The sequence below is a fragment of the Bosea sp. RAC05 genome, assembly GCF_001713455.1.
Taxonomy (GTDB): Bacteria; Pseudomonadota; Alphaproteobacteria; order Rhizobiales; family Beijerinckiaceae; genus Allobosea.
In genome coordinates this window covers 4,540,134-4,594,048 of sequence record NZ_CP016464.1, presented here as the reverse complement: position 1 = coordinate 4,594,048, position 53,915 = coordinate 4,540,134, and the positions used below count along the sequence as shown (strand labels likewise).

56 protein-coding genes (1 of these 56 only partly in view) are annotated in these 53,915 nt (G+C 68.8%); 31 read left to right on the top strand and 25 right to left on the bottom strand.

Translation table 11 applies throughout. The features are described 5' to 3' along the window. On the bottom strand, positions 1-558 hold the 5' portion of the coding sequence (locus tag BSY19_RS25255) for a type III PLP-dependent enzyme (RefSeq protein WP_069056571.1). It extends 588 nt beyond the left edge of the window; the window shows 558 of its 1,146 coding nt (coding positions 1-558); the start codon lies at positions 556-558; the stop codon falls past the left edge of the window. Between the two features lie 565 nt (positions 559-1,123). On the opposite strand from BSY19_RS25255, the gene BSY19_RS25250 reads away from it, so the two are divergent. Both BSY19_RS25250 and vapC read left to right on the top strand, forming a co-directional pair. Continuing rightward, positions 1,124-1,336, top strand: a complete 213-nt coding sequence (locus tag BSY19_RS25250) for a type II toxin-antitoxin system VapB family antitoxin (protein WP_069056570.1) — start codon at positions 1,124-1,126, stop codon at positions 1,334-1,336. Further along, positions 1,333-1,722 (top strand): type II toxin-antitoxin system VapC family toxin, encoded by a 390-nt coding sequence (gene vapC, locus BSY19_RS25245; protein WP_069056569.1) that lies wholly within the window; start codon positions 1,333-1,335, stop codon positions 1,720-1,722. The genes BSY19_RS25250 and vapC overlap by 4 nt, the downstream gene beginning before the upstream one ends. Positions 1,723-1,729: 7 nt before the next feature. Here vapC and BSY19_RS25240 read toward each other — a convergent pair whose 3' ends face one another. Beyond that, on the bottom strand, positions 1,730-2,293 hold the full coding sequence (locus BSY19_RS25240) for a glyoxalase superfamily protein (protein WP_069056568.1): 564 nt from the start codon (positions 2,291-2,293) through the stop codon (positions 1,730-1,732). Between the two features lie 313 nt (positions 2,294-2,606). Here BSY19_RS25240 and BSY19_RS25235 point away from each other — a divergent pair, with 313 nt between their 5' ends. After that, positions 2,607-4,190, top strand: coding sequence for an OpgD/OpgG family glucan biosynthesis protein (locus tag BSY19_RS25235; protein WP_069056567.1), 1,584 nt, complete (start codon positions 2,607-2,609; stop codon positions 4,188-4,190). A gap of 6 nt (positions 4,191-4,196) precedes the next feature. Here BSY19_RS25235 and BSY19_RS25230 read toward each other — a convergent pair whose 3' ends face one another. After that, positions 4,197-4,646 (bottom strand): Fur family transcriptional regulator, encoded by a 450-nt coding sequence (locus tag BSY19_RS25230; protein ID WP_069056566.1) that lies wholly within the window; start codon positions 4,644-4,646, stop codon positions 4,197-4,199. A 126-nt stretch (positions 4,647-4,772) separates the two neighbouring features. Between BSY19_RS25230 and BSY19_RS25225 the strand changes: the two genes are divergently transcribed. From BSY19_RS25225 to BSY19_RS25210, 4 genes are read left to right on the top strand one after another with little or no spacing between them, the layout of a single operon-like run. Beyond that, entirely contained in the window at positions 4,773-5,681 is a 909-nt protein-coding gene (locus BSY19_RS25225; protein ID WP_069056565.1) for a metal ABC transporter substrate-binding protein, read from the top strand. Between the two features lie 29 nt (positions 5,682-5,710). Then, entirely contained in the window at positions 5,711-6,604 is an 894-nt protein-coding gene (locus tag BSY19_RS25220) for a manganese/iron ABC transporter ATP-binding protein (RefSeq protein WP_083247826.1), read from the top strand. Further along, entirely contained in the window at positions 6,601-7,461 is an 861-nt protein-coding gene (locus BSY19_RS25215; protein ID WP_069056563.1) for a metal ABC transporter permease, read from the top strand. Before BSY19_RS25220 ends, BSY19_RS25215 begins: the two co-directional genes overlap by 4 nt. Next, the gene (locus BSY19_RS25210) at positions 7,458-8,300 is read left to right on the top strand and encodes a metal ABC transporter permease (protein ID WP_069056562.1); all 843 of its coding nucleotides are present in this window, start codon (positions 7,458-7,460) and stop codon (positions 8,298-8,300) included. The genes BSY19_RS25215 and BSY19_RS25210 overlap by 4 nt, the downstream gene beginning before the upstream one ends. Here BSY19_RS25210 and BSY19_RS25205 read toward each other — a convergent pair whose 3' ends face one another. The 4 genes from BSY19_RS25205 to BSY19_RS28090 all read right to left on the bottom strand — a co-directional run bounded on the left by BSY19_RS25205 (position 8,301) and on the right by BSY19_RS28090 (position 11,328). After that, complete coding sequence (locus BSY19_RS25205) at positions 8,301-9,104, bottom strand: transglutaminase-like domain-containing protein (RefSeq protein ID WP_069056561.1); 804 nt, start codon at positions 9,102-9,104, stop codon at positions 8,301-8,303. A 65-nt stretch (positions 9,105-9,169) separates the two neighbouring features. Further along, positions 9,170-10,177: an LLM class flavin-dependent oxidoreductase gene (locus BSY19_RS25200; protein WP_069056560.1), complete on the bottom strand. Its 1,008-nt coding sequence runs from the start codon at positions 10,175-10,177 to the stop codon at positions 9,170-9,172. A 93-nt stretch (positions 10,178-10,270) separates the two neighbouring features. Next, positions 10,271-11,062, bottom strand: a complete 792-nt coding sequence (locus BSY19_RS25195) for an SGNH/GDSL hydrolase family protein (RefSeq protein ID WP_069056559.1) — start codon at positions 11,060-11,062, stop codon at positions 10,271-10,273. Further along, the gene (locus BSY19_RS28090) at positions 11,059-11,328 is read right to left on the bottom strand and encodes a hypothetical protein (RefSeq protein ID WP_069056558.1); all 270 of its coding nucleotides are present in this window, start codon (positions 11,326-11,328) and stop codon (positions 11,059-11,061) included. Before BSY19_RS28090 ends, BSY19_RS25195 begins: the two co-directional genes overlap by 4 nt. Before the next feature lie 166 nt (positions 11,329-11,494). On the opposite strand from BSY19_RS28090, the gene BSY19_RS25185 reads away from it, so the two are divergent. The 3 genes from BSY19_RS25185 (at position 11,495) to BSY19_RS25175 (ending at position 13,836) form a co-directional block, all read left to right on the top strand. Then, a complete protein-coding gene (locus BSY19_RS25185) occupies positions 11,495-12,229 on the top strand; it encodes a response regulator (RefSeq protein ID WP_069056557.1) in 735 nt (244 codons plus the stop codon). Continuing rightward, the gene (locus BSY19_RS25180; protein ID WP_069056556.1) at positions 12,226-13,569 is read left to right on the top strand and encodes a sensor histidine kinase; all 1,344 of its coding nucleotides are present in this window, start codon (positions 12,226-12,228) and stop codon (positions 13,567-13,569) included. Before BSY19_RS25185 ends, BSY19_RS25180 begins: the two co-directional genes overlap by 4 nt. A gap of 69 nt (positions 13,570-13,638) precedes the next feature. After that, complete coding sequence (locus BSY19_RS25175; RefSeq protein ID WP_150129730.1) at positions 13,639-13,836, top strand: hypothetical protein; 198 nt, start codon at positions 13,639-13,641, stop codon at positions 13,834-13,836. Between the two features lie 4 nt (positions 13,837-13,840). On the opposite strand, the gene serA is transcribed toward BSY19_RS25175, so the two are convergent. From serA to BSY19_RS25160, 3 genes are all read right to left on the bottom strand, one after another. Then, the gene (serA, locus tag BSY19_RS25170; protein WP_069056554.1) at positions 13,841-15,097 is read right to left on the bottom strand and encodes a phosphoglycerate dehydrogenase; all 1,257 of its coding nucleotides are present in this window, start codon (positions 15,095-15,097) and stop codon (positions 13,841-13,843) included. Between the two features lie 91 nt (positions 15,098-15,188). Next, complete coding sequence (locus BSY19_RS25165) at positions 15,189-15,629, bottom strand: NfeD family protein (protein WP_069056553.1); 441 nt, start codon at positions 15,627-15,629, stop codon at positions 15,189-15,191. Between the two features lie 11 nt (positions 15,630-15,640). Then, positions 15,641-16,618 carry an SPFH domain-containing protein gene (locus BSY19_RS25160; RefSeq protein ID WP_069056552.1) on the bottom strand — a complete coding sequence of 326 codons (978 nt, stop codon included), beginning with the start codon at positions 16,616-16,618 and terminating at the stop codon, positions 15,641-15,643. A 248-nt stretch (positions 16,619-16,866) separates the two neighbouring features. Here BSY19_RS25160 and BSY19_RS25155 point away from each other — a divergent pair, with 248 nt between their 5' ends. Further along, positions 16,867-19,260: a transketolase-like TK C-terminal-containing protein gene (locus BSY19_RS25155; RefSeq protein WP_069057386.1), complete on the top strand. Its 2,394-nt coding sequence runs from the start codon at positions 16,867-16,869 to the stop codon at positions 19,258-19,260. A gap of 111 nt (positions 19,261-19,371) precedes the next feature. Here the strand turns inward: BSY19_RS25155 and BSY19_RS25150 are convergent, their stop codons facing one another. The 3 genes from BSY19_RS25150 to BSY19_RS25140 all read right to left on the bottom strand — a co-directional run bounded on the left by BSY19_RS25150 (position 19,372) and on the right by BSY19_RS25140 (position 21,647). Further along, the gene (locus BSY19_RS25150; RefSeq protein WP_069056551.1) at positions 19,372-19,677 is read right to left on the bottom strand and encodes a hypothetical protein; all 306 of its coding nucleotides are present in this window, start codon (positions 19,675-19,677) and stop codon (positions 19,372-19,374) included. A 90-nt stretch (positions 19,678-19,767) separates the two neighbouring features. Continuing rightward, positions 19,768-20,556 (bottom strand): hypothetical protein, encoded by a 789-nt coding sequence (locus tag BSY19_RS25145; protein WP_150129729.1) that lies wholly within the window; start codon positions 20,554-20,556, stop codon positions 19,768-19,770. Positions 20,557-20,558: 2 nt separating this feature from the next. After that, complete coding sequence (locus BSY19_RS25140; protein ID WP_150129728.1) at positions 20,559-21,647, bottom strand: hypothetical protein; 1,089 nt, start codon at positions 21,645-21,647, stop codon at positions 20,559-20,561. 466 nt (positions 21,648-22,113) lie between these two features. Here BSY19_RS25140 and BSY19_RS25135 point away from each other — a divergent pair, with 466 nt between their 5' ends. Beyond that, positions 22,114-23,148 (top strand): aspartate-semialdehyde dehydrogenase, encoded by a 1,035-nt coding sequence (locus tag BSY19_RS25135; RefSeq protein ID WP_069056548.1) that lies wholly within the window; start codon positions 22,114-22,116, stop codon positions 23,146-23,148. A 183-nt stretch (positions 23,149-23,331) separates the two neighbouring features. Next, positions 23,332-24,264, top strand: a complete 933-nt coding sequence (locus BSY19_RS25130; protein WP_236840448.1) for a DMT family transporter — start codon at positions 23,332-23,334, stop codon at positions 24,262-24,264. 6 nt (positions 24,265-24,270) lie between these two features. Here the strand turns inward: BSY19_RS25130 and BSY19_RS25125 are convergent, their stop codons facing one another. Beyond that, positions 24,271-24,936, bottom strand: coding sequence for a TetR/AcrR family transcriptional regulator (locus BSY19_RS25125; RefSeq protein WP_069057385.1), 666 nt, complete (start codon positions 24,934-24,936; stop codon positions 24,271-24,273). Positions 24,937-25,079: 143 nt separating this feature from the next. On the opposite strand from BSY19_RS25125, the gene BSY19_RS25120 reads away from it, so the two are divergent. The 6 genes from BSY19_RS25120 (at position 25,080) to BSY19_RS25095 (ending at position 30,375) form a co-directional block, all read left to right on the top strand. Continuing rightward, positions 25,080-26,306 carry an HlyD family secretion protein gene (locus BSY19_RS25120; RefSeq protein ID WP_083247825.1) on the top strand — a complete coding sequence of 409 codons (1,227 nt, stop codon included), beginning with the start codon at positions 25,080-25,082 and terminating at the stop codon, positions 26,304-26,306. Between the two features lie 152 nt (positions 26,307-26,458). After that, positions 26,459-28,045 carry a DHA2 family efflux MFS transporter permease subunit gene (locus BSY19_RS25115; RefSeq protein ID WP_069056547.1) on the top strand — a complete coding sequence of 529 codons (1,587 nt, stop codon included), beginning with the start codon at positions 26,459-26,461 and terminating at the stop codon, positions 28,043-28,045. Positions 28,046-28,214: 169 nt separating this feature from the next. Then, entirely contained in the window at positions 28,215-28,775 is a 561-nt protein-coding gene (gene irrA, locus BSY19_RS25110) for an iron response transcriptional regulator IrrA (protein ID WP_069056546.1), read from the top strand. After that, the gene (locus BSY19_RS25105; protein ID WP_069056545.1) at positions 28,775-29,059 is read left to right on the top strand and encodes a (2Fe-2S)-binding protein; all 285 of its coding nucleotides are present in this window, start codon (positions 28,775-28,777) and stop codon (positions 29,057-29,059) included. Before irrA ends, BSY19_RS25105 begins: the two co-directional genes overlap by 1 nt. Positions 29,060-29,157: 98 nt before the next feature. Further along, a complete protein-coding gene (bfr, locus tag BSY19_RS25100) occupies positions 29,158-29,643 on the top strand; it encodes a bacterioferritin (protein ID WP_069056544.1) in 486 nt (161 codons plus the stop codon). 189 nt (positions 29,644-29,832) lie between these two features. Beyond that, entirely contained in the window at positions 29,833-30,375 is a 543-nt protein-coding gene (locus tag BSY19_RS25095) for an MOSC domain-containing protein (RefSeq protein WP_150129727.1), read from the top strand. A 138-nt stretch (positions 30,376-30,513) separates the two neighbouring features. Here the strand turns inward: BSY19_RS25095 and BSY19_RS25090 are convergent, their stop codons facing one another. Then, the gene (locus BSY19_RS25090) at positions 30,514-30,912 is read right to left on the bottom strand and encodes a hypothetical protein (protein WP_069056543.1); all 399 of its coding nucleotides are present in this window, start codon (positions 30,910-30,912) and stop codon (positions 30,514-30,516) included. Positions 30,913-31,330: 418 nt separating this feature from the next. Here BSY19_RS25090 and BSY19_RS25085 point away from each other — a divergent pair, with 418 nt between their 5' ends. Continuing rightward, on the top strand, positions 31,331-32,131 hold the full coding sequence (locus BSY19_RS25085) for a hypothetical protein (RefSeq protein WP_069056542.1): 801 nt from the start codon (positions 31,331-31,333) through the stop codon (positions 32,129-32,131). Positions 32,132-32,534: 403 nt separating this feature from the next. Here the strand turns inward: BSY19_RS25085 and BSY19_RS25080 are convergent, their stop codons facing one another. After that, a complete protein-coding gene (locus BSY19_RS25080; RefSeq protein WP_069056541.1) occupies positions 32,535-32,933 on the bottom strand; it encodes a hypothetical protein in 399 nt (132 codons plus the stop codon). Here BSY19_RS25080 and BSY19_RS27740 point away from each other — a divergent pair. Then, positions 32,932-33,132 (top strand): hypothetical protein, encoded by a 201-nt coding sequence (locus tag BSY19_RS27740; protein WP_150129726.1) that lies wholly within the window; start codon positions 32,932-32,934, stop codon positions 33,130-33,132. The genes BSY19_RS25080 and BSY19_RS27740 overlap by 2 nt on opposite strands. Here BSY19_RS27740 and BSY19_RS28570 read toward each other — a convergent pair. Together BSY19_RS28570 and BSY19_RS25070 are read right to left on the bottom strand one after the other, a co-directional pair. After that, positions 33,119-33,811: a cold-shock protein gene (locus BSY19_RS28570; protein WP_069056540.1), complete on the bottom strand. Its 693-nt coding sequence runs from the start codon at positions 33,809-33,811 to the stop codon at positions 33,119-33,121. The genes BSY19_RS27740 and BSY19_RS28570 overlap by 14 nt on opposite strands. A gap of 150 nt (positions 33,812-33,961) precedes the next feature. Continuing rightward, a complete protein-coding gene (locus BSY19_RS25070; protein WP_069056539.1) occupies positions 33,962-35,212 on the bottom strand; it encodes a Zn-dependent hydrolase in 1,251 nt (416 codons plus the stop codon). Positions 35,213-35,499: 287 nt separating this feature from the next. Between BSY19_RS25070 and BSY19_RS25065 the strand changes: the two genes are divergently transcribed. The 5 genes from BSY19_RS25065 to BSY19_RS25045 all read left to right on the top strand — a co-directional run bounded on the left by BSY19_RS25065 (position 35,500) and on the right by BSY19_RS25045 (position 42,331). Further along, on the top strand, positions 35,500-37,557 hold the full coding sequence (locus BSY19_RS25065; RefSeq protein ID WP_069056538.1) for a hydantoinase/oxoprolinase family protein: 2,058 nt from the start codon (positions 35,500-35,502) through the stop codon (positions 37,555-37,557). Then, on the top strand, positions 37,554-39,209 hold the full coding sequence (locus tag BSY19_RS25060) for a hydantoinase B/oxoprolinase family protein (RefSeq protein ID WP_069056537.1): 1,656 nt from the start codon (positions 37,554-37,556) through the stop codon (positions 39,207-39,209). The genes BSY19_RS25065 and BSY19_RS25060 overlap by 4 nt, the downstream gene beginning before the upstream one ends. Positions 39,210-39,341: 132 nt before the next feature. After that, positions 39,342-39,956 carry a TRAP transporter small permease subunit gene (locus tag BSY19_RS25055; RefSeq protein WP_150129725.1) on the top strand — a complete coding sequence of 205 codons (615 nt, stop codon included), beginning with the start codon at positions 39,342-39,344 and terminating at the stop codon, positions 39,954-39,956. After that, positions 39,953-41,257 (top strand): TRAP transporter large permease, encoded by a 1,305-nt coding sequence (locus tag BSY19_RS25050; protein WP_069056535.1) that lies wholly within the window; start codon positions 39,953-39,955, stop codon positions 41,255-41,257. Before BSY19_RS25055 ends, BSY19_RS25050 begins: the two co-directional genes overlap by 4 nt. Positions 41,258-41,293: 36 nt before the next feature. Further along, positions 41,294-42,331, top strand: coding sequence for a TRAP transporter substrate-binding protein (locus tag BSY19_RS25045; RefSeq protein WP_069056534.1), 1,038 nt, complete (start codon positions 41,294-41,296; stop codon positions 42,329-42,331). A gap of 57 nt (positions 42,332-42,388) precedes the next feature. Here BSY19_RS25045 and BSY19_RS25040 read toward each other — a convergent pair whose 3' ends face one another. The 5 genes from BSY19_RS25040 to BSY19_RS25020 all read right to left on the bottom strand — a co-directional run bounded on the left by BSY19_RS25040 (position 42,389) and on the right by BSY19_RS25020 (position 46,501). Next, a complete protein-coding gene (locus BSY19_RS25040) occupies positions 42,389-43,189 on the bottom strand; it encodes an enoyl-CoA hydratase/isomerase family protein (protein WP_069056533.1) in 801 nt (266 codons plus the stop codon). 2 nt (positions 43,190-43,191) lie between these two features. Next, entirely contained in the window at positions 43,192-44,016 is an 825-nt protein-coding gene (locus tag BSY19_RS25035; RefSeq protein WP_069056532.1) for an ABC transporter ATP-binding protein, read from the bottom strand. 10 nt (positions 44,017-44,026) lie between these two features. After that, positions 44,027-44,536: a MaoC/PaaZ C-terminal domain-containing protein gene (locus tag BSY19_RS25030; protein ID WP_069056531.1), complete on the bottom strand. Its 510-nt coding sequence runs from the start codon at positions 44,534-44,536 to the stop codon at positions 44,027-44,029. Between the two features lie 47 nt (positions 44,537-44,583). Beyond that, entirely contained in the window at positions 44,584-45,582 is a 999-nt protein-coding gene (locus BSY19_RS25025; protein ID WP_069056530.1) for an ABC transporter substrate-binding protein, read from the bottom strand. Between the two features lie 64 nt (positions 45,583-45,646). Then, positions 45,647-46,501: an ABC transporter permease gene (locus tag BSY19_RS25020; RefSeq protein WP_069056529.1), complete on the bottom strand. Its 855-nt coding sequence runs from the start codon at positions 46,499-46,501 to the stop codon at positions 45,647-45,649. A 194-nt stretch (positions 46,502-46,695) separates the two neighbouring features. On the opposite strand from BSY19_RS25020, the gene BSY19_RS25015 reads away from it, so the two are divergent. Then, a complete protein-coding gene (locus tag BSY19_RS25015) occupies positions 46,696-47,631 on the top strand; it encodes a ketopantoate reductase family protein (protein ID WP_069056528.1) in 936 nt (311 codons plus the stop codon). A gap of 3 nt (positions 47,632-47,634) precedes the next feature. Here BSY19_RS25015 and BSY19_RS25010 read toward each other — a convergent pair whose 3' ends face one another. Continuing rightward, positions 47,635-49,272 carry an acyl CoA:acetate/3-ketoacid CoA transferase gene (locus BSY19_RS25010; protein WP_083247823.1) on the bottom strand — a complete coding sequence of 546 codons (1,638 nt, stop codon included), beginning with the start codon at positions 49,270-49,272 and terminating at the stop codon, positions 47,635-47,637. Positions 49,273-49,428: 156 nt separating this feature from the next. On the opposite strand from BSY19_RS25010, the gene BSY19_RS25005 reads away from it, so the two are divergent. Genes BSY19_RS25005 through BSY19_RS24990 form a run of 4 tightly spaced genes read left to right on the top strand, consistent with a single transcriptional unit; the run spans position 49,429 to position 52,844 of the window. Then, positions 49,429-50,172 (top strand): 3-ketoacyl-ACP reductase, encoded by a 744-nt coding sequence (locus tag BSY19_RS25005; RefSeq protein ID WP_069056527.1) that lies wholly within the window; start codon positions 49,429-49,431, stop codon positions 50,170-50,172. Positions 50,173-50,185: 13 nt separating this feature from the next. Further along, positions 50,186-50,872, top strand: coding sequence for a DUF4286 family protein (locus BSY19_RS25000; protein WP_069056526.1), 687 nt, complete (start codon positions 50,186-50,188; stop codon positions 50,870-50,872). Between the two features lie 36 nt (positions 50,873-50,908). Further along, on the top strand, positions 50,909-51,988 hold the full coding sequence (locus BSY19_RS24995) for a LacI family DNA-binding transcriptional regulator (protein ID WP_069056525.1): 1,080 nt from the start codon (positions 50,909-50,911) through the stop codon (positions 51,986-51,988). A 34-nt stretch (positions 51,989-52,022) separates the two neighbouring features. Then, entirely contained in the window at positions 52,023-52,844 is an 822-nt protein-coding gene (locus tag BSY19_RS24990) for a shikimate dehydrogenase family protein (RefSeq protein WP_069056524.1), read from the top strand. A 16-nt stretch (positions 52,845-52,860) separates the two neighbouring features. On the opposite strand, the gene BSY19_RS24985 is transcribed toward BSY19_RS24990, so the two are convergent. Continuing rightward, positions 52,861-53,892, bottom strand: a complete 1,032-nt coding sequence (locus BSY19_RS24985) for a Gfo/Idh/MocA family protein (protein ID WP_069056523.1) — start codon at positions 53,890-53,892, stop codon at positions 52,861-52,863. Positions 53,893-53,915 lie beyond the last annotated feature (23 nt).

The window sequence follows — 53,915 nt, the reverse complement described above, 5'->3', positions numbered from 1 at the left end:
CGCCTGCTGCGAGCCGACATGGAACGAGATGCCGTAGGCCGACAGGCCGAGGCGATGGCCGTGCTCGAGCACGTCCGCGGCCATTTCGGGCACGCAGCCGAACTTGCGCGAGAGCGGCCAGTCGGCGCCGGCGCCGTCGCAGAGGATGCGGCAGAAGATGCGCACGTCCTTCGCGCCGGTGGCGTTTGCCGAACGGGCGACCTTCTCAACCTCGGCCGTGCAGTCGACGGCGAACAGGCGCACGCCGAGCTCCATGGCGCGGGCGACGTCGCGCTCCTTCTTGATCGTGTTGCCGAAGGAGATGCGATCCGCCGTGGCACCAGCCGCGAGGGCGAGCTCGATCTCGACGACCGAGGCGCAATCGAAGCAGGAGCCGAGCTTGGCGAGCAGGGCCAGCACTTCCGGCGCGGGATTCGCCTTCACGGCGTAGAAGACGCGCGTGTCGGGAAGGGCCCGGGAGAAGGCATGGTAGTTCTCGCGCACGACATCGAGATCGATGACGACGCAGGGCCCATCCTCGCGGCGGGTACGAAGGAACTCACGGATGCGCTCGGTCATGAGACGCGTCTCCCTCCGGCGCAAGCGGCGCCGATGCGACATGAAGCCGGCTTGAGTCGGTCGAGCGATCCGCGACGCGTTGGAAACGCCGCACATCACCGAACGAAACGTCCGGACCCTGGTAACCGTCGCTTGGGGAGACCCCGCACGCCCGGCAATGAAGGACAAGCCTCTTCGGTGCTGGTCTTTGGAGGACCAGCGAGACCAAAAAAAGCCCGTTCCGTCGTTGCTTTAAGCTGCGTCCCCCGTGGAGATTCGGGGTTCGCCGGTTTCGCCTCCGGCTGCCAGTCGCTGTTCGGTGACAGTTCCCTTGAGAAGGGAACCGGGAGCGTGATTTGAGGGGATATCCATCCCCCTCCATCCGTCTCCAACACCTGGCGGCTGTCCGGCCTCTTGTCCGGATGCCCACCGACTGACACGCGGCCACAGGCACGTGCGAATTGGGTAGGAGGCATATACGGATGATGGCCCCCGACGACAAGAGGTTTTTTGGGGCGCGGTGCCAAAATTGCGGACGAGACCGTCGATGTGTATGGTGTTGCCGGTCCATACACATGAGGCAGCGATGCGCACGAATATCGACATCGACGACGCGCTTCTCAAGGAGGCGATGGAGGTGACGGGGCTGCCGACCAAGAAGGCGACCGTCGAGGAGGCGCTGCGCCGACTCGTCAAGAACGCCGAACTGCGCCAGGTGATCAGCGACATGCGCGGTCTGGGGTGGGAGGGCGATCTCGACGAGATGCGCACGGACAGGCCCGCCGACCCTCGCTCATGATTGTGGTCGACAGCTCTGTCTGGATCGCACAGCTGCGTGCGCAAAGCAGTCCAGCCGTCGCCGCGCTGTCAGGGATGCCGTCGCCGACGCGGATCATCGTTGGCGATCTGGTCCTGATGGAGCTTCTGCGCGGCGCCCGCGACGAGCGCCACGCCGAAAGTCTCGAGCGGGCGATGCGCCGCTTCAGGATCGAGCCGATGGTCGATGTGGCGCTCGCGCTGGCCGCCGCCCGGCATTCGCGCTTTCTGAGGGGGCGGGGAGTGACCATCCGCAAGACGATCGATCTCCTGATCGCCACCTTTTGCATCGAACGCGGCCATGCCCTGCTCCATCAGGACCGGGATTTCGACCTGATCGCGCAGTACTTGCCATTGGCCATCGCCTGAACGCCGCCTAGTCCCGCGCCTGGGTGAAGCGGATGCGGTTCCCGAACGGATCGGGCACCTGCAGCGTGCGACCGCCCGGCGCATCCTCCTGAATGGATGGCTTCGAATAGGCGTAGTCCTTGCCGATCAGTTCGGCGCGGAAGGCATCGACGCCCTTGATCCTGACGAAGACCGTCGCCCCCGGGCTGGCGTCGCCATGGTGCTCGGAGAGATGCAGCGTCAGGCCGGAGCGCGAGACCTGCATGTAGATCGGAAAATTCGGGCCGAAGCGGTGCTCCCAGTCCAGCGTGAAGCCGAGGAAGTCGAGGTAGAACTCCCGCGCCTTCTCGAGGTCGAAAATCCGCAGGATCGGAATGCCCGATCCGAGCCCGACGCCGGAGGCGTCGCCCCACGCCGGGGTCGGGTCAGCGCGGTGCTCGCCCAGGCGAGCCGCAGCCGTGTTCCAGTCGGCCAGGCCGAACTGGCGCGCCACGATTTCGAGGGTCTCGGAGTGGGAGAGATCGATCTGCCGGGAGGCCATCGCCTCGCGCAGGGTCTTCGCCATCAGCTTCGCATCGCGAAAGCTTCGCATCGTCGTGATCCTTCTCGCAGGCGGACGGGACGATCAGGGCTCGCATTGCTGACGGCCGTCCACCGAACGATCGGGACCGGATATCCATGTCGGGATGCATTCACCCAACCCTTGCGGGCGCGAGCGGCAGGCTGCATCCGGCCTTGAGACGACGCTAGCCGGCCCTTCGGCGAACCGTCAACGGCGCGATGTCGCCGGGGCGTCGCGCCCGGCGGCGGACCGGCCCTAGACCGGCCCCATTTCCTCGCCTAAGTCACGGCCGAGCAAGCCTTCGGCGGCCGTCACCCGGCGGTCGCCAGACCACGGATCCGTCATGACCACGATCGATCGCCGCCGCGTCCTGGCGGGGCTTTCCGCCGCCCTCGGCCTCTCGACCGCGCCCTCGGCCCTGCTGGCGCAGCAGCCGGTTCCCCCGGCCGAGCCTTCGGCCGAACAGCAGCCGCGCTTCGGCTTCGACCATGTGGTCAACCGGGCCCGCGAAATCGCGGCTGTGGCCTATGAGCCCGGCCCGAACCTGCCCGAGCCGCTGTCCCGGCTCGATTTCGATGCCTGGCGCGACATCCGCTTCCGGCCCGAGCGGGCGCTGCTGGCCCAGAACGGCAGCCCGTTCCGGATGCAGATGTTCCATCCTGGCTTCCTCTTCACCCGCCCCGTCGTGGTCAATGTGGTGCGCGACGGCGTGGCGACGCCGGTGCCGTATTCGGCCAACCTGTTCGACTATGGGCGCGTCAAGTTCGAGAAGCCGCTGCCGGTCAATCTCGGCTTCGCCGGCTTCCGGCTGCACTACCCGCTGAACGATCCGCGGATCTTCGACGAGCTGATCTCCTTCATCGGCGCGAGCTATTTCCGCGTGCTCGGCCGCGAGCAGCGCTACGGGCTGTCGGCGCGGGGTCTCTCGATCGGTGCCGGCGTGCCGGGCGAAGAGTTCCCGATGTTCCGGGAGTTCTGGGTCGAGGCGCCGGCCGCCAATGCCGAGCGGGTCACGATCTATGCCCTCCTCGATTCGCCCTCCGTGACCGGGGCCTATCGCTTCCACGTCTATCCCGACGTCGATGCGGTGGTCGATGTCGGCGCGACGCTGTTCCCGCGCAAGCCGATCGACAAGCTCGGGCTGGCGCCGCTGACCTCGATGTTCTTCACCGGCGAGAATGATCGCCGCTTCCACGACGATTTCCGGACCGAACTGCACGACTCCGACGGGCTGATGATCCATTCCGGCACGGGTGAGTGGATCTGGCGGCCGCTGCGCAATCCGCGCCAGCAGGCGATCTCCTCCTTCGTCGAGCGCAATGTCCGCGGCTTCGGCCTGATGCAGCGCGACCGCGTCTTCGAGCACTACCAGGACCTCGACCTGAACTACGAACTGCGGCCGTCCTACTGGATCGAGCCGCAGGGCGACTGGGGCGAGGGCGTGGTCGAACTGATCGAGATTCCCACCACCGACGAGACCAACGACAACATTGTCGCGCTCTGGGCGCCGAAAGTGCCCCTGGAGCCGGGGCGGGCATTCTCCTTCGGCTACAAGCTGACGGCGATGCTGGATTCCAGCGACCTTCATCCGGGTGGACGGATCATCAACACCTATCAGGCCAAGCCCAAGGCGCTCGGTTCGGGGGAGCCGGTCAATGCGGGTGCGCGGCGCTTCATCGTCGACTTCGCCGGCGGCGATCTCGACTATCACCTCAAGCAGCCCGAGAAGGTCGAGATCGTGCCCTCGATCGCCTATGGCCGCATCGACCGCGCCTTCATCGTCCCGAACCCGAAGACCAAGGGCTTCCGGGCCTTCATCGACATCGTCGTCGAACCCGGCCAGCTCGCCGAAATGCGCGCCTTCCTGAAGAGCGGCGACAAGACCCTGACGGAGACCTGGAGCTATCCCTGGCGGGCGGACAGCTGACGCGGCCTAGCCCTTCTTGCCCCTGACGCCCGGCCGCTTCTTGCGTCCGTAGAGTTCGAGCCGGTGGCGGACGAGCTCGTAGCCGAGTTCGGCGGCGATGCGGCGCTGCAGTTCCTCGATCGCGTCGGAGGAAAACTCGATCACCTCGCCGCTCTCGACGTCGATGAGGTGGTCGTGATGCTCCTGGTCGGCGTGCTCGTAGCGCGAGACGCCGTCCTCGAAGGCGTGGCGCTCGATGGCGCCTTGCGTCTCCAGCACCTTCATGGTGCGATAGACCGTCGAGAGCGACAGCGTCGGGTCGAGCGCGAAGGCGCGAGTGAAGATGCCCTTCGCGTCGGGATGATCATCGGCTTCCGCCAGCACGCGCAGGATCAGCCGGCGCTGCTGCGTCATCCGCAGCCCGGCATCCCTCAGTTGGCCCTCGAACCCGGCCACGCGCTGCGCGATTCCCGTCATGGTGCCGGCATAGCAATTCTGAGAGGCATCTGCAAAAACTCCTTATTGCAAATGTGTTGCAACTGCATTGACAGATGCAAGTGCGTTGCAATAGCGTATCATCGCATCCAGCCGACAGGAGCCGACATGTTCCCTCGACGATCCGTCCTGCTCTCCGGGGCCATGCTGCTGGCCGTTGCGCTCGCAGCCCCGCCGGGCGCTGCCCTCGCGCAGGACAAGAAGCTGCGCGTCGTCACCACCTTCACGGTGATCCAGGACATCGCACAGAACGTGGCTGGCGAGGCCGCGATCGTGGAGTCGATCACCAAGCCCGGCGCCGAGATCCACGATTACCAGCCGACGCCGCTCGACGTGGTGAAGGCGCAATCCGCCGATCTCGTGCTCTGGAACGGGCTCAATCTCGAGCGCTGGTTCGAGCGCTTCTTCGACAATGTGAAGAATGTCCGCAGCGCCGTGGTCAGCGAAGGCGTCGTGCCGATGGGGATCACGGAAGGGCCCTATCAGGGGCGGCCCAACCCGCATGCCTGGATGTCGACGACAAACGCGCTGATCTATGTCGAGAACATCCGCAAGGCGCTGGCCGCGGCCGATCCGGCGCGGGCGGACATCTACGCCGCCAACGCCAAGGCCTATGCCGACAAGATCAGGTCAGTCGACGCGCCGCTGCGGGCGCGGCTCGACAAGGTGCCGCCGGCGCAACGCTGGCTCGTCACCAGCGAGGGGGCCTTTTCCTATCTCGCCCGTGACTATGGCTGGCGCGAGGCCTATCTCTGGCCGATCAATGCCGACCAGCAGGGCACGCCGCAGCAGGTGCGCCGGCTGATCGACCTCGTCCGCAAGAACAAGATCCCGACCGTGTTCAGCGAAAGCACGATTTCCGACAAGGCGGCCAGGCAGGTCGCGCGCGAGACCGGCGCCCGCTATGGCGGCGTGCTCTATGTCGACTCGCTGTCGGCGGCGGATGGACCGGTGCCGACCTATCTGAAGCTGCTGGAGACCACGGTGGGCACGGTCGCCACGGGTTTCGGCCATTGAACGCGCCGGCTGCCGCTTGGCGTGAAGGCATGCCGTCGATCACGGTCGAGGGCGTCACCGTGCGCTACGCCAATGGCGTCACCGCGGTGAGCGACGCCTCCTTCGCGCTCGGGGCGGGCACGATCTGCGCGCTGGTCGGCATCAACGGCTCCGGCAAGTCGACGCTGTTCAAGACGTTGATGGGTTTCCTCAAGCCGGCGCGCGGCTCGGTCTCTATCGCGGGTCTCCCCGTGGGCCAAGCGCTGAAGCGCGGGCTCGTCGCCTATGTGCCGCAGGCCGAGGAGGTCGACTGGACCTTCCCCGTCCTGGTCGAGGATGTGGTGATGATGGGCCGCTACGGCCATATGGGCTTCCTGCGGATCGCGCGGCAGGCGGATCGCGAGGCGGTCGAGCAGGCGCTCGCGCGCGTCAACATGCTGGAGTTCCGCACGCGCCAGATCGGCGAGTTGTCGGGCGGACAGCGCAAGCGCGTCTTCCTGGCGCGCGCGCTGGCGCAGGGCGGGCAGGTCATCCTGCTCGACGAGCCGTTCACCGGCGTCGACGTCAAGACCGAGGATGCGATCGTCGCGCTGATGCGCGAGTTGCGCGACGAGGGCCGGCTGATGCTGGTCTCGACGCATAATCTCGGCTCGATTCCGGATTTCTGCGACCAGGTCGTGATCATCAACAAGACGGTGCTGGCGGCCGGGCCGACCGCGACGACCTTCACCCACGACAATCTCCAGCGCGCCTTCGGCGGGGCGCTGCGGCACTTCCGCCTCGGCGGCGCCGACCTCCATGACGACGAGGACGACCGGCGCGTCACCGTGATCACCGACGACGAGCGCCCGCTGGTGCTCTACGGCAAGCGCGACAGCGAGCGCGTCGCGGGCGGACAGACCACCGGCGAGGCGGCCGACACGGCAAAGGATCGCGCGCCGTGATCGCGCTTCTGCTGGAACCCTTCGGCTACCAGTACATGCTCCGGGCGATCTGGGTCTCGGCGCTGGTCGGCGGGGTCTGCGCCTTCCTGTCCTGCTTCCTGATGCTGAAGGGCTGGTCGCTGATGGGCGACGCGCTGGCCCATGCGATCGTGCCGGGCGTCGCGCTCGCCTATCTGCTGAAGGTGCCTTATGCGGCCGGCGCCTTCTTCTCGGGCCTGCTGGCGGCGCTCGCCATGGCGCTGGTGCGGGTGCGCACGCAGCTGCGCGAGGACGCCGTCATCGGCATCGTCTTCACCACCTTCTTCGCGGTCGGGCTCCTGATCGTCTCGATCAACCCGACCTCGGTCGACGTGCAGTCGATCGTGCTCGGCAACATCCTCGGCATCTCGGACGAGGACGTGGTCCAGGTCGCGATCATCGCCGCGGTCTCGCTCGTCGTGCTGGTGGCGCGCTGGCGCGACCTGATGCTGGTGTTCTTCGACGAGAATCAGGCGCGGGCGGTCGGTCTCTCGCCGATGCGGATCAAGATCCTGTTCTTCGTGTTGCTCAGCGCCTGCACGGTGGCCGCGCTGCAGACGGTCGGGGCTGTGCTGGTGATCGCGATGGTGATCACGCCGGGCGCCACCGCCTATCTGCTCTGCGACCGCTTCGGCCGGCTGATCTGCCTCGCGGTGGCACTCGGCGTATTCACCAGCGCGGCCGGCGCCTATGCCAGCTACTTCCTCGACGGCTCGACGGGCGGGCTGATCGTCGTGTTCCAGACCCTGCTGTTCCTGCTCGCCTTCGTGTTCGCGCCCAAGCATGGCCGGCTGGCGGCGGCGCGGGCGGCACGGGCGGCCCCGGAGGCGGGGCCATGAGCGTTCTCGACGCCTGGCTGGTCGCGCCGCTGTCGCATGAGTTCATGCAGCGCGGGCTCCTCGTGGCGGTGATCGTCGGCATCGTCTGCGCCGTGCTCTCCTGCTTCCTGATCCTGAAGGGCTGGTCGCTGATGGGGGACGCGGTCTCCCATGCCGTCCTCCCCGGCATCGTGCTGGCGCAGATCCTGGGCCTGCCCCTGGCGGCCGGAGCCTTTGTCGCGGGCCTGAGCTGTTCGCTCGCCATCGGCTATCTCAAGGAGAACAGCCGGGTGAAGGAGGACACGGTGATGGGCATCGTCTTCTCCGGCATGTTCGCGCTCGGTCTCGTGATGTTCGTCAAGGTCGAGAGCGACCAGCACCTGCTGCACATCCTGTTCGGCAACATGCTCGGCGTGCGCTGGACGGACATCGCGGAAACGGCCGCGATCGCGCTGCCCACGGTTGCGATCATGCTGGCGAAGCGGAAGGACTTCCTGCTCGTCGCTTTCGATGCCGCCCATGCGCGGGCGATCGGCCTGCCGGTGCGCTGGCTGAATTTCGGCCTGCTGATGCTGCTGGCGCTGACGATCGTGGCCGCGCTGAAGGCGGTCGGCATCATCCTCGTCGTCGCCATGCTGATCGCGCCGGGCGCCATCGGGTTCCTGACGACGCGGCGCTTCGACGCGATGCTGGCGGTGGCGGTCGCCGTCGCCACCGTCTCGAGCGTGATCGGCACGATCCTGAGCTATCATCTGGACGGGTCGACGGGGCCCTGCATCGTCGTCGTTCAGGCGGCGTTCTTCCTGGCGGCGCTGGCGTTCAACCTGCGCCGCTCGACGCGGCGTGCGGCGGCCGCCTGATCAGGCGGCCTGCTGCCCGGCATTGTCCGCGCGCGAGACGGTGATCGTCTGGGCCAGGCACTGGCAGTTGAACTGGCTGGTCAGGAAGGCGATGTCGGCGGCGTCCCGCCCGGTGGCGATCCGCACCATGCCCTCGATGGGCGCCAGTCGCGTCGGATCGACGAGCCACCAGCGGCCGTCGAGATAGACCTCGAAGACGGCGTGGAAATCCGGCGGGTCGAGGTCGAGCGCATAGGCGCTGACCGCCCGGGCGGGAATGTTCAGCGCCCGCGTCAGCGCGATGCCGAGATGGGTGAAGTCGCGGCAGACGCCGGCCCGGTCGATGAAGGTGTGCTGCGCCGTCGTCTGGGCGTGGCTGACGCCATGGACATAGTCCAGATGCTCGTGCAGCCAGTCGAGCACGGCCAGGATGCGGGCGCCGCCGCCCTGAATGCTGCAGAATTCGCGCTGGGCGAAGCGCATGAACTCGTCCGAGGGCGAGAAGCGGCTCGGCAGCAGATAGGGCAGCACCTCCTGCGGCAGCTCCGACCAGTCATGCTGGCGTGCGCCGGGGCCCAGCGGCTGGCGGGTGCCGTTGTCGACCAGCGCCCGGTAGCGGATCTCGACCTGGCCCGAGAGCGCCGCACGAAAACGCCGCTCGCCCGTCTCGGGGTGGAGATCGCGGACGAGAACGGTGCCCGGCGAGATGATCAGGCTTTCGGAGAGGATCGTCTGGTCGGCCGACTGGGCGGCCTCGATCGCGGCGATCACCTGCGTATCGCTGTCGAAGCCATAGGTCAGCGTCGCCGCCACGTCGAGTTTCATGGGTCCCCCCGGAATGTCCTGCGCGAGACCGGGCAACGCCATGGCGGGGCGGAAGTTCCTGGGGGTCAGGCCGCTCTGGCTTCGATCCCCAGCTCCGGCGCGATGCCCGACAGGATCTCGTAAGAGCGCTTCCGCGCCTCGTGGTCGAAGATCGGCGCGGTGACCATGATCTCGTCGGCGCGTGTCGTCGTGATGAAGGCGCCGAGCTGGCGCTTCAGCGTGTCCGGCGAGCCGATGAAGGCGTAGCGCAGCATACCCGCGACATGCGCCTTCTCGTTGGGCGACCAGTAGGTCTCGATGTCGTCGATCGGCGGCTGCAGCTTGCCGCGCTGGCCGCGCACCATGCCGACGAAGCGCTGCTGCAGGGAGGTGGCGAGATGGCGTGCCTGCGCATCGGTCTCGGCGGCGATGACGTTGATGCCGGGCATGGCATGGGGCCGCGCGAGCTGCTCGGAGGGCTTGAAGCGCTCGCGGTAGACGGTGAGCGCCTGCATCAGGGCATCGGGCGCGAAATGCGAGGCGAAGGCATAGGGCAGGCCGAGTTCGGCGGCGAGCTGCGAGCCGAACAGGCTCGAGCCGAGGATCCACAGCGGGACGTTCAGCCCGGCGCCCGGCACGGCCTGTATCGCCTGGTTCGGCCCGGCCGGTGCGAAATAGGCCTGCAGTTCGAGCACGTCCTGCGGGAAGCTGTCCGATGACATCGGGCTGCGGCGCATCGCCCGCATGGTCATCTGGTCGGTGCCGGGCGCCCGGCCGAGGCCGAGATCGATGCGGCCGGGAAACAGCGCCTCGAGCGTTCCGAACTGCTCGGCGATGATCAGCGGCGCGTGGTTGGGCAGCATGATGCCGCCGGCGCCGACGCGGATGGTCTTCGTCGCGGCGGCGAGCTGGCCGATGACGACGGCAGTCGCGGCGCTGGCGATGCCGACCATGTTGTGGTGCTCGGCGACCCAGTAACGGGTGTAGCCGAGGGATTCGGCATGGCGGGCGAGGTCGATCGAGGCGCGAAGAGCGTCGCCCGGTTCCTGGCCTTCACGGACGGGAACGAGATCGAGGACGGAGATGGCGACCATGGCGGGCTCTCACGGGGCTCCGGCCCGAGGCCGGCAGCGATGGAGCCTAGATGGGGCCGGGACGGACGTCGATCCAGTGGGGTGGCTCGACCGTCATGGCCTCCCTGCGCCGACGTTCTGCCCCGTTGGCAGATCCTCGGTGAGGTGACCGGCGATCGCGCCGCAGATCGCGGGCGCGATCTCGCGATAGGCACGCTCATAGTCGGCGAGATGCAGCCCATCCATCCTGGGTATGGCGTCACCGAAGCGGTCCGCGACGCGGCAGGTGGCCTCCTTGCGGCAGGCCGCCTCCGCCGAGGCGGTGATGTCGGCGGCGGCCTGCGTCGAGAAGACCGCATCCTGGCTCGCCTCGATCCGCGGCAGGGTGGCGACGAGAACGAGCTCCGACCGGCCGATCACCTGGCGGAGCAGCGCGCGGAAGGCATGCCGGAAGCGGATGGCGGCCTCGGGCGGCTCGCGAAAGCGCTTGCGGTTGGTATCGTTGGTGCCGACGGTCAGGATGATCGCGCGGGGAGGGTGCGGCAGGGAGAGGCGTGCGAGGAAGGCATCGGCATCCGCCGTCGTCGCGCCATGCAGTCCGGCATTGATCAGGGGCAGGCCGCAGAGCTCCCGCGCATGCCAGCGGGCCACATGGGAATCGCCCAGAGCCAGCAGGTAGTCGCCATCGACACGGCGCAGATCGCCCGAGACCTGGACGAGGCGCTGGTCGCGATAGGACGGGGCGGCGGTCGCGAAACGGCCGATCGTGAAGCCCGCCACCGAGCCGAGGACGAGGGCGAGGGGAACGGTCGCCAGCAGCGCCAGCAGCCAGCGCCGGGCCGAGGCGCCGTCGGGGCGGATCGGGTTCTCGCGGTCCGGGCTGCGGGCGAGGCTGCAATGGGTCATGAGGTGGCTCCATCGGAGCGGGCCGGGCAGCGTGCGGTGGTCGTGCGGTGAGGCGCGGGCGCCGGTCGGACGCGCCCGGTCACCGGGTCGCGATAGGCTTTCGTTTCGCAGGCGGCGTCGCCGCGCAGGACGAAGCCGTCCCGTGCGAGCAGGGAGGGCAAGGCCCACAGCCAGAGCAAGAGGGCTCCCATCAGCGCCAGCCCGGCGAGGGCCCGGGCGAGGTGGGGGACGACGGTGACGGGGGCGGCGAGGGAGAGCTTGGACATGGCGCTCACGGAACGCTGTGGCTCTGCCCGTTCTGCGGCCGCGAGTTTTCTGGATGACGTCTGCCAGGCGCCTTCTGGTAACCTTGCTTTTCTAGGCCCGGCGACAGACACAATCAGAAACGCTTCCGGCCACGACCTCGCCCGTGAGCGGCGCTAGAGCCAGACCATGAGCAGAACACCCCATATCCTGGTCGTCGAGGACGACCGCGAGATCGCGACGCTGGTGTCGCGCTTCCTGCGCAACAACGATTTCCGCGTCCGCGCCGTGCCGAACGGCCGCGAGATGGACGCCGCCCTGCGCGACGGCCGCTTCGACCTGATCGTGCTCGACCTGATGTTGCCGGGGGAGGACGGCCTGAGCCTCTGCCGCCGGCTGCGCAACGAGGGCACGATCCCGATCATCATGCTCACCGCCAAGAGCGAGGAGATCGATCGCATCCTCGGTCTCGAAATGGGCGCCGATGATTATCTGGTGAAGCCGTTCAACCCGCGCGAGCTGCTGGCGCGAATCCGCGCGGTGCTGCGGCGCGCGGGGCATGTCCCGGCCGCCGAGGTGGGCGAAAGCCCGGTTCTCGCCTTCGCGGGCTGGCGCCTCGACAAGGCGGTGCGGCGGCTGTTCAACCCCGAGGGCGAGCGCGTGGCGCTGACGGGGGCCGAGCTCGATCTCCTGCTCGCCTTCTGCGAGCGGCCGCGGCGGGTCTTGTCGCGCGACCAGCTGCTCGACCTGACACAGGGCCGCACGGCGGCTCCGTTCGAGCGCTCGATCGACGTGCTCGTCAGCCGCCTGCGCCAGAAGATGGAGCGCAACCCGCGCGAGCCCGAGCTGATCCAGACCATCCGCTCCGGCGGCTACATGTTCTCTCCGGAAATCGAGCGGCCGTCCGAGAGCACGGCGCCATGAGGCGGCTGCTGCTGCGCCTCCTGCCGGCGCGGGCCGCCGCCCAGATCACCGCCATCGTCATCGGCTCGCTGGTTCTGGCCAATCTCGTGACGATCGCGGTGCTGCTCGTCCTCCTCCCGCCCGAACTCAAGCGCGTGCCGAACCTGCCCTATGTCACGGAGCTGGTCGCGATCGCCCGGACGATCGAGGCCGCGCCGACACCGGCGGCGAAAGCGGCGATCGTCGATGCCGCGCTCGCCTCCCACCCCAGGCTGTCCCGCCTGCCCCCGGATTTGCCACCGAGCACCCGCGCGCCGGCCTGGCCCGACCGCCAGATGCTCGACAATCTCAGAGAGCGGTTCGGGGCGGAGACGCAGGTCCTGATGCTCGACGGCGCGCCCGGCCAGGGCGGCCCGCCGCCTTTCGGGCTGCGATTTGCCGACGGCAGCGGCCTCATGATGGCTCCCGAGGCGCGCACCCCGCCACCGCGCGGCCAGGCCTTCATCTTCTATCTGGCCGTGATGATCGCGTTGCTCGTCTCGCTGGTGGGCCTGCTCTCGCTCTGGGCGGCGCGGGCCGTCGCGTCGCCGCTGTCGCGGCTGGCGGAGGCCGTCGATCGCTTCGATCCCGACCGCGACACCATCGTGGCGCCGGAGCAGGGACCCATCGAGGTCAAGCGGCTCGCTGGCGCCTTCGGCAGCATGGCCGCGCGCATCCGCCGGCTGATCGACGACCGCACCCGCATGCTGGCCGCGGTCAGCCATGATCTGCGCACGCCGATCACGCGGCTGCGGCTGCGCGCCGACGAGATCGCCGATGAGCGCCAGCGCCGGGCGATCGTCTCCGATCTCGCGCTGATGGAGCGCATGGTCGGCGGGGCGCTGTCCTATCTGCGCGACGGGCGGGCGTCGGGCAGCATGGCGGCGACCGACATGCCGGCGCTGCTCCAGACGATCTGCGACGACTTCGCCGATCTCGGCCATATCGTGGTCTATGAGGGGCCGATGCGCGCCTCTGCCGTCTGCGACGCCGACCAGATGACCCGCGCCGTGACCAATCTCGTCGACAATGCGATCAAGTTCGGCGGCCGGGCCGTGGTGAAGCTCGACGACACCGATGCCGTGGCAATGGTGATCGAGGTCGAGGATGACGGACCCGGCATCGCGCCCGATGAGCGGGAGAAGGTGTTCGCACCGTTCTACCGCAGCGACCTGGCCCGGACGCTGAAGGAGGGCAGCGGCTTCGGGCTCGGGTTGTCGATCGTGCGGGCGATTGCGGAAGCCCATCGCGGCAACCTGACCCTGGCCGACCGCGAGGGCGGCGGGCTGCGGGTACGGATCGTCTGGCCGCGTCGCTTGTAGGGAACGCGGCGTCCGATCTCGCGTTGACCCCGCATGGGCCCGCAGACGGGCCTGCATCAGGGGGTCGCGATGACGACGAGCACCAATCCCGCCAGGGAAAGCCTGCGCCAGGAACAGCAGGAGCAGCGCAAGGCCGCCAGGGAAGCCGCCCGGAAGGGGCCGGACGCCGAGCTCGACACGGCGCTGAAGGCAACCTTCCCGGCCAGCGATCCGATCGCCGCCCAGGCGCCGACCAAGTCCGGCGCCGCCGACGGCAAGGCCTCCTGAGCGGTCAGTCGCGCTCGTAGAGCAGCCGCGCGCGGATCGTGCCGTCCAGCGCCCGGATCTCGCGCAGGATGTCGCGCGCATCGGCGCCGATGCTCTCCGCCTCCATCACGACATAGCCGATCTCGCCGTCCGTCTGGTAGTTCTGGGCGGCGATGTTGACGTTGCGCGCGGCGAAGACGTCGTTCAGGCGCCTCAGCATGCCCGGCACGTTGCGCTGGACGTGGATGAAGCGCGTGCCGACCGCGCGCGCGGCGAGCTGCACCTGCGGGAAATTGACCGCGCCCACCGTCGAGCCGACATCGGAATAGTCGATCAGCTTGCGGGCGACCTCGGCGCCGATGCGCTCCTGCGCTTCTTCCGTCGAGCCGCCGACATGCGGCGTGAGAATGACGTTGGGCAGGCCCTGCAGCGGCGAGACGAAGCGGTCGCTGTTCGAGGCCGGCTCGACCGGGAAGACGTCGACGGCCGCACCGGCGAGATGGCCGCTCTTCAGCGCGGCTGCGAGCGCGTCGAGATCGACCACCGTTCCGCGCGAGTTGTTGATCAGGTAACTGCCGGGGTTCATCGCGGCGATCTGCTCGGCGCCGATCATCCCGGCCGTCTGCGGCGTCTCGGGCACATGCAGCGAGACGATGTCGGCCGAGCCCAGCAGTTCGTGCAGGCTGTCGACGGGCTCGGTGTTGCCGTGGCGCAGGCGGTCCGTCTGATCGTAATAGATCACCCGCATGCCCATCGCCTCGGCCAGCGTCGAGAGCTGGCTGCCGATGTTGCCGTAGCCGACGATGCCCAGCACCTTGCCGCGGACCTCGAAGGAGCCTTCCGCCGATTTGTCCCAGCCGCCGCCATGGGCGGAGGCCGAGCGGTCGGTGATCTTGCGCAGCAGCATCACGATTTCGCCGATGGTGAGTTCGGCGACGCTGCGGGTGTTGGAGAAGGGCGCGTTGAACACCGGCACGCCGCGGCCGCGCGCCGCCTCAAGATCGACCTGGTTGGTGCCGACCGAGAAGCAGCCGACGGCGAAGAGCCGGTCGGCCCGGGCGAAGACCGCGTCGGTGAGCTGCGTGCGCGAGCGGATACCCAGCACATGGACGCCTTCGAGCGCCTTCAGCAGCGCGTCCTGGTCGAGCGCCTTGGGCAGGCGCGTCATGTTCGTGTAGCCGGCATTGACCAGGAGGTCGGCGGCGGAATCGTTGATGCCTTCCAGCAGCAGGACCTTGATGCGGTCCTTGGACAGGGACAGGCGTTCGCTGGGCAGGGTCATGGGAATGGTTCGGTCTGGCGGCGGAGCGTCCGCTATAGACCGCTGGCGCCCCGACACAACCGGATTTCTTCGCGCAGCGGGCCGTCTGCGCTCACGCCTTCTCGACCACCAGCGTGGCGCCATCGACGCGCACGACACGGACCTCGCTCCCGGCCAGCAATTCGGGCCCGGTGACGCGCCAGGACGAATCGTCGACGCGGATGCGGCCCTCGCCGCCCGTCATCGTCGCCTCCAGCCGAAAGACGCGGCCGATCAGCCGGCGGCCGCGATCGTTGAGGCCGGTCGCGGCATCGGGTTCCTCGTCCTTGCGGCGCGTCAGCAGGCGGCCCGTGAAGACGGCAACGAGGCTGAGGCCGGCGAAGATCAGGGCCGCGGCCTGCCAGCCGAGATCGACCAGGCCGACCACGGCGCCGGTCAGGAGCGCGGCGAGGCCGAGCCAGAGCAGGAAGATGCCGGGTGCCAGCACCTCGCCGCCGATGAGGACGAGGCCGAGGATGACCCAGCCCCAGGGGCCCAGGAGGATCGGTGCCATCGCTCGCTCCTTCAGGCGCCGCGGCCGGTCGGCGGCACGGAGCCCGTCCGCCTGGCCTCGACCGCATCATCGCCGAAGACGGCGCGGGTCAACTGGGCAATGCCACCAACGGTGCCCGCCAGCGCCGCTGCCTCGATCGGCACGATCACCACCTTGCTGTTGGGCGCGCTGGCGATCGCCTTCAGCGCTTCGGTGTAGCGTTCGGCGATCAGGAAGTTGGCGGCCTGGATGTCGCCGCGGCTGATCGCCTCGGAGACCATGGCGGTGGCGGCGGCTTCCGCCTGGGCGGAGCGCTCGCGCGCCTCGGCATCGCGGAAGGCGGCCTCCTTGCGGCCTTCGGCGGCGAGGATCTGCGACTGCTTCTGGCCTTCGGCCTTAAGAATCTCGGCCTGGCGCAACCCCTCCGCCTCCAGAACCGCGGCGCGCTTCTCGCGCTCGGCCTTCATCTGGCGGTTCATCGCGCCGGCGATGTCGGCCGGGGGCAGGATGTCGCGGATCTCGATGCGCGTGACCTTGACGCCCCAGGGGGAGGCGGCGGCGTCCATCACCCGCAGCAGCCGTTCATTGATCTCGTCGCGATGTGAGAGCAGCTGGTCGAGGTCCATCGAGCCGACGACGGTGCGGATATTGGTCATGGTCAGGACCATCAGCGCGTCGTTGAGGGATGAGACCTCGTAGCAGGCCTTGGCGGCGTCGAGCACCTGGTAGAAGGCGGCAGCGTCGATGCGGACGCCTGCATTGTCCTTGGTGATCGCCTCCTGGGAGGGAATGTCGAGCACCTGCTCCATGACATTCACCTTGTGGCCGATGCGGTCGATATAGGGGACGATCAGGTTGAGGCCCGCGCTCAGCGTGCGCGAATAACGTCCGAAGCGTTCGACCGTGTAGTTGTAGCCCTGCGGCACCGTCTTCACCAGGAAGGCGATGGTGATGACGACGAGCGTCACCAGGACGATCACGAAGATGCTGAAGCCCGAGAGCGTATCCATAAGGTGAGCGTCTCCTGTCGCCGTACCCGCTCCGCCGCAGGCTGGCGGCATGCAACCTGACGATTGCGACAGACGAATGCAAGGTCGCGGCGGCGCGCGCGGCGGGGCCGGCACGCTTGGCAGTTCCTCGCCGCCCATGGCCTGTCGGGTGGCAGAAACTGCTCAGGACGGCGCCGCCGAACCCGCGATTACGGTTCACATCGCGCGGCGCTTCCCGCATGATCGGGCCTCTGCTGGAGAGCCGCACCATGTCCGATCCGCGCCTGCCGATTCTCGCCGAACTCGAGAAGAAGATCCTCTGGCTCGCCTCCTGGACGATCCACAACGCCAACCATCTGCGCGATAGCGCCGACGGGATGAAGGTCGGCGGCCACCAGGCCTCCTCGGCCTCGCTGGCGACGATCATGACCGCGCTCTACATGGCGGCGCTGCGGCCGCAGGACCGGGTGGCGGTGAAGCCGCACGCCTCGCCGATCTTCCACGCGATCAACTATCTGATGGGCCTGCAGACGCGCGAGAAGCTCGAGAACTTCCGCGGCTACAAGGGCGCGCAGAGCTATCCCTCCCGCACCAAGGACATCGACGACGTCGATTTTTCGACGGGTTCCGTGGGCCTGGGCGTGGCGCAGACGCTGTTCTCCTCGCTGACGCAGGACTATGTCCGCGCCCATGGCTGGGGGCTAGCGCGTCCCGAGGGTCGGATGGTCTCGCTGATCGGCGACGCCGAGCTCGACGAGGGCAATATCTTCGAGGCCCTGATGGAGGGCTGGAAGCACGGCCTGCGCAACACCTGGTGGGTGATCGACTACAACCGCCAGTCGCTCGACGCCGTCATCCGCGAGGGGCTCTACGACCGCTTCGAGACGATGTTCCGCAATTTCGGCTGGGACGTCGTGACGCTGAAATACGGCTCGCTGCAGCAGGCTGCCTTCAAGGAAAAGGGCGGCGAGCGGCTGAAGGGCTGGATCGATTCCTGCCCCAACCAGCTCTATTCGGCGCTGACCTTCCAGGGTGGGGCGGCCTGGCGCAAACGGCTGATGGACGATCTCGGCGACCAGGGGCCGGTGACGAAGCTGATCGAGAGCCGTTCCGACGCCGAGCTCTCCAAGCTGATGTGCAATCTCGGCGGGCACGACCTGCCCTCGATCCTCGAAGCCTTCGAGGCGATCGACCACGACCGGCCGGTCTGCTTCCTGGCCTACACGGTCAAGGGCTTCGGCCTGCCGCTGGCGGGGCACAAGGACAACCATGCCGGGCTGATGACCAAGGAGCAGATGGCGGGCTTCCAAAGCGCCAATGGCGTCCGCCCCGGCCATGAATGGGATCTGTTCGAGGGGCTGTCGCTGCCCGAGAGCGAGATCCGCGCCTTCCTCGACCGCGTGCCCTTCTTCGCCGAGGGGCGCCGGCGGCTGAGCGCACCGGCGCTGCCGGTGCCGGCCAAGCTCGAAGCCGGAATCCAGCCGGTGATGTCGACGCAGATGGGCTTCGGCAAGATCCTCGACGAGATCGCCAAGGCGGGCGGGCCGCTGGCGGACCGGATCGTCACGACCGCTCCGGACGTCACCGTCTCGACCAATCTCGGCCCCTGGGTGAACCGGCGCGGGCTCTTCGCCAAGGCCTCGATGGCCGACACCTTCAAGGACGAGCGCATTCCCTCGATGCAGAAATGGGAATTCTCGCCCAAGGGCCAGCATGTCGAGCTCGGCATTGCCGAGATGAACCTGTTCATCAACCTCTCGGCGCTCGGCCTCTCGCACGCGACCTTCGGCGAGCGGCTGATCCCGATCGGCACGCTCTACGACCCCTTCATCTCGCGCGGGCTCGATGCGTTGAACTATGCCTGCTACCAGGATGCGCGCTTCATGGTGGTGGCGACGCCGTCGGGCGTGACGCTAGCGCCGGAAGGCGGGGCGCATCAATCGATCGCGACGCCGCTGATCGGCATGAGCCAGGACGGCCTGTGCGCCTTCGAGCCGGCCTTCGTCGACGAGCTGGCCGTGATGATGCGCTGGTCCTTCGCCTATCTGCAGAAGGACGGCGAGGGCGACCCTGACGAGCGGACCTGGCTGCGCGACGAGACCGGCGGCTCGGTCTACCTACGGCTCTCGACGCTGCAGCTCGAGCAGCCGCAGCGGGCGATGACGCCGGAGCTCGAGAGCGAGATCATCGACGGCGCCTATTGGCTGAGGAAGCCGGGCCCCAACGCCTCGGTCGTGATCGCCTATACGGGCGCGGTCGCGGCGGAGGCGATCAAGGCGGTCGGGCTTCTCGGCGAGGACCGGCGCGATGTCGGCCTGCTGGCGATCACCTCGGCCGACCGGCTCAATGCCGGCTGGCAGGCGGCGGAGCGTGCGCGCCAGCGCGGCAACCATCGCGCCACCAGCCATGTCGAGCGGCTGCTCGGCGATCTCTCGCGCGATTGCGGCATCGTCTCGGTGCTGGACGGGCATCCGGCGACGCTGGCCTGGCTCGGCAGCGTGCATGGCCACCGGCAGAAGGCGCTCGGCGTCGAGCATTTCGGCCAGACCGGGACGGTGGCGGATCTCTACCGGCATTTCGGCATCGACGCGAATGCTATCGTCCATGCCGCGCAGGCAGCGGCGCCGGGCCGGCCGGTGCGCTATCTGAAGGCTTTGCCGTAAGGCGCCCAACGTCGTTCTCGGGCGGCGCGCAGCGCCGACCCGAGGATCTCATGACAAGAAAGAGCTGGTTTGCGAGATGGTCGGGTCAAGCCCGACCATGACGGCCACGCCTCAGAAGCGCGGCGTCGCGAAGGTGTTGGCGAAGGGGTTGGTGCCCGCGCCGATGCGGCCGGGCAGGGTCTCTTCGCCGAAGAAGCTGCCGAGGTTGGAATAGGTCGGGCCGGCGGACACGTGCTGGCTGGCATAGCGGTTCATCGAGCCGACCGGCACGACGTTGCCCGCATCGAAATAGCTGCGCTTCTGCACGGTCACGCGCAGCGGGCCGCGGCGGTTCTGCGCTTCCGCGAAGGAGACCCACACGGTCGACGCGGCGACGGAGAGGGCGAAAACGGCGGCGAGACGCTTGAGCGAACCCATGGCGACGACATCTCCAGAACAGCGGCGATCCGCTTGGTGCGAGAACGGGACTCTATGGTGAATCCTAGACTACCGTAGTTAACGATTTTGTCAGCGCGGCCACAGCGGAAATGTGTCGCGGGAGCCTCCGGCCATGCCGATCACGCCGCCCTTGCGGTCCCTCACCACCTGGCGCGTTCCGGGCGGGTAGAAGGTGGTGTTCTGGCACTGGGCGGGCTGCCCGGCCCGACTGCCGAGATAGGCCAGGGCCGCCGATTCACGCCGCGGTTCGAGCTTCATCCGGTCGACCAGGCAGGCGACGGAGGCTGCATTGGCGGCCTGCTGGCCGGCGGCGCAGTAATAGCCGCCGAGCGCGAAGGCGGACGTCTCGAAGGCGTTGCGGAAGACGATGCAGGTCCGCACGCGCCCGTCGAGTTCTTCATAGATGAGATCGCGGCCGGCGAAGGTGCCCCAGCGCGTCGTCATGGTGTAGTGCGGCCCGCCGACCCGCGGGCGCAGCACGCGCAGCGGCTCGAACTGCCAGAACTGCGGCGTGGTGAGGGTGAAGGGGCGCCCGGCCTCGTCGGGCTCCGCCAGCACCAGCGCGGCGAAGGTCTCGTTCGTGCCGGGCCCGCCGAACTGCCAGCCCTCCTCGCGGCCCCGCGTCGGGTGGGTGGCGACGAGCGGCGCGCCCCGCATGTCCGCCGGCTCGATCGCCCAGGAAAAGGCCGGCTGTCCCCGGCCGATGGTCGGCAGCTTGCCATAGACCCACCAGGCGACCAGCAGGATCAGCAGGAAGACGGCCGCGCCGAGGGCGAGGAAGAGGAAGCGCGCGACGCCCAGCGCCGCCGTTCCCGTGGCGCCGATCACGGCCATGGCGCGTGGAGCATCAGCCGGCATGGTCAGCGCTTCTCGGGTTTGCGGGATCCGCCGACCGCGGCCGTCGCGGTCTTCGTCCGCAGTGCGGGTGTCGGTCCGTCCGCGTCGAGCCAGGAGACCTTGCGGCCGGTGGCGGAGAGGCGCGGGGTCACGCAGCCCGGCTGGCGGCTCAGTTCCGTCCGCGCGAAGGCGGTGCGCAGGGCGCGGTCCTCGCCGGCATTGAGCAGGTCGATGCGGTCGATCAGGCAGACGAGCTGGCGGCGGTCGGCCGGTTTGCCCTCTGCGCCGCACCACCAGCCACTCATCGCCAGCGGCAGCGCGCCCGATTCCATCCGGAAGGCGATGCAGGCGCGGCTGGCATGGCCGTCGCTCAGGGTCGCGTCGGCGGCCTCGACCGGGCCGAAGCGGGTCTGGATCGCGGCAGGCAGGCCGCTGCGCTGCACCGACATGGCCCGTGCGGCGGCGGCGCGAACGAGCGCGACGATGAAGGGCTGGGACAGGTCGTCCTGCGCCGCCTCGACGGTCAGCCGCAGCGCCAGATGGGCCTTGGGATCGGTGAGCGCACCGAAGGTCAGCAGTTCCTCGCGCCGCGACCCGTCCGGGCTCCGGCGCGCCTCGAGGGCCATGGTGGCACGGTCGAGATCGGGGGATTCGAGGCTGAACATCGCGATCGGCTTGCTGATCTCGATCCAGCTGTCGCGGCCGGCCGGTGTCGTGCGAGCCGTCTGGGCGACATCGCGGATCGGCCTCGGCTGCGGTTCGGCGGGCGGCGTGATCGTCGCCTCGCTCTGGGAGGACAGGCCCGTGACCAGGGTCGCGGCGAGGCCGATGCCGGCCGCGGCCGCGAGCCCGCGCCAGGCGAGGCCGGTGGTGAGGCGGACGGCGGGCAGGCGCAGCACGCGCCGCAGGATGGCGATGGGTCGGAACAGGGCCGCGAACGCGACCTCGACCCCGTCGGCAAAGCGGATCAGGGCTCGGGCGGGGTCGAGCCCGGCCAGCCGCGCGCGCAGCGCCGGCCAGGCGGCTCGCACCGGCCCTGCGCTGCCGGCCGCACGCAGCCGTCGCAGCAGACCCGCCGGATCGCGCAAGGAGGACAGCAATTGACCCGACACCACTTCAGAACCCGCCTGTCCCTGTCGCCTCGCAGCGGCACGGATGCCTCACCCGCAGCGACCCTGGCGGAGCGGCGGTCAGCAGGGCGTTACCGCGCCTGCGGATTCGCCAGGCAGCGTGAATCGTCGGTCAACGCGGAGGGTTAACGCGATGCGCCGGATGCGGCCCAGATTGACTTTTGGCGCTTCACGGTGTTCTCACAGGGCAGGTTCCTGCGGGGCGAAACGCCTCGGAGGGAGCTGCGATGCTGTCAGCCTTTCGGAATTGGCCCTGTGACTGTCCGTCTCACGACGAAACGCACGACCAAACCGGCGACCGGGACCACCGGCACGCCGCGCTGACGCTCGCCTCGGCTCCGGGTCCCTCTCCCCCCGGCGGGGGGCATGACGCCGGACCCGCCCCGCTCCAGGGGTGGACGGTGCCGAGGGGGAGACCAAACCTGGTTCATCCGAAAGGAACATCATCATGAGCTTCAAGGTCGCGATCGTCGGCGCCACGGGGAATGTGGGCCGCGAGATGCTGGACATCCTGGCCGAGCGAGCCTTTCCCGTCAGCGAGGTCGTGGCGCTGGCCTCGTCGCGCTCGATCGGGACGGAAGTCTCGTTCGGCGACAGGACGCTGAAGTGCAAGTCGCTCGAGCATTACGACTTCTCCGACACGGATATCTGCCTGATGTCGGCCGGCGGCGAGATCTCGAAGGCGTGGTCGCCCAAGATCGGTCAGCAGGGCTGCGTCGTGATCGACAACTCCTCGGCCTGGCGCATGCATCCCGACGTGCCGCTGATCGTGCCGGAGGTGAACGCCGCCGCCGTCGCCGGCTTCACCAAGATGAACATCATCGCCAATCCGAACTGCTCGACCGCGCAGCTCGTCGTGGCGCTGAAGCCGCTGCACGACAAGTACGGCATCAAGCGGGTCGTCGTCTCGACCTACCAGTCGGTCTCCGGCGCGGGCAAGGAGGGCATGGACGAGCTCTTCAACCAGACGCGCGCCGTGTTCTCGGCCGGCGAGGTCGTGACCAAGAAGTTCCCGGCCCGCATTTCCTTCAACCTCATCCCGCAGATCGACGTCTTCATGGAGGACGGCTTCACCAAGGAAGAGTGGAAGATGATGGTCGAGACCAAGAAGATCCTCGACCCCAAGATCAAGCTGACCGCGACCTGCGTGCGCGTGCCGGTCTTCATCGGCCATTCCGAGAGCGTCAACATCGAGTGCGAGAGGCCGGTGACGGCCGACGAGGCGCGCGAGGTGCTGCGCGCGGCGCCGGGCATCCTCGTGATCGACAAGCACGAGCCCGGTGGCTACATCACCCCGCATGAGGCGGCCGGCGAGGACGCGACCTACATCTCCCGCATCCGCGAGGATGCGACGGTCGAGAACGGCCTGGCCTTCTGGTGCGTCTCCGACAATCTGCGCAAGGGCGCGGCGCTGAACGCGGTGCAGATCGCCGAGGTGCTGATCAACCGCAAGCTGATCCAGCCGCGGCAGAAGGCGGCCTGATCGATCATCCCGATCCGGGGGCGACGAGGCGGGCTTCGGCCCGCCTCTTTGCGTTGGGGCGCGCCGTCACGGCCTCTGGCCCTCCCGTGCGGGTGGCGGCCGCATGCGGGCCGTTCGTTCTTTGCGCAACCCATCGCCGGCAAAGCTCTCTAAGATCGCGGCTCCCGCCGCCGCGATCGCCCCGTGCCCAACGCTCCCCAGACCGAACCGCCACCGCCGATCCCGACCGCCATCGCCACTCCGCCGCGGCGCGACGCGCCCCTGCGCGGGATCGCCTTCGTGCTGCTGGCGAGCATCTTCCTAACCTCGGCGGACATGGTCTCCAAGCTGCTGACGCAGCAGATCTCGCCGCTGCAGGTCAGCTGGCTGCGCTACTGCACCTTCACCCTGATCATGCTCGGCATCGTCTGGCGGCGCGGCGGCCTCGCCCGCCTGTCGACGCAGCGCCCGGTGCTGCAGGTCCTGCGCGGGATCGGGCTCCTGGCCTCATCCGTGCTCTTCGTGATGGCGCTGCGCTACATGCCGCTGGCGGACGCGACAGCGACCGGCTTCGTCGCGCCACTCTTCGTCACGGCACTGTCGATCCCGATCCTGCGCGAGACGATCGGCTGGCGGCGCTGGACCGCGACGCTGGTCGGCTTTGCCGGCGTGCTGATCGTGGTGCGGCCGGGCGGCGCCGGCTTCCAGATCGCCTCGCTGCTGGCCGTGGCCTCGGCCCTGTCCTGGGCCTTCGCGATGATCATGACGCGGATGATGAGCCGCACCGAGAGCCCGCTGACGACGCTGGCCTATTCGGCGCTGGTCGGCCTGGGCCTGCTCAGCCTCGCCGTGCCCTTTGTCTGGAGCCCGGTGACGCCGACGATCGTCGCCATGGGCGTCTTCATCGGCGTGTCCTCGACGATGGGCCACTGGCTGATCGTGCTGGCCTATCGCCATGGCGACGCCTCGCTGCTGGCGCCCTTCTCCTACATCCAGCTGCTCTGGGCCTCGCTGTTCGGCCTCTTCATCTTCAGCGTGCTGCCCGACCTCTGGACGCTGGTCGGCGCGGTCATCATCGCGGGCTCGGGCCTCTACACGGCACATCGCGAGCGCATCAAGGCGCGTGAGGCGGGCTGACCCGGCTCAGCCCGCGCGTGCGGCGTACCGCGCCAGGAACATGGTCACCGCCGCGTCGACGACATGGGCGATCTCCGCTTCCGTCGGCGGCCGGCGTTCGGCATTGAACAGGCGCGGGCGCAGCAGCGTCGACTGGCAGAGGTCGGCGAACTGGGCGGCGGCCAGCACGGGATCGGCGATCGCGAGTTCGCCCGCGGCGACCCGGCGCTCGAGAAAGGCGGCGAGGCGCTGTCCGCCGAGCAGCGGGCCGCGCTCGTAGAACTCGCGGCCGAGTTCCGGCATGCGCTCGGCGACGCCGAGCACGATCCGGTGCGCGCTGAGCGCGAATGGGTCCGTCACCAGGCGGACCAGATTGATGCCGAAGCCGGTGAGCGCATGGGCGAGGTCTGGATGCTCGGCGAGGGCATCGTACATGTGCTGGCGGTGCTTCTCCCGTTCGCGCTCGATCAGCGCGATGAAGAGGTGCTCCTTGTCCTCGAAGTAGACATAGAGCGTGCCTTTCGAGACGCCGGCGGCCGCGGCGATCTCGTTCATGCTCGCGGCGTCGAAGCCCTGGGCATGGAAGATCGCCTGCGCGCCATCGAGGATCTGGCGGCGCTTCTGTGGGTCCATGCCGGCGATCCGCCGGTTGCGGGCTGCCGTTCTGGGCCGCTGGTCGGCCGTTTCGTTCATCTCGTCCATCCGTCAGGCGCAGGGCGCACCTGCAAAATCATCGAACCGATCGGTTCGATTCGCTCTTGATATGACGCGTGGCGCGCGCTAGTTCAATAGCGATCGAACCGTTTGGTTCGAATTGTAAGTGTCAGGATGATCTCATGGCTGCCGAAATCCTGCCCGAGCCGCGCGACGAGGTCCGGCGCGACCGCCTCAAGCTCGTCGGACCCGCTCCCCAGGGCACGCCCTCTGCCGCCCCTCAGTCCGCCGAGGCCCGACGGGCGGGCGAGACCGCGCCGGCTCCGGAGGCAGGCGCCGCCGCGGCGGCGAAGCCTTCGGCTCGGAGCCGGATGGTCCGCCGTGCCGGTTTTGCGCTCGTCGGTACGGCCGCGGTCGGGGCCGGGCTCTGGTTCGGGGCCGACTGGTGGTTCAACGGCCGCTTCATCGTCTCGACCGACGATGCCTATGTCGGGGCCGAGATGGCGACGATTTCCGCCAAGCTCTCGGCCAATGTCACGAGCGTCAGCGTCAGGCAGAACCAGGAGGTCACGGCCGGGCAGCCGCTGGTCGCGCTCGACGATGGCGACTGGCGGATCGCGCTCGACAGCGCCCGCGCCAAGACCGCCACCGCGATGGCGACGCTCGCGCGCATCGACAGCCAGATCGAGGCCGGCCGCGCCAGCCTGCAGCAGGCCCAGGCGCAGGAGACCTCCGCCCAGGCCGGCGTCACCCGCACGATCGCCGATTTCGAGCGCGCCAACAGCCTCGCCGCCAAGTCCTACGGATCCCAGGCCACGCTGGACGCCGCGGTCGCCGCCCGCGACCAGGCGAAGGCGTCGCTCGGCAGCGCCGTGGCCGGCGTCGCCGCCGCGCAGGCGAATGTCGAGGTGTTGAAGGCGCAGCGGGTCGAGGCGGCGCGCCAGGCGGACGAACTGAAGATCGCCGAGCAGAAGGCGGAGCGCGACCTCGGCTTCACCCGCGTCGCAGCACCGATCTCGGGCCTCGTCGCCAACACCAATGTGCAGCTCGGCGACCTCGTCAGCGCCGGCAAGCGCCTGATGTCGATCGTGCCGCTGGACCAGGTCTATGTCGATGCGAACTTCAAGGAGACGCAGGTCGGGCCGCTGAAGATCGGCGACCGGGCGACGATCACCGTCGATGCGCTGCCGGGCCAGGTCTTCGAGGGGCGTGTCAGCGGCATCAGCGGCGGCACCGGCTCGGTCTTCACCCTGCTGCCGCCCGACAATGCGACCGGCAACTTCACCAAGATCGTCCAGCGCGTGCCGGTCCGCATCGCGCTCGCGCCCGAGGCCACGGCGCGCCATGTGCTGCGGCCGGGCATGTCGGTGGTGGTGAAGATCGATCCGCGGCCTGTCGGCGGGCGCTGACCATCTGGGTGTTTTCTCAGCCCTCATCCTGAGGAGCCGCCACAGGCGGCGTCTCGAAGGATGGTCCAGGAGGCCTCGGAGCACACTGGATCATCCTTCGAGACGGCCCTGGCGGGCCTCCTCAGGATGAGGGCTCGTAAGAGGAGGCCGCCATGGCCACCGCGACCCTGAGCAGCCCGGCAGGCAGCCCGCCGGCCGCCGACGCCATTCCGATGCGCCGGATCTTCGCCTTCGTGGCGATGGTCTTCGGCATGTTCATGGCGATCCTGGACATCCAGATCGTTTCCGCCTCGCTGGCGGAAATCCAGGCGGGGCTGTCGGCCTCGTCGGACGAGATCGCCTGGGTCCAGACGGCCTATCTGATCGCGGAAGTGATCATGATCCCGCTCTCGGGCTATCTCAGCCGGGCGCTGTCGACCCGCGTCTTCTTCACCATCGCCGCCGCCGGCTTCACCATCGCCAGCGTGCTCTGTGCGATGTCGTCCTCGATCAACGAGATGATCCTGTGGCGCGCCGTGCAGGGCTTCATCGGCGGCGGCATGATTCCCGGCGTCTTCGCCGCCGCCTTCACGATCTTCCCGCCCTCCAAGCGTCCCGTGGTCTCGCCGATCATCGGGCTGGTCGCGACGCTCGCGCCGACGATCGGCCCCACCGTCGGCGGCTATCTCAGCAGCGCCTTCTCCTGGCACTGGCTCTTCCTGGTCAATGTCGTGCCGGGGATCTGCGTCACGATCGCCGCCTGGACGCTGATCGACTTCGACAAGCCGCAGAAGGGGCTCCTGAAGCGCTTCGACTGGCTCGGCCTGCTCGGCATGGCGGGCTTCCTCGGCAGCCTCGAATATGTGCTTGAAGAAGGCACGCGACTGGACTGGTTCGAGAGCCACGAGATCGTCTTCTTCTCGGTCGTCATGGTCTTCGGCGCGGTGCTGTTCTTCTGGCGCGCGCTGACGCGGGACGACCCGCTGGTCGATCTCTACGCCTTCACCAACCGCAACTTTGCCTTCGGCTCGCTGTTTTCCTTCTGCATGGGCATCGGCCTCTACGGGCTGACCTATCTCTACCCGGTCTATCTCGGGCGCATCCGCGGCTATGATTCGCTGCAGATCGGCCAGACGATGTTCGTCACCGGGCTGTGCATGTTCCTGACGGCGCCGATCGCCGGCAAGCTCTCGACGAAGATCGACCCGCGCGTGCAGATGATGATCGGCTTCGGCGGTTTCGGGCTCGGCACCTGGATCGCCAGCGGCATCACCGCGGATTGGGATTTTTACGAATTGCTCGCGCCGCAGATCCTGCGGGGCGTCTCGCTGATGCTGTGCATGGTGCCGATCAACAACCTCGCGCTCGGCACGCTGCCGCCGGCGCAGCTCAAGAACGCGTCGGGCCTCTACAACCTCACCCGCAATCTCGGCGGCGCGGTCGGGCTCGCGCTGATCAACACGCTGCTCAACACGCGCACCGACCTGCACATCGCCCGGCTACACGAGCGCGTCGCGGCGGGCCGGCAGGTGGCGGAGGAAGCGATCGCCCAGACGATGCAGCGCTTCCTCGATTATGGCGACGCGGCCGAGCAGATGGCGCTCGCGCTGATCAACCAGCGCGCCCACAAGCAGGCGCTGATCATGGCCTTCGGCGACGTCTTTCTCGGGCTGACCTGCATCTTCGTGGCGCTCGTCGCGCTGGCGCTGTTCATGCGCAAACCTCCGGCCGCGGCACCGGGCGCGGGCGGCGGCCATTGAGGCTCAGGCGGCGGTCGGGATGGGCCCCGGCGGCCCCGCGATGACGGGATGCCGCAGCCCGCGCGATTGACAAGCGGGCGCGACTTCGACAAATATAATAGCAATATCAGTAGTTTAGATGTTTTCTAAACTACGCGCCGCAAAGCCGGCGATGTGGAAGGCGTCTCCGATGAGTTTTTCGTCCCCGAAGGAACAGACCCCGCAGCGGGCCGCGGCCGACCAGATTCCCTGGCCGCAGAAAAGCCCGGCCTCCTGCCCGATCAGCGCCGTGAAGGCGCGGCTGCGGACCGCCGGCCTGCGGCCGACGCGCCAGCGCATGGCGCTGGGCTGGCTGCTGTTCGCCAAGGGCGACCGCCATGTCAGCGCCGAGATGCTCTATGAGGAGGCGCTGCGCGCCCGCGAGCCGCTCTCGCTCGCCACCGTCTACAACACGCTGCGCCAGTTCTCCGAGGCCGGGCTGCTGCGCCAGGTCTCGGTCTCCGGCCCGAAGACCTTCTTCGACACCAACGTCTCCGAGCATCACCACTTCTATAATGAGGACGACGAGACGGTCGTCGACATCCCCGGCTCGACGATCCAGGTCGCCGGCCTGCCGGAGGCGCCCGAGGGCATGATGATCTCCTCGGTCGAGGTGATCGTGCGCCTGCGCCGCGCCGACGGGCAGGAGATCGAGACCCGGACGACCGAGCATCGCAGCCTCGAGAGCCGCCTGGCGGCGGGCGGCCACTGATGATCGTCTGCTCCTGCAACGTCCTGTCCTGCCGGCAGATCAAGGGCACGATCGCCCCTGACGGCACGGGCCCGCGGACGGCGGGAGAGGCCTATGACTGCCTGGGCTGCAGCCCTGACTGCGGCCGCTGCGCCCGCGAGGTGCGCGCCATCCTCGCCGAGGCGCGCGCCGCCTGCATGACGCAGTGCGGCTCCTGCGCCGCACGCGAGATCGAATGCTCGGTCCATATCGCCGTCGGGCAGATGATGGACGGCCTCGCGGCCGAGAACGACCTCGCCGCCTGAGCCGGCGCGCCGGCCTTGGCTGCGCTTTTCCCCTTTTCTTTCGCGGATGCCTGCCCTACATTAGGATCATTCTAATGTAACTGCGGAGCGCTGGCGCCATGAAGGGTGACAAGAAGGTCATCGACTATCTCAACAAGGGGCTTCGCTCCGAGCTGACGGCGATCAACCAGTACTGGCTGCACTACCGGATCCTGGACAACTGGGGTCTGAAGGAGATGGCCAAGACCTGGAAGAAGGAATCGATCGAGGAGATGGTCCATGCCGACCGCTTCGTCGACCGGATCCTCTTCCTCGAGGGCTTCCCGAACATGCAGACGCTCGATCCGCTGCGGATCGGCGAGAACGTCAAGGAAGTGATCGAGGCCGATCTGAAGGCCGAGATCGAGGCGCGCGCGCTCTACCAGGAGGCGGCGACCTATTGCCGCGAGGTTCACGACTACCCTTCCGAGGAGCTGTTCAAGGCCCTGATGAAGGACGAGGAAGGCCATATCGACTTCCTCGAGACGCAACTCGACCTCATCGGCCGCATCGGCATCGAGCTCTACACCCAGAAGCATATGGGCGGTCTCGACGAAGGCCACTGAGTCCGGCGCCGTTCAAGGCAGGATCAGCGAAGCCGGCTCCGCGATGCGGGGCCGGCTTTGTCTTAGACCACGCCGCCACGCCGTCATTGCGCGCGCAGCGAAGCCATCCAGAGGGACGTCGCGCTCGACGATCTGGATTGCTTCGCTGCGCTCGTAATGACGGTTCGGTGAAGCTGGAGAGGAGGGCGGATGACCGCGACAGTGATCTCGGTGAGCGCGGCGATGGGGCATCGCTTCAGCAAGCCGGTACAGGGCTCGATCCGCCTGCTGGCCGGGCTCGGCATCGAGGGCGACGCCCATTGCGGCGAGACGGTGAAGCACCGCTCGCGCGTCGCGGTCGATCCGACGCAGCCCAATCTGCGGCAGGTCCATCTCATCCATGCCGAGCTGTTCGACGAGCTGAACGCCGCCGGCTTCGATGTTGCGCCCGGCCAGATGGGCGAGAACGTGCTGACGCGCGGGCTCGACCTGCTGGGCCTGCCGGTCGGCACCAGGCTGCGGCTGGGGCCGGAGGCGCTTGTCGAGATCACCGGCCTGCGCAACCCCTGCGCCCAGATCGAGGCGTTCCGGCCGGGGCTGCTCGCCGCGGTGCTCGGGCGCGACGCGGAGGGCAAGATCGTGCGCAAGGCCGGGATCATGGGCATCGTGCTGGAGGGTGGGGTGGTGGCTCCGGGGAATGCGATCGAGGTCACCCTGCCGGCCTTGCCGCACCGGGCTCTGGAGCGGGTGTGAGGCGGGATCACCGGGCCGGGGTCCGATGGTCCAGTCTGCCGCAGGCGGCTGACCGCAAAGGACCAAGCCTCCCCGGAGCCGGAGCTCCGGGGAGGCTTGGGGAGCTGAAGAGAGCTGGCGAGCGTCACAGGCTGCCGCTCAGCGGCAGATGGTCTTGTAGCCGACGGTGATGGTCTCGCCGGAGTAGCGGTCGACGCGCTTGATCGGCTTCTCGAAGCAGTCTTCCTCGGCCTCGACGAAGCGCACCGGGCGCTGGCGGCCGTAGCCGGCTTCACGCAGGTCGCGATCCTCGTAGCTGCGGTAGCGGGGTTCGGCGGCGCGGGCCTGGTTGCTGACGATCGCCGCGCCGATGAGGGCGCCGGTGAGGCCGAGCAGAGCCCCGGCGACGGCCGTCTTGCGGCTGTGCTGCTTGACCGGCTTGACGTTGAACCCACGGTCGGTGGCGGAGGCGCTGGAGACGAAGGAGCCGCTGATCAGGGCGACGGTCAGGGCGGCGGCGACGGTCTTGGTGCAAACCTTGGTGAAGCTCTGGGTCATGACGCTCATCCTCTGGCGGGGCGGCGATCCGTTCGCCGATGAATTCACCCTAGAGGCGGGCACATCGGTGCGCTGTTCCGGCGGGAACAGGGCGGCGCCACCTGGCGGCTGACACCCGTGCTCCGCGCCTTGACCTCAGGCCATGGCGTCGATCCATCGAATGCCCGGCTCCCCTGATCCCGACCCGCGACGTTCCCCCGTGACGTCTCTCCCTGGCCGTCACCCCGCAACCCATTACCCCCGAAAGCCGACGAGCCTGTCGCTTCGACCGTTGTCGCGACACGATCCCACCTTCCGACGGGACCAAGGCCGAGCAATTGTGCCGTCAATCAGGGGGCAACCTATCTGGGATATGTGGGACGAAGTATCAGTCTTTTCCCCGTTTGCCTGTTGAGGCAAACATCGCAGGAATGGCGGCATGACCCCTTTCTTCGACCCGGCGAAACTCCGGCAGCACCGACAGGAACAAGCCGCCCATGGCTTTCCGCTGCTGCGCGCCTGCCCCAACACAGCCGCCATTGCGCGCATCACCTTTCTCGACACACTCGCGCCTGCCGAACGCGAGGACTTTGCCAACCAGCTCTCCTGCCTGGAGGACGAACAGGCATCGAGGCCGTGGTCGCCGCACACGGACTTTCAGGAGATGGTGCGCGCCTTTCCCCTCCTCGTTCGGTTTTTTGGAGGAAGCAGCGGCCTTCATCCGCCTCAGGCCACGGCACTCGACATTCGCCAGGTTCCGGTGAAGCTGATGGCAAAACTTCTGGCGGAAGCCGGTGCCGGTGGCCTTGAGGCGATCGGAAAGACCCTGACGCTGTCGGACGAGCCTGAGTCTCGCAGGCCTTCTTCCGCTCATGCCGCATCGCTGGACGAGGCGGTGCCGGTTGCGCCCGCTCGTCTGCGCAAGCTCATTGGTCGCATGATGTCCGATCGCTTCGGAGCGACGGCTCAGGCGATCGACAAGCAGAGCATGGTCTATGATGCGTTGGTTCCCGCCGGGCAGCTCCGGCTCCATGCGAAATTCTCACCCCCCGGCCGCATGACACTGCAACTCGGCTACCACATCGAGATGCGCCCTCGCTCCCCGGGCCAACAATGGCTGGCCGACTACGAGACCGTCTGGCGGACCCCCGGCGTCTGGGATTACCTCACCGAGAGCAATGCCGAACGGTCCATCGTCCACCTGGGCACACTGATCGGCGTCTGCCTCGCGCTCCTCTGAAGCACAGCCTTCCTGCGGGAGGCTTCCTGTATCGATACGGTGCGGCAATCTCTGCAGCCACCATGCTTGGGTGATGTCTCAGGACGATTGAGAGGGATCGACGAGTGCGCGATATTCCTCCACCGTCTCTGCGGCGCGCCAGACACGAGTCGAATGTGTGACTCTTGGCTGACGGCCGCCGCTCCGTCGCAAGTGCCTCGTCGCCCCGCGCCGCGCGACCGGCCATCCAGCCCTACGGATTGCGCCTCGAGCTCAGCGGCATCGAGCGTTGCCCGCCGAGGCCGGGTTTCGTGACGGGAATCGGCTCGCCACCGCGTTCCCGTCGACCACGGCGCCTCGACCCGCCAAGGCCCATCGTCAGCCCCTGGCGTGCTCGCCAGGGGCCTGGTGCTGCGTCACGCGCTCAGCGGCAGATGGTCTTGTAGCCGACGATGATGGTCTCTCCGGAGTAGCGGTCGAAGCGCTTGATCGGCTTCTCGAAGCAGTCTTCCTCGGCCTCGACGAAGCGCACCGGGCGCTGGTGGCCGTAGTCCGCGTGACGCTGGTCGCGGTCATGGAAGCTGCGGTGGCGCGGCTCGGCGGCGCGGGCCTGGTTGCTGACGATCGCCGCGCCGATGAGGGCGCCGGTGAGGCCGAGCAGGGCCCCGGCGACGGCCGTCTTGCGGCTGTGCTGCTTGACCGGCTTGACCTCGAAGCCGCGGTCGGTGGCGGAGGCGCTGGAGACGAAGGAGCCGCTGATCAGGGCGACGGTCAGGGCGGCGGCGACGGTCTTGCTGCAAACCTTGGTGAAGCTCTGGGTCATGACGCTCATCCTCTGGCGGGGCGGCGATCCGTTCGCCGATGAATTGAACCTAGAGGCGGGCGCATCGGTGCGCTGTTCCGGCGGGAACAGGGCGAGAGATCACGGTCGGATCGGCCATCCTGCCGGCCACGAAAAAACCCGCCGGCGCGAGCCGGCGGGCCTGATCGTCATTCGGGGCTGCGGCGTCAGATGTAGCTGACGTTCGCTGCTTCCGGGCCCTTCTTGCCGGCGCGGATCGAGAAGCGCACGCGCTGCCCGTCCATCGGCGGCTGCAGGCCGCTGCGGCTGAGTGAGGAGACATGCAGGAACACGTCGGCGCCGCCCTGGTCGGGCGCGATGAAGCCGAAGCCGCGCTCCGCATTGAAGAACTTCACGGCGCCATCGAAGGGGCCTTCCATCGGGCCGCTGTCGCGGTTGCCGAAGCCGCCACGATCGCCGCGATCAGCATAACCGCCGCCGCCGCCGTAGCCGCCGCGATCCCCGCCGCCGCCATAGCCGCCGCGATCGCCACCACCATAGCCGCCACGGTCGGCATAACCGCCGCCGCCGCCATAGCCGCCGCCACCGAAATCGTCGCGCGGCGCGCGCGGCGCCCGTGGCGCAGCCGGCGTCGCGGTCGAGGCGTCGATCTCATGAACCGCGACGACCTGCAGGCCGCGCCGGCCCTCGCCGAGATCGGCAATGATCGTGGCGCCCGGCTGCAGGTCCTGCTGATCGAGCGGGCCGATCGCAGAAATGTGAAGGAAAACGTCGCCCGAACCATCGGAGGGCGACGCGAAACCGAACCCCTTCTCGGGGTCGAACCATTTGATCTTGGCTTCGATGTTTTCGTGGGTGACGAAAGGCTGGGCAGACGGAGGCTTACGACGATCGAACATGGAGCTTCGAGGATGAGTGAGCGGGAAATCGCAATCTAGCGCAAGCAACGCGCGCCGTCATCGGGGGGGTGGCGTAATTTATTGCGGTTCGGTCGCGTTCGGGGCCCCTCTGACCCATGGGCCGCGGCGGTGCTTTGCCGGCGCTAGCCTTCAGTCGTCACGATCCGCCCTTGCCAGCACGGCCCGCAACAGCACATCCAGACCCGGCTCGAGATCCTCGCGCGTGCAAAGCTCGCCGTTGTTGTGGGTGATGCCGCCCTGGCAGGGCGTGAAGATCATCGTCGTCGGCGCGTGACGGGCGACGAAGTAGGCATCGTGTCCGGCCTGGCTCAGGATGTCGCGGTGGCGGTAGCCCCGGGCGCTGGCGATGCCGCGGACCTGCTCGACGAGCTCGGGCGCGAAGATGTTTCCACCCCAGCGCCAGACATCGAGGATCTCGACGCTGCAATCGGCCTTCGCCGCCGATTCGTAAGCCGCGCGACGCATCGCCTCGGCCATGACGGCCGAGGTCGTCGGGTCGGGGTGGCGGACGTCGCCGACGGCCTGGGCCCAGTCGGAGAGGATGCCGGGCTTGTTCGGCCAGGCGACGAGGCGCGCGGCGGTGGCCTTGCCACCGGTGCCGGCATGGACCCAGCCGAGATCGTCGACCGCGACGAGGAAGCGCGCGCCGGCGATGAGCGCGTTCTTGCGCCGCTCCATTGGCCAGGGGCCGGTATGGGCGGTCTCGCCCTTGAACTCGATCAGCATGCCGGTGGAGGGAAAGCCGCCGGTGACGATCCCGACCTGCATGCCTTCGCGGTCGAGGATCGGCCCCTGCTCGATGTGCAGTTCATAATAGGCATCAAAAGCATGGGGCCGTGCCTCCATCTCGCCGCGATAGCCGATGCGGGCGAGTTCGTCGCCGAGCGTGCGGCCCTCCTCGTCGACGCGGCCGCGGGCCCAGTCGAGCGTATAGGCGCCCGTGAAGGTGCCCGAGCCCACCATGGGCGGAGAGAAGCGCGCGCCCTCCTCATTGGTCCAGTTGACCAGTTCGATCGAGCGGCGCGTGCGATGGCCGATCGTGTCGAGCGCGCGGCAGACCTCGAGCCCGCCGAGAACGCCGAGGATGCCGTCGAAGCGGCCGCCATTGAACTGGGTGTCGAGATGGCTGCCCATCACCACCGGCGGCAGGCTGTCATCGGTGCCGGCGCGGCGCGCGAAGATGTTGCCGATGCCGTCGACGCGCACGGAAAGCCCGGCCTCGCGACACCAGGCGACGAACTGGTCCCGAACCTCCCTGTCCGAATCGGACGCCGCGAGACGCGAGAGGCCGCCGGGGCGGCCGGGCCCGATCTCGGCCGATCGCTCGATCGTCGCCCAGAAGCGGTCCATGTCGATGCGGGCGGGGGCGGTCATGTCCATGGCTGTCGTCTTCGTTGGGTTGAGGCCGCGGCGCCGGCGCCTTGGCTTGGCCGAGTATCGGCGGGCGCCAGCCCTCGGGGCAACGGCCTGGGATCAGAAGGGCGCTCGAATCGCGCCCGCCATCGACGAAGCAAATCCCGTGCTGCCGTGGCCGGAGCCCCGCGCGCAGGCAGGGCCTGCCGCGTCAGCATGAGGATTGCATCGCCCCCCTGTAGACTTCCGACCGCTCGTCGACGCATCGTGACGGGCACGCCTCTGCCACGCCCAACTTCGGATCCCGGATTTTCATGCAGGCCAAACGGATCCGCATCGCCGTCGACATCGGTGGAACCTTCACGGACCTCGAATGCGTCGACGAGGCCGACGGCACGACGCAGAGCTTCAAGTCCCCGACGACGCCGGACGATCCCTCGCTCGGGCTGATGAACGCGATCAAGGGCGCGGCCGCGCGCTTCGGCTTCGCACTGTCGGATGTCGGCCTGCTGATGCACGGCACGACGATCGCGACCAATGCCGTGCTGACGCGGAACCTGCCCGAGGGCGCGCTGATCACCACGGCCGGCTTCGAGGACGTGCTGGAGATCGGCCGACACGCCCGCAAGGAAATCTATCGCCTCAAGCCCGAGCCGCCGGCCGTGCTGGTGCTGCGGCGGCGGCGCTTCGGCGTGGTCGAGCGCATCGGGCCCGCCGGCGAGGTGCTGACCGCTCTCGACGCGGCCAGCGTCGAGGCGGCGATCGACCGCGTTGCCGCGTCGGGCGCGAGCGTCTGCGCCATCGCGCTGCTCAACGGCTTCACCAACCCCGCCCATGAGATCGCGATCCGCGACCGCCTGCTGGCGCGGCTGCCGGATCTGGCGGTGTCCTGCTCGCACGAGGTCTCGCCCGAGATCCGCGAATTCGAGCGGACCTCGACGACGGTGCTCAACGCCCTGCTGATCCCGGTGGTGCGGCGCTATATCGACGCGCTGCTGGCGCGGATCGCAGCCGAGGGGCTGACCGCGCCGCTCTATCTCGTGCAGTCCAATGGCGGGGCGACCACGCCGCGCGCGGCCGGCGAGGCGCCGGTCAAGCTCCTGCTCTCGGGACCGTCCGGCGGCGTGCTCGCCGCCGAGGGCGTCGCGCGCCAGCTCGGCTTCCCGAATGTCGTCGGCGTCGACATGGGCGGCACGAGCTATGACGTCGCCGTCATCCGCGAGGGCCGTCGCGCCGTCGTCGCGCAGGGCGACATCGACGGCCTGCCGGTGCGCGTGCCGATGGTCGACATGCGCACGATCGGTGCGGGAGGCGGCTCGATCGCCTCGCTCGACGCGTCGGGGCGCCTCCAGGTCGGCCCGCGCAGCGCCGGTGCGAGGCCGGGCCCGGTCTGCTATGGCCGCGGCGGCACAGAGCCGACCGTCACCGACGTCAACCTGATCCTCGGGCGGCTCGACCCCGTGACCTTCCTCGGCGGCGAGTTCGCGCTCGATCTCGACGGTGCCCGCGCGGCGCTGGACACCCGCATCGCCGGCCCGCTCGGGCTCGACCGCGATCGTGCCGCGGCCGGCATCCTCGCCGTCGTCGTCGCCAAGCTCGCCGGGGCGATCAAGCTCTCGCTGTTCGAGCGCGGGCTCGATCCGCGCGACTTCGCGCTGATGTCCTTCGGCGGGGCCGGCGGCCTCCATGCCGTCGAGGTCGCCGAGGAACTCGGCATGACCACGGTGATCTTCCCCAAGGATCCCTCGACCTTCTCGGCCCATGGCATCCTGCAGTCCGACATCGTCCATGATCTCGCCCGCACCCGCGTGCTGCCGCTGAAGGCCGGCGCTGCGCCGGCTTTCGCCGCGCTCGCCGGCGAGCTGCTGGCCGAGGGCGAGGCGCTGCTGGCGGCCGACGGGCTGCCCACGGAGCAGCGCCGTCTCGAACTCGCGGCGGATCTGCGCTATCGCGGCCAGGCCTTCGAGCTGCTGGTGCCGCTGGACGAGGTCCCGCAGGACGACGCCGCGCTCGCGCGGCTCTGCGAGCGCTTCCACGCGGCGCATCGCCAGCGCTTCTCCTTCGACGATCCCGATGAGACCGTGGAGCTCGTGACGCTGCGCCTGGCGGCGGTCGGCCTTCTCGGCGGCACGGCGAGCGCCCAGGCGCCGGCGGCCGGTGCGCCGGCGGCTCAGCGCGAGCGCGCGGTCCATCTCGGTGGCGGCTGGACCAGCGCCCCGGTCTACGAGCAGGCGGCGCTCGGAGCGGGCGCGAGCGTCGAGGGGCCCGCGATCGTCGAGCAGGCCTACACCACGCTGATCATCCCCGCGGGCTGGCGGCTCGCCGTCAGGCCCTCCGGCGATCTCGTTGCGACCCGGGAGGCGCTGTCATGAGCCAGGTCGATAGCAAGGTGGCAAGCAAGGTCGATCCAGTCCTCCTCGAAATCGTCTCGCATGCGCTGGTTTCGGCGGCCGAGGAGATGTCGATCACGGTCTGGCGCACCAGCCGCTCGACGACGGTGCGCGAGCTGCTCGACTATTCGACGGCGGTGTTCGACGGGGAGGGCCGCAACATCGCCCAAGCGGCGCGCATGCCGGTCCATCTCAATTCGATGGAGCTCTGCCTGCAGGAGATCATCGCCCGCCATCTGCCGCTGGAGCGCTGGCGCGAGGGCGATGTCGTCGTCACCAACGATCCCTATTGCGGCGGCCAGCATCTGCCGGATTTCCTCGCCTTCAAGCCGGTTTTCGTCGAAGGCCGGCGCATCGCCATCACCTGCGTCCTGATCCACCATGTCGATGTCGGCGGCGGCGCGGCCGGCGGCTACAACGCCCATGCCGTCGAGATCTTCCAGGAGGGCCTGCGGCTGCCGCCGGTGAAGATCGTCCGCGAAGGCGAGATGCAGGACGATCTCTTCGCCACCATCCTGCAGAATGTCCGCGAGCCCGAGACCTTCCGCGGCGATTTCCTCAGCCAGATCGCCGCGCTCGAGGTCGGCGCCCGGGCGATGCGACAGCTCGCGGCGCGCTATGGCGTCGAGACGCTGCGCGAGGTCGGGCAGGCCCTGCTCGACCACTCCGAGACGGCGATGCGTGCCGCTCTGACCGCGCTGCCCGACGGCGTCTACCAGGCGGAGGATTTCGTCGACGGCGACGGCATGGAGGCCGGACAGAAGCGCATCGCGGTGACGCTGACGATCGCGGGCGACAGCTTGACGGTCGACTTCAAGGGCTCCTCGCCTCAGGCACGCGGGCCGATCAATGCAACGATGGCGACGACCCGCTCGGCGGTCTATTACGCGGTGATCGCGGCGTCGGGCATCGAGGCGACCGCCAATTCCGGCTGCTATCGGCCGATCACCGTCAGCGCGCCCGACGGGCTCCTCGTCAGCGCCCAGTTCCCCGCGCCGGTTTCGATGCGCATGCTGACCGGCCACCGGATCGCGACCGCGGTGCTGAAGGCCTTCGCGGAGGCGATCCCCGAGCGCATTCCCGCCTCCTATTACGGTGTGACCTTCAACCACGCGGTCAATATCCGCCATGCCGATGGCCGCCGGCAGGTCTATTTCGACGCCGAGATCGGCGGCTGGGGCGGCCATCCCGAGGCTGACGGCCCCTCGGGCCTCTCGGCCGGCTTCCACAACGGCCAGAACACACCGATCGAGATGATCGAGGCGATCTTCCCGCTGCGCTTCACGCATTACGGCTTTCTGCCGGGTTCGGCCGGTGCGGGGAAGATGCGCGGCGGCCTCGGGCTCGTGCGCGAATGGCGCTTCATCGCCGAGCACGGCCTGCTCAACGCCTCCTTCGACGCCTTCGCCTCGCAGCCTTACGGCCTGGCCGGCGGCGAGCCCGGGCGCGGCGGGCGCCTCAGCCTGATCCGCGACGGACAGGTCACGGAACTGGCGGCCAAGACGATCGGCTGCGTGCTGAAGGCCGGCGACATCGTGCGCATGGAGACGCCGGGCGGCGGCGGCAATGGCGACCCCCGCGAGCGCGATCCCGCGGCCATCGCCGCCGACAGGGCCGACGGGTACGTGTCGTGACCGGCGCGCCGGGGTGGCGGGACTATTGCATGGCAGGCCTGACGCGTGGTCACATGCGACGTGACGCGCAGCGGGCGCCCGGAGACCGGCCTTGATGACGACGACGACCCGCTCGCGCATTCAGGCGCGTCGATGAGCGACCTCTCCCGCCTGCTGCCCGACGAGCCGCTGCCACAGCGCATCTCGCGCATCCTGGCCTGGGCCGCGGGCGCGATCGTCCTGGTCGGCTGCAGCTTCCTCATAACCATCGACGTGATCACGCGCTTTCTGTTCAAGCGCGGCATGGTCGAGAGCTTCGAGATCTCGGGCTATGCGCTGGCGGCCTGCATCGGGCTGGGGCTGGCCTTCACCGTGACCTCCAAGGCCAATATCCGCGTCGACATCCTGCTCGACGTACTGCCCGGCAAGGTCCGGATCGTCTGCGACATCATCGCCTCGCTGGCGCTGGCGCTGATCGCCGTGGCGCTGGCCTGGTTCGCCTGGGGCACGCTGGCGCAATCCTGGGCCCTGAACGCCAAGTCGGTGTCGCAGCTGCAGACGCCGATGGTGCTGCCGCAGGGGATCTGGTGCGTCGGCCTGGTCTGGTTCGCCTGCATGGCGGTGCTGATCCCGATCCAGGCGATCGCCCGGCTGATCGCGCATGACCGGCCCGGCTTCGATGCCCTGATCGGTTCGCTGCGGGTGACCGAGGAAATCGAGCAGTCGGGTGTCGAGAACCCGGCCGGCGGCGCGGAGGCCCGCCCGTGATCGGGACCGCGCTCTCCCTGCTCGTCGCGCTGGTCGGTCTGAGCATCCCGGTCGCGGCCGCGCTCGCGCTGATGGCCTATGTGCTGCAGGCCAACTACGCCTTCTTCCCGATGACCGGCGCCGTCGGCGAACTGGCCTGGAATTCGTCGAACGACTTCATCCTGATCGCCGCCCCGATGTTCATCATGATGGGCGAGCTGATGCACCGCTCGGGCATGAGCGAGCGCCTGTTCACAGCGCTCTCGCCCTGGTTCGCCCGCGTTCCCGGCCGGCTGATCCACACCAACATCGCGGCGAGCGCGATCTTCGCGGCGACCTCGGGCTCGTCGGTGGCCACCGCCGCCACGATCGGCACGGTGGCGATCCCCAACATGGACAAGGGCGGTTACAACCGGCCGCTCTTCCTGGGCTCGATCGCGGCCGGTGGCACGCTCGGCATCCTGATCCCGCCCTCGATCAACATGATCATCTACGCCGTGCTGACCGATACCTCGGTGGCGGATCTCTATGCGGCGGGCTTCATCCCCGGCTTCCTGCTGGCCGGGCTGTTCTCGCTGATGGTGCTGGGCCTGGCGCTCTACCGGCCGGACTGGGCCGGCCCGAAGGTCGATACCGGCGATCTCTGGCGCCAGCGCGTCGCGGGCCTGCGCCATCTCATCCCGCCGCTGGGGCTCTTCCTCGTCGTCGTCGGCTCGATCTATGCCGGCATCGCGACGCCGACGGAGGCCGCGGCACTCGGCCTGATGGCGACCCTGGGCCTCGTCGCGGCCAACCGGCAACTCACGCTGCCGGTGCTGCTGCGCGCCTTCGAGGGCACGGTGCGCACGACCTGCATGGTGATGCTGATCGTCATCGCCGCCTTCTTCCTCAACTTCGTGATGGTCTCGATCGGGCTGGTGAAGGCGATCACCGACCTCGTCCTGTCGCTGGGCTGGCCGCCGCTCGGCATGCTGCTGGCGATCGTGGTGTTCTACCTGATCCTCGGCTGCTTCATGGAGACGCTGTCGATGATGATCGCGACGACGCCGGTCGTCCTGCCCGTCATCACGGCGTTGGGCTACAGCCCGGTCTGGTGGGGCATCATCTTCGTCATCCTGATGGAGGCGGCACTGATCACGCCCCCGGTCGGCCTCAACCTCTATGTCGTCCAGGCCGTGCGCGGAAAAGGCAACTTCATGGATCTGTGCATCGGCGCGCTGCCCTTCGTGCTGGCGATGCTGGTGATGATCGCGCTGCTGATCGCCTTCCCGCAACTCGCGCTCTGGCTCCCGACCGTCCTCAATCCCAAAGCCGGCGGCTGAAGCCGCTGAAACCCGCCCCAAGAGGAGAAGCTTGCGATGAAACGCCTGGTCCCGATCGTCACCCTTGCCGCCGCCCTCCTCAGTGGAGCCGCGCACGCCCAGGGCCTGCCCGCCACGAGCTTCAATGCCGTCGGCAGCATCGGCAATCTGTCAATGTACACCAACCGCGAGGTGCCGTTCTGGAACGAGACGGTGCCGAAGGAATCCGGCGGCGCCATCAAGGTGCAGGTCAAGCCCTTCACCGAGCTGGGCTTCAAGGGGCCCGAGATCTTCCGCCTCGTCTCGGCCGGCACGCTGCAGTTCGCCACCACCGTGCTGAACTACAATTCGGGCGAGGTCCCGATGAACGAGGCGGCCGACCTCGTCGGCCTCGTCGGCTCGGTCGAGGAGTTGCAGAAGGTCGTCGACGCGTTCCGCCCGACCTTTGCGAAGTTCCTCGAGGAGAAGCACGGCCTCAAGCTGCTTGGGTTCGGCACCTATCAGGCCCAGGTGATCTATTGCCGCGACGCCTTCACCAAGGTGTCCGACCTCAAGGGCCGCAAGGTCCGCGCGTCGGGCGCCTCGCAGCAGGCCTTCGTCAGCCATATCGGCGGATCGCCGATCAACCTCGCCTTCGCCGAGGTCCAGCCGGCGCTCGCCAGCGGCGTGATCGACTGCGCCATCACCGGCGCTCTCTCCGGCTATCGCTCGAAATGGCATGAGAACGCGAAGTTCATCTCGCCGATGCCGATCAATTTCGGGCTCTCCGCCCAACTCGCCAATCTGAAGTGGTGGAACACGCTCGATCCGAAGGTTCAGGCCTTCCTGACCACCAACCTGCGCAAGCTCGAGGATTCGATCTTCGAGCAGGCCAAGACGGAGACCCAGACCGGCCTCGACTGCAACACCGGCAAGGCCTGCAGCGAGGGGCCGCCGGCCGCGATGAAGCTCGTGCCGGTGACGCCGGAGGACGAGGCGCTGCGCAAGGATGCACTGACCAAGGTCATCCTGCCGGCCTTCGCCGGTCGCTGCGGGGCGGAATGCGTCACGACCTGGAACGGCACGATCGGCGCCTTCCTGAAGCTGAAGATCTGACGAAAGCCGTGGCGCTTCGCCCCCCGGGGCGAGGCGCCATCACGGCCTGCGCCGCCGTCAGCGGCCGCTGAAGCGGGGCGCCCGCTTCTCGAAGAAGGCGCTGGCGCCCTCCTGCAGATCGGCGCTGTCGAATATCCGCTGCTGGGCGACGTTGGCGCGCGACAGTCCTGCGTCCACCGGCAGATCCACAGCCAGATCGACGAGTTCCTTGGCGAGGCGGTTCGAGAGCGGTCCGCGTTCGCAGATCGTCCTGGCCAGCGTCCGCGCCGCGGCGAGCGCGGTCTCGCCCTCGGCCACCTCGTTGACGAGCCCCCAGGCGAGGGCCGTCTCGCTGGCGACCGTCAGGCCGGAAAACAGCATCTGCTTGGCACGCGCCGGCCCGACCAGCTGCGTCAGCCGGATGGCGCCGCTGCCGGCGAGCCCGCCGAGCCGGCATTCGGGCAGGCCGACCGGGACGCCCGCGCGCAGGATGCGCAGATCGCAGGACAGCGCGATCTCGAAACCGCCCCCCAGGGCCGGCCCGTCGATCGCGGCGATGGTGGGCATCGGCAGCCTCGCCAGATTGCGCAGGACCATGTCCTCGAACAGGATCTTGCGCTCGCTGGCGTCGGCGCCGAGCGGACCGAATTCCTTGATGTCGCTGCCGGCGCAGAAGGCGCGTGCGTCTGCGCCATGCAGGATGACGCAGCGCAGATCGGAGCGGCCTGCGAGTTCACCGAGGATGGTGTTGAGCTGCCGCAGGAGCGGGCGCGTCACCAGATTGAGCGGCCCGTTGGCGAGGACGATCTCCGCCACCGGCCCGTGCTCGGTCAGCACAGCGCCGGCTGTCGCCGGAGCGTCGGCGCTATCTTCGGCCATGCTCAGGCCGCGCTCTGCTGGGGCAGGGTGATGCCGTGGAGCACGCCCATGCGCTCGAACTGGTGGTGGATGCGGTCGACATAGGCCGCGAAGGCTGCGGCATCGCCGAGCACGATCGGGCGCGGGCGCGGCAGGTCGACCTCGATGTCGTCGATCACCTCGCCCGGGCTCGGGCTCATCACCAGGATGCGATCGGAGAGGCCGACCGCCTCCTCGACGCTGTGGGTGATGAAGAGCACGGTCGGGCGCCGGCGCAGCCACAGGCTTTCCAGATCGGTGCGGACCTGCAGGCGGGTGAGGGCGTCGAGCGCGCCGAAGGGCTCGTCCATCAGGATCAGCGGCGGTTCGTGGACGAGGGTGCGGATCAGCGAGACGCGCTGGCGCATGCCGCCCGAGAGCTGGTTTGGGTACTTGTCCATCGCATGCTCGAGCCGCAGCTGCGCGAAGAGGTCCTTGGCGCGGCGCGCCAGGGTCTCCCGGTCGAGCCCGCGAATGTCGGCATGCAGCATGACGTTTTCGAAGGCGGTGCGGAAATCGAGCAGGAGATGGTCCTGGAAGGCGATGCCGAGATCGGTGAGGGGCCGGGTCACAAGGCGGCCATCGACCGTGATCTCGCCCGTCGAGCGGGCGAGCAGCCCGGCGACCATCAGCATCAGCGTGCTCTTGCCGCAGCCCGAGGCTCCGACGACCGAGATGAACTGGCCGGCGGGAATCGTGATGTCGAGCGGCTTCAGGGCGCGGAAGGGCTTCTCGTCCTCTGCCCCGAAGATCTTCGAGACGTTGCGGATCTGGATCGTCACACCGGACTTCTGGTCGTGAGCGGGCATGGCCTGTCCGTCAGTTGGCCGCAGGGGCGGTGGTCGAGGCCGCGACGGCATCGAGCGGGACCTTGGAGACCAGCAGGACCTTGCGGCCCTGCTGCACGAGGGTGCCGTCCTGCTTGACGACCTTGACCTCGAAGGTCGCGATCGCCTGCGTCGGCCGCGAGCGGCTGTCGCGCAGTTCGGCGAGTTCGTAGTCGACGAAGATGGTGTCGCCGACGAAGACGGGCCCGACGAAGCGCCAGCCGTCGATGCCGAGGAAGGCGACCGCCGTCTCGCGCAGCTCGCCGGTGCGCGCCCACATCAGGCCATGGGCATAGGCGAGACCGAGCATGCCATGCGCGACCCGGCGCCCGAACTGGCTGCTCTGCGCGTAGACGTCGCTGGTGTGCAGCTCCGAATAGTCGCCGGTCAGCCCCGAGAAGCCGACGAGGTCGGCATCGGTGATCGTCCGGCCGGGGCTGCGGAAGCGCATCCCGACCGAGAGATCGTCATAGCGGTAGCCCAGTCTCGGTCTGTCCTGCATGGCGTGCGCCGTCGTCCTGGTGATGAGGGAAGCGGGAGCGCCTGCGCTCACTTGCAGGCGCGCATCTCGCTGGCCGCCGGCAGGTAGTCATTGGTGTAGTAGCTCTTGGGGTCCTGGCCCTCGGGCAGGAGCTTGACCTCGGAGAGCAGGGCCTGGGTGCGGGTCCAGTGGGCGTCCTCGGCCTTGCCGATGAACTTGGCGCCGCCGCTGCAGAAGAGCGGGGTGATGGCGGCGAGCTCGGCGGTGGCGAGCTTGACGTTGACGTCCGGGAACAGCGTCTTGACGTGCTCGATCGCCTTGGTCGGGTTGTCGAGCGCGAAGGACCAGCCCTTCAGGCTCGCGGCGATGAACTTCTTCAGCACCTCGGGATTCTGCTTGATGAAGTCGTTCGAGGCGAAGATCGAGGTCGCGACGGTGGGCACGCCATGGTCGGCGAAGGGGAAGTTGGTCAGCTCGGCGCCCTGCATCTCGAGCTGGATCTGGTAGGCGTCGAGCGAGCCGAGAATGGCATCGACCTGGCCCTGCAGCAGCGAGGGAACCATCGCGGCCACCGGCATGTTGATCAGCGTCATGTCCGATTCCTTCAGGCCGTTGGCCTTCAGCAGGAGCGGCAGCATGGGGCCCTGGGAGGAACCGGCGGGAACGCCGACCTTCTTGCCCTTGAGATCGGCGATGGACTTGATGCCGGTCTTCTTGAGCGCGTTCACCGAGTTCGGGTTCGACTGGTAGACGGTCGAGACGATCTTCATCGGCGCGCCCTTGGAGATCAGCTGGCTGACCGCCACGGCATCGGCATAGGCGAGCTGCGAGCGCCCGCTGGCGACGAGCTGGGCGGTGTTGCCCGAGCCGTTGCCCTGCACGACCGTCACATCGAGGCCGGCGGCCTTGTAGAAGCCTTCGCCGACGGCGGCGGCGAAGCCGGCATTGGGCCCGCCCGCGGTCCAGTTGAGCTGGAAGGTGACCGGCGTCTGTGCCAGCGCGGCGGACAGGCCAAGGCCGGCGGCAAAGGCCGTGGCCACGATCGAACGGTTGATCCAGTGCTTCATGTGACGTCCTCCCTCTGTTTTTTGTCGTGAATGCTTGTCGTGAAAGCCGTTCGCGGTCCGCGGCTCAGCGGCGCCCGCCGCGCTGCCACGGCGTCATCAGCCACTCGCTGAATTCGACCGCGTAGTTGATGACGATGCCGATGATGGTGAGCACCACGAGCACGGCGAAGGTCAGCTCGATGTCGAGCGTGCTGGTGCCGCGCAGCAGCACATAGCCGAGGCCCTGATTGGCGCCGACGAACTCCGCCACGATGGCCGCCGTCGCGGCGATCGTCGCCGAGGTCTTGATGCCCGCGAAGATCACCGGCAGCGCCGCCGGGAAGCGCAGATACCAGAAGGTCTGCCAGGTGCTCGCCCCCATCGACTGCGTCAGATAGAGCAGCCGCTGATCGAGGATCTGGAAGCCGCTGATGCTGGCCAGCAGCAGCGGGAAGAAGGTCATCAGCAGCGTCAGCAGGACCTTCGATTCCATGCCGAAGCCGAGCCAGACCAGGAAGAGCGGCGCGACCGCGATCTTCGGAACGAGCTGGAGCAGCATGATCGGCGGATAGAGCGTCTGCTTGGCGAGCGGCGAGAGCGCGATCAGCAGGCCGAGCGGAATCGCCAGCACGACCGTCAGCCCGAAGCCGAGCACGATCTCGGTCAGCGTGACCTTGGCGTTGAGCCAGAGCATCGCGGCATCGGTGATCACGCGCTGGAAGACGGCGCCCGGGGCCGGCAGCAGATAGGCCGGAATCTTGAAGATCTGAATCGAGAGCGACCAGAAGCCGACGATCGCGACGAAGGTCAGCGGCGGGATCAGATTCCAGCCGATCATCCGCAGCCGCCGCATCATGGGCGAGCGCCGCTGCGGCGCCTGCTCCGTCGCGGCGGGGCCACCGAAATCGGACGCCGCTCGCGACGCCATCTGCGAAGCCATCCCCGGCTCTCCTTCCCTGACGAACGGCGCCGGTCCCCGAAAGGCCGCGCTCTTCACGAGGCGTGGCGACGCCACCGCGCGCCGTCCTCCTGTCGATGCCCGAACGCTAGTGCAGCTTCGGCGGCGTGACAAGCAAAATGTATCCGCTTACATTCGCGGTTCGGAGGCATCCGCCCTCCGCGCGGGAGGGGGCGATGAGGGATCCGCATGTCGTGGTCGCCGGGGCCGGGGCGATGGGCAGCCTGTTCGGCGGCCTTCTCGCCGAGAACGGGCTGCGCGTGACCCTGCTGGTGCGGCGCGAGGCGGATGCCGCCGGTCTTCGCGAGCGCGGGCTGCGCATCCTGGGCGAGGGTGGCGAGCGAACCGTGCCGATCGGCGCCGCCCATTCGGTGGCCGACGTGCCTGCTGCGGACATCGTCTTCGTCCAGTGCAAGGCGCATGCGACGCGGGCGGTCAGTCGCGCCGTGGCGCCGCTGATGCGGCCCGGTGCCATCGCGGTCAGCTTCCAGAACGGTCTCGGCAATGAGGAGATCATGGCGGAATCGCTGGGGGCGGGCGCCGTGCTCGGCGGCCTGACCTCGCTGGGTGCGACGCTGGAAGAGCCCGGTGTCGTGCGCAGCTATGCCGTGCTGCCGACGCTGGTCGGAGAGATGGCCGGCGGCGTGTCGCCGCGGGCCGAGGCGCTGGCGGCGCTGATGAGCGCCCATGGCATCCCGACGCAGGCCAGCGACGCCATCGTCACCGAGAAATGGCGGAAGCTGATGCTCAACGTGGCGATGTCGGCGACGAGCGGGCTGACGGGGCTGACGATCGGTGGTGTCGCCGGCCTGCCGGCTCTGGCCGTGGTCGCGCGGCGCGCCATGGACGAGGCCGCCGCCGTGGCGCAGGCCTGCGGGGTCGATCTGCCTCCCGAGACGCGCTACCGGGTCTTCGACGGCATCGTGGCGAGCGGCGCGGCGCGCAACAAGACCAGCATGCGCCGCGACATCGAGGCCGGGCGTCCGAGCGAGGTCGAGGCGATCTATGGCAGCGTCATCGCGCGTGGCCACGCCAAGGGCGTCCCGACGCCGACGCTCGAGGCCTTCGCGGCCCTGATGCTCGGGCTGGAACGGGCGCGCGACGAGGTCTGAGCCTCAGGCCGGCTCGGCCACGCCCGCGACGCGCCGGGGGCTGTCCTTCAGGCCCAGCCGGCGTCGCGGCTGGCGCGCCTGCGAGCCGAGCGCCGCGATGTCGCGCTTCAGGCCCATCGGCTCGGCGGCGAAGAGGCGCGCATCCATCGTCCTGAGATCGGCCGCGATGGCGGGGCGGAAATCCATATGCGCGACGATGTCGCGCTCGATGTCGATGCCGGGCGCGACCTCGCAGAGTTCGAGCCCGCTGGCGCCGACCCGGAAGACCGCGCGCTCGGTGACGAAGACCGCCTCGCGCCCCTGCTCGCGGGCGAAGCGCCCATTGTAGCAGATCTGCTCGACGGAGCGGACGAACTTGCGGCTGCGGCCTTCCTGCAGGATGCGCAACTGCCCGTCCGTGGTGGCGATCTGCAGCCCGCCGGCGGTGAAGGTGCCGCTGAACACGACCTTGCGGGCGTTCTGGCTGATGTTCACGAAGCCGCCGATGCCGACGATGGTGTCGCCGAAGCGGCTGACATTGACATGGCCCTCGCCATCGACCTCAGCGAAGGAGAGGAAGGCGATGTCGAGCCCACCGCCATCGTAGAAGTCGAACTGGTAGGGCTGGTCGACCATCGCGTCGTAATTCTGCGCGGCGCCCGAATCCGGCCCGGTCAGCGGCGCGCCGCCGACGAAGCCCTGCTCGTTGGTCAGCACGACCTCGTCGAGGAAGCCTTCCTCCGCCGCGACCGCCGAGACGCCCGTCGAAATGCCGGCGCCGAGATTGCACACCGCGCCGGGGCGGATCTCCATGGCCGCGCGGCGGGCGACGATCTTGCGCTCGGTGAAGGGCAGCCGGCGCAGGCCTTCCAGCGGAATGCGCATCTCGCCGGAATAGCTGGGATTGTAGTCGCTCCAGTAGGTCTGGCGCTGGTTCTCGTCGACGACGACATGGTCGACGAGGATGCCGGGGATCTTCACCGCCCGCTGCGGCAGCGTCCCGCGCCGCGCCAGCCGCTTGACCTGTACGACGACGACCGCGCCGAGGCGCCGGCCCGCCTGGGCGGAGGAGAGCATCTCGCCGGGCACCGCCTCCTGCTCCATGGTGATGTTGCCGTCCTCGTCGGCGGTGGTGCCGCGCAGCAGCACGACATCGAGCGGGAAGGGCTTGAAGCGCAGCCATTCCTCGCCGCCGATCTCCAGCAGTTCGACCAGGTCCTCGCGCGCCGAGGCGCTCTGCCGCGCGCCGCGCTGGCGCGGATCGACGAAGGTGTGTAGCCCGGTCTTGGTGATGACGCCGGGGCGGCCGGCCGCGATCTCGCGCGTCATCTGCGCGATCACGCCCTGCGGCAGGGTATAGGACTCGATCAAATCCTTCTGCGCCAGCTCGATCAGCGGCGGGGAATCGACCAGCGCGCCGGTGATGCTGCGCTTGAGCATGCCCGGGTGGCGGAAGCGCGCCGCACCCTTCAGCTTGCGGTCGCCAATGCCCACCGCGTGGATCAGGCAGAGGTCGCGCGGGGCGCCGGTCTCGAGAAAGCGGGCCTCGATCGCTTCCAGTACGGCTTCCGGCACGCAGTGGCCGCCGCCCGAGCCGCTGACCAGGATGCTGTCGCCGGGCTGGATGAGCGAGGCGGCCTCGCTCGCGCTGATCACCTTCATCGGTCGCTTCCTCGCTGCGTCCGGCATCGGAGCGATTGACTTTCGCAGCCGGTTTTGTAACCGCTTGCATAGAATTGGGAGTCGACCAGTGTCAAGTCCGAGCGGTCCTGCCCCGACCCTGAGTGGCCCTGCCGGCATGGCCGCGGGGACGATGCCGTGAAACGCGTCGCGATCGTCACCGGCGCGGGCCGCGGCATCGGTGCGGCGATCGCGCAGGCGCTCGCAGCCGCCGGCTTCGTCGTGGCGCGCGTCAGCCGGGAGCCGTCCGCCGAAGTGCAGGCCGTCCCGGCCGGGCCGGGCGCCTACTACAGCTGCGACGTCGCCGATCTGGCGGGCCATGCCGCGCTGATCGAGCGGATCGCCGCCGATCTCGGCGAGCCCGACTGCCTGGTCAACAATGCCGGGATCACCTCGCGCCAACGCGGCGACCTGCTCGATCTCTCGCCGGAGAGCTACGACGACACGCTTTCGGTCAATCTCCGGGCGGGCTTCTTCCTGACGCAGGCGTTCGCGCGCCGGCGGCTGGCGAAGGCGCCGGGCCAGCCGGGCTCGATCGTCTTCATCGGCTCGGCCAATGCCGAGATCGTCGGCGAGAACCGCGCCGATTACTGCATCAGCAAGGCCGGCGTCGGCATGATGGCGAAGCTGTTCGCGGCGCGCCTGGCCGCCGACGGCATTGCCGTGTTCGAGGTCCGGCCGGGCGTGATCCGCACGGCGATGACGGCGCCGGCCACCGAGAAATACGATGCGCTGCTCGCGGCCGGCGGCATTCCGATGCAGCGTTGGGGGGAGCCTTCCGATGTCGGTCGCACCGTCGCCGCGCTCGTCACGGGGGCGATCCCCTATGCGACCGGCATCCACATCGATGTCGGCGGCGGGCTGCAGTTGCACAGGGTCTGAAGGAGAGAGCGACGTGGCATTGGCGGGCAAGGGCGTGCTGGCGATCTGGAACGGCATCGCCGACGAGGCGGAGGCCGATTTCGTCGCCTGGCATATCGGCGAGCACATCCCCGAGCGCGTCGCCGTGCCGGGTTTCCTGCGCGGGCGCCGCTATGTGGCGCAGCGGGGCGCGCCGAAATACTTCAACTTCTACGAGACGGAGACTCCCGAGGTGCTGGTCTCGCCGGACTATCTGGCCCGGCTGAACGCGCCTTCGCCCTGGACGCAGCGGGTGGTCCGGCATTTCCGCGAGACCTCGCGGACGATCTGCCGTGTCGCGCAGAGCAGCGGCCTCGGCGACGGGGCCTTCGTCGCGACGCTCCGGCTGGCCGCGCGCGGGGAGCGTGACGCATTCTTCGCCAGTCTCGGTGCGGTGATGGGCCACCTGCAGGCGGCGCCGTCGATCGTCGCGGTGCATCTGCTCGAAGGGCAGGGTGGTGGCGGCGGCGCGACGGCCGAGAAGGCGCTGCGCGGCGAGCCCGACCAGACGGCGGACTGGATCCTGCTGGTCGAAGCCGTCGAGGCCGCGCCGCTGGAGGCAGCGCTCTCCGCCCATGCGGCGCCGGCGACGCTGTCGGCCTTCGCATCCGGCTACGATGCGGCGCGCGATTGTGGCATCTACCGGCTGCAATACGGGCTGGCGAGAGGGCAGATCGCCTGACATCCAGCTCATCTTCTGTCGGGAGCGATGAACCCCATGGCGAGGGTCAAGACAGCCGCGACGGCCGAGGCCGTCGCCACCCCCGAGGCGACGGCGGAGGCGCCCCGCAGCGTCGGGCTGCGCGAGGTGGCGCGCGCGGCCGGGGTCTCGACGGCGACGGTCTCGCGCGCAATCAACAATCCCGACGTCGTCTCCGCCGATCTGCGCGAGCGCATTGCGATCGCGGTCGAGCAGCTCGGCTGGGTGCCGGACGGGGCGGCGCGGGCGCTGAGCACGCGCCGGTCGCAGACCATCGGGGCGGTCTTCCCGGCGCTGTCGGTCGGCGATTTCGCCCATGCGACGCAGGCCATCCAGTCGGAGCTGTCGCGGGCCGGCTACACGCTCCTGCTCGCCTGCTCCGATTATGATCCCGAACTCGAAATTCGCCAGGTGCGCAAATTCGTCGAGCGGGGCGTCGATGGCCTCATCCTGGTGGGGCAGGCGCACCATCCCGAACTGCTGCCCTTCCTCACCCGTCGCGGCATGCCCTTCGTCAACACCTTCGTCTACGATCCGCAGACCCACGGCACCTGCGTCGGCCCCGACAACCGCAAGGCGCTGATGATGATGACGGACCATCTGGCCGATCTGGGCCATGTCCGCTTCGGCGTGATCGCCCAGTCGACCCGCAACAACGACCGCGCCAGCGCCCGTCTCGACGGCATTCGCGATGCGCTCGCCCAGCGCGGCCTGGCCGTGCGGCCGCAGCATTTCGCGATGGGCGAATGGTCCATCGCCGACGGTCGCAAGCTGCTGCGGCAATTGCTGGAGACGCAGCCGATCCCGACCGCCATCATCTGCGGCAATGCCCATCTCGCGGTCGGTGCCGTGCTCGAGGCGCTCGCCCTGGGCATCCGGCTGCCCGACGATCTCTCGATCGTGGGTTACGACGACATCGAGATCATGAGCCATCTGCCCGTGCCGGTCACCACGGTGCGCGTGCCGGGCGCCGAGATCGGCCAGGTCGCGGCGCAGGTGCTGATCGCGCGGCTGGAGGGGCTGGACTGCTCGGCCTCCTTCGAGGCGGAGGCCGAACTGGTGATCCGGGCCTCCTCCGGGCCCCCGCCGCAGATCTGAGCCCTCTGATCCGCTCGTCCGAAAAGGTTGCCCGATGCCCGCAGATGCTCCCCAGCCCGCGATCAGCGGCACCACACGGCTCCTCGGTTTCCTGGGCGACCCGGTCATCCATGCGCGCTCGCCGCAGAACTTCAATCCGCGGCTCGCCGCATCGGGGCATGATGCGGTGCTGGTGCCACTGCATGTTCCGGCCGATCGCTTCGAGGCCGCGATCCCCGGCCTGCTCGCGCTCGCCAATCTCGACGGCCTCGTCGTCACCATGCCCTACAAGGAGCGCCTGATCCCCTGGCTCGACAGCATCAGCGAGCGGGCGCGCGACGTGGGGGCGGTGAATGCGGCGCGGCGCCTGCCGGACGGCCGATGGGTCGGCGACATCTTCGACGGCATCGGGCTCGTCGGCGCGGTCGGGAGCCTCGGGCTCTCGCCCGCGGGGATGCGCGCGGGCCTCGTCGGGGCCGGCGGAGCCGGAGCGGCGATCGCCTTCGCGCTGGCGGAAGCGGGCGTCTCGGCGCTCTCGATCGTCGATCAGAACGAGGCCAGGGCCAGCCAGCTCTGCGCCCGCATCGCGGCCAAGGGCCGGCTTGCGCCCAAGGCGGGCCGCTTCGCCGTGGGCGATCTCGATCTGCTCGTGCATGCGACGCCGGTCGGGATGATGCCGGAGGACGGCATCGCCATCGACATCGCCGGCCTGTCCGCCCGCACCGCCGTCGTCGACATCGTCACCAAGCCCTCGACGCCGCTGCTGCGGGCGGCGACCGAGGCCGGCTGCCGCGTGGCCGGCGGCGGCGCCATGGTCGCGGCACAGACGGCGGCGATCGCCCGCTTCCTGGGCTATGCGCTGGTCGAGCAGGTCTGAAACCCGGGCGGCCGGCTCAGCCCGTCTCGACCGCAACCCGGCCCGGGCTCTGGCCTGCGGCGATCAGCGCATCGATCAGGCGGTGGACCACCAGCGCATCCTCGCCCGTGATCTTCGGGGGGCGCTTCTGCCGGATGGCCTCGACGAAATCGGCCATCACCGCCCGGTGGTGATCATGCGGGAACGCCATCGGGTCGGCGCCGGTGCCGCCCGCACTTTTGTCGGCCTCGATCGTGGTGCGGGTGCCGTCCTGCCAGGCGATGTCGAGCGCGGTGCCGACGAGCGAGGCCGTCGCATGGCGGCAGATCAGCTCGATCCGCTCGGGGAAGCCGGGATAGGCGGCCGTCGTCGCATCGATGGTGCCGACCGCCCCGTTGGCGAAGCGCACCGCGGCGCAGACCATGTCCTCGGTTTCCATGCGGTGGATCGGGCTGGTCAGGGCATAGCCGCCGACCTCCGTGACCGGGCCGGCGAGACTCAGCATCAGGTCGAGCGTGTGGATGCCCTGCGAGAGCAGCACGCCACCGCCATCGCGCGCGAAGCTGCCGCGGCCGGGCTCGTCGTAATAGGATTGCGGCCGCCAGAGCCGGATCACGGTCGAGCAGCCGACGATCTCGCCCAGGCGGCCGGAAGTGAGATGCTCCGCCAGCGTGATCGCCGCCGGCTTGAAGCGATGCTGCAGCACGATGCCGAGCGTCACCCCGGCGGCGCGACAGGTCGCGACCAGTTCCTGCGAACGCGCGGTGGTGATGTCGAGCGGCTTTTCCAGCAGGATGTGCTTGCCCGCCTGGGCGCAGCGCCGGGCGATGTCGAGATGCGTGTTGGCCGGCGTCAGCACCAGAATCGCCTCGACGGTCTCGTCCGCCAGCAGGGCTTCCAGATTGTCGCAGAGCGGGAAGGGGAAGCGCGCGCCGAAGGCCGCCCGCCGTTCGGCGCTGGGGCTGTAGGCGCCGACGACCTCGACCCGGTCCTCGAGGTCGACGAGGCCCCGGGCATGGGGCGTCACGGCCATGCCGAGCCCGACGATCCCAATGCGCAGCCTGCTCATGCTCTCAACTCCGCGGTTCAGGG

Bases quoted from the DNA above. Each gene is read 5' to 3' on its own strand.
- BSY19_RS25030 (WP_069056531.1), bottom strand. From the start codon at position 44,536: ATGCAGGACAGACCGAGACTGGGCTACCGCTATGACGATCTCTCGGTC.
- BSY19_RS25105 (WP_069056545.1), top strand. From the start codon at position 28,775: ATGATCGTCTGCTCCTGCAACGTCCTGTCCTGCCGGCAGATCAAGGGC.
- BSY19_RS25165 (WP_069056553.1), bottom strand. From the start codon at position 15,629: ATGGCACCGATCCTCCTGGGCCCCTGGGGCTGGGTCATCCTCGGCCTC.
- BSY19_RS25040 (WP_069056533.1), bottom strand. From the start codon at position 43,189: ATGGCCGAAGATAGCGCCGACGCTCCGGCGACAGCCGGCGCTGTGCTG.
- BSY19_RS25010 (WP_083247823.1), bottom strand. From the start codon at position 49,272: ATGAAGGTGATCAGCGCGAGCGAGGCCGCCTCGCTCATCCAGCCCGGC.
- BSY19_RS25235 (WP_069056567.1), top strand. From the start codon at position 2,607: ATGACCACGATCGATCGCCGCCGCGTCCTGGCGGGGCTTTCCGCCGCC.
- BSY19_RS25055 (WP_150129725.1), top strand. From the start codon at position 39,342: ATGAGCGACCTCTCCCGCCTGCTGCCCGACGAGCCGCTGCCACAGCGC.
- BSY19_RS25210 (WP_069056562.1), top strand. From the start codon at position 7,458: ATGAGCGTTCTCGACGCCTGGCTGGTCGCGCCGCTGTCGCATGAGTTC.
- BSY19_RS25200 (WP_069056560.1), bottom strand. From the start codon at position 10,177: ATGGTCGCCATCTCCGTCCTCGATCTCGTTCCCGTCCGTGAAGGCCAG.
- BSY19_RS25150 (WP_069056551.1), bottom strand. From the start codon at position 19,677: ATGGGTTCGCTCAAGCGTCTCGCCGCCGTTTTCGCCCTCTCCGTCGCC.
- BSY19_RS25115 (WP_069056547.1), top strand. From the start codon at position 26,459: ATGGCCACCGCGACCCTGAGCAGCCCGGCAGGCAGCCCGCCGGCCGCC.
- serA (WP_069056554.1), bottom strand. From the start codon at position 15,097: ATGACCCTGCCCAGCGAACGCCTGTCCCTGTCCAAGGACCGCATCAAG.
- BSY19_RS25230 (WP_069056566.1), bottom strand. From the start codon at position 4,646: ATGACGGGAATCGCGCAGCGCGTGGCCGGGTTCGAGGGCCAACTGAGG.
- BSY19_RS24995 (WP_069056525.1), top strand. From the start codon at position 50,909: ATGGCGAGGGTCAAGACAGCCGCGACGGCCGAGGCCGTCGCCACCCCC.
- BSY19_RS25015 (WP_069056528.1), top strand. From the start codon at position 46,696: ATGAGGGATCCGCATGTCGTGGTCGCCGGGGCCGGGGCGATGGGCAGC.
- irrA (WP_069056546.1), top strand. From the start codon at position 28,215: ATGAGTTTTTCGTCCCCGAAGGAACAGACCCCGCAGCGGGCCGCGGCC.
- vapC (WP_069056569.1), top strand. From the start codon at position 1,333: ATGATTGTGGTCGACAGCTCTGTCTGGATCGCACAGCTGCGTGCGCAA.
- BSY19_RS25155 (WP_069057386.1), top strand. From the start codon at position 16,867: ATGTCCGATCCGCGCCTGCCGATTCTCGCCGAACTCGAGAAGAAGATC.
- BSY19_RS25135 (WP_069056548.1), top strand. From the start codon at position 22,114: ATGAGCTTCAAGGTCGCGATCGTCGGCGCCACGGGGAATGTGGGCCGC.
- BSY19_RS24990 (WP_069056524.1), top strand. From the start codon at position 52,023: ATGCCCGCAGATGCTCCCCAGCCCGCGATCAGCGGCACCACACGGCTC.
- BSY19_RS25160 (WP_069056552.1), bottom strand. From the start codon at position 16,618: ATGGATACGCTCTCGGGCTTCAGCATCTTCGTGATCGTCCTGGTGACG.
- BSY19_RS24985 (WP_069056523.1), bottom strand. From the start codon at position 53,892: ATGAGCAGGCTGCGCATTGGGATCGTCGGGCTCGGCATGGCCGTGACG.
- BSY19_RS25025 (WP_069056530.1), bottom strand. From the start codon at position 45,582: ATGAAGCACTGGATCAACCGTTCGATCGTGGCCACGGCCTTTGCCGCC.
- BSY19_RS25125 (WP_069057385.1), bottom strand. From the start codon at position 24,936: ATGAACGAAACGGCCGACCAGCGGCCCAGAACGGCAGCCCGCAACCGG.
- BSY19_RS25020 (WP_069056529.1), bottom strand. From the start codon at position 46,501: ATGGCTTCGCAGATGGCGTCGCGAGCGGCGTCCGATTTCGGTGGCCCC.
- BSY19_RS25225 (WP_069056565.1), top strand. From the start codon at position 4,773: ATGTTCCCTCGACGATCCGTCCTGCTCTCCGGGGCCATGCTGCTGGCC.
- BSY19_RS27740 (WP_150129726.1), top strand. From the start codon at position 32,932: ATGACGCTCATCCTCTGGCGGGGCGGCGATCCGTTCGCCGATGAATTG.
- BSY19_RS25070 (WP_069056539.1), bottom strand. From the start codon at position 35,212: ATGGACATGACCGCCCCCGCCCGCATCGACATGGACCGCTTCTGGGCG.
- BSY19_RS25250 (WP_069056570.1), top strand. From the start codon at position 1,124: ATGCGCACGAATATCGACATCGACGACGCGCTTCTCAAGGAGGCGATG.
- BSY19_RS25120 (WP_083247825.1), top strand. From the start codon at position 25,080: ATGGCTGCCGAAATCCTGCCCGAGCCGCGCGACGAGGTCCGGCGCGAC.
- BSY19_RS25045 (WP_069056534.1), top strand. From the start codon at position 41,294: ATGAAACGCCTGGTCCCGATCGTCACCCTTGCCGCCGCCCTCCTCAGT.
- BSY19_RS25185 (WP_069056557.1), top strand. From the start codon at position 11,495: ATGAGCAGAACACCCCATATCCTGGTCGTCGAGGACGACCGCGAGATC.
- BSY19_RS25090 (WP_069056543.1), bottom strand. From the start codon at position 30,912: ATGACCCAGAGCTTCACCAAGGTTTGCACCAAGACCGTCGCCGCCGCC.
- BSY19_RS25065 (WP_069056538.1), top strand. From the start codon at position 35,500: ATGCAGGCCAAACGGATCCGCATCGCCGTCGACATCGGTGGAACCTTC.
- BSY19_RS25220 (WP_083247826.1), top strand. From the start codon at position 5,711: ATGCCGTCGATCACGGTCGAGGGCGTCACCGTGCGCTACGCCAATGGC.
- BSY19_RS25095 (WP_150129727.1), top strand. From the start codon at position 29,833: ATGACCGCGACAGTGATCTCGGTGAGCGCGGCGATGGGGCATCGCTTC.
- BSY19_RS25080 (WP_069056541.1), bottom strand. From the start codon at position 32,933: ATGACCCAGAGCTTCACCAAGGTTTGCAGCAAGACCGTCGCCGCCGCC.
- BSY19_RS25060 (WP_069056537.1), top strand. From the start codon at position 37,554: ATGAGCCAGGTCGATAGCAAGGTGGCAAGCAAGGTCGATCCAGTCCTC.
- BSY19_RS28570 (WP_069056540.1), bottom strand. From the start codon at position 33,811: ATGTTCGATCGTCGTAAGCCTCCGTCTGCCCAGCCTTTCGTCACCCAC.
- BSY19_RS28090 (WP_069056558.1), bottom strand. From the start codon at position 11,328: ATGTCCAAGCTCTCCCTCGCCGCCCCCGTCACCGTCGTCCCCCACCTC.
- BSY19_RS25180 (WP_069056556.1), top strand. From the start codon at position 12,226: ATGAGGCGGCTGCTGCTGCGCCTCCTGCCGGCGCGGGCCGCCGCCCAG.
- BSY19_RS25145 (WP_150129729.1), bottom strand. From the start codon at position 20,556: ATGCCGGCTGATGCTCCACGCGCCATGGCCGTGATCGGCGCCACGGGA.
- BSY19_RS25035 (WP_069056532.1), bottom strand. From the start codon at position 44,016: ATGCCCGCTCACGACCAGAAGTCCGGTGTGACGATCCAGATCCGCAAC.
- BSY19_RS25085 (WP_069056542.1), top strand. From the start codon at position 31,331: ATGACCCCTTTCTTCGACCCGGCGAAACTCCGGCAGCACCGACAGGAA.
- bfr (WP_069056544.1), top strand. From the start codon at position 29,158: ATGAAGGGTGACAAGAAGGTCATCGACTATCTCAACAAGGGGCTTCGC.
- BSY19_RS25240 (WP_069056568.1), bottom strand. From the start codon at position 2,293: ATGCGAAGCTTTCGCGATGCGAAGCTGATGGCGAAGACCCTGCGCGAG.
- BSY19_RS25205 (WP_069056561.1), bottom strand. From the start codon at position 9,104: ATGAAACTCGACGTGGCGGCGACGCTGACCTATGGCTTCGACAGCGAT.
- BSY19_RS25195 (WP_069056559.1), bottom strand. From the start codon at position 11,062: ATGACCCATTGCAGCCTCGCCCGCAGCCCGGACCGCGAGAACCCGATC.
- BSY19_RS25175 (WP_150129730.1), top strand. From the start codon at position 13,639: ATGACGACGAGCACCAATCCCGCCAGGGAAAGCCTGCGCCAGGAACAG.